The organism is Streptomyces sp. NPDC101132, from assembly GCF_044759225.1.
Taxonomy (GTDB): Bacteria; Actinomycetota; Actinomycetes; order Streptomycetales; family Streptomycetaceae; genus Streptomyces.
On sequence record NZ_JBIVYX010000015.1, the window covers coordinates 1 to 56,376 of the forward strand.

Here is a 56,376-nt window from a genome sequence, read left to right on the forward strand (position 1 = left end):
CTGCGCTCGGCAGGGCTTGGCTTAACCGCCTCGCTGCGCTCGGCGGGTCGGCTTCGCTTCGCTCCACCGGGCGGGCTTCGCTTCGCTCCGCCCTAGGCAGGCGGCGCAGCCGCCTGCCTAGGCCCGCTTTGCGGGCGGCTAGCAGCAACGGGAGACCCCGGCGCAAGCAGCCACGCTCCCGCGGTTTCTATGCGCTGCGCGCATAGAAAGAAGTGCTCCGCCGGTGCGCCTTGCTCGCTGCCCTGCCAGCCCAGCCGGGCTGGTCACGGGTCCCTTCGCGCTGCGCGCGAAGGGGAGACCGGCCTCGCTGCGCTCGGCCGAGGCTCCCTCGGAGGCTTGCCCCCTCCGCTTCGCTCCGGGGGCAGTGAACCGCCTCGCCGCGCTCAGCGGGGCTGGGCTTCGCCCAGCCAAAGCCAGCCTGTGCCGGAGTCCTCCGCTGCGCTTCGGCCAAGCACGTAGTGCTTGGCAGGGAAATCCTCGCTTTGCTCGGGGCCCTTCGGGCCGGTGCGCCTTGCTCACTGCCCGACCAGCCTGACCAGCCGAGTTGGTCGGCTCCCTCAGCTTCGCTCCGGGGCAGCGAGCCGCCTCGCTGCGCTCGGTTCGGCGGGGCTCGGCTTCGCCTTTGCTCTGTGACCTGCGGTGGAGGCGCTTCGCGCCTCCACCGGACGGGCTTCGCTTCGCTCCGCCTTAGCAGGCAGCTGCGCAGCCTGCTAAGCCCGCTTCGCGGGCAGCCAGCAGCAACGGGAGACCCAGGCGATAGCCACGCTCCCCCGGTCCTCATACGCTGCGCGCATGGGAGAGAACTGCTTCGCTGCGCTCAGCGGGGCTATGGGTTTCACCCAGCCAAAGCCGGCCCTTCAGGCCGGAAGTCCTCCGCTGCGCTCCGGACACAGCGCATAACAGGGAAACCCTCGGGCTCGGGCGAGATCTCGCCCTGCTCCCGCGCTTCACTGCAGGAACCACCCAGCCCAAGCCGGGCTGATTCAGGTTCCTTCGCGCTGCACACGGAAGGAAAGACTGCCTTCGCTGCGCTAGGCCGAGGCCCCTTCGAAGCCATGCCCCCTCCGCTTTGCTCCGGGGCAATGAACCCCCTCGCTAAGCTCGGCGGGGCTGGCTCTGCCGAGTCAGAGCCAGCCCCTTCGGCGCCGGGGTCTTCCGCTTCGCTCCGGACCGGAGGGGTTCCGCTTCGCTACACCCCAAGGACCTGACTTCGCCAGGCCCCGGACCTTTCCCACCCAGAAAAAACCTCGTTTCACAAGGGTCCAGGCCTTCGGCCTGTTAGCTGGGTCCGCTTCGCTTCACGCAACTGGGCGGACTCAGAAGAGCGCCGCATTTCCCGAGCAGACCACGCGCGGTGACCTCGTGAAACAAGGCCCAGGCCTTTGGGTTTGCTGCGTGGGTGCGCTTCGCTTCCCCATGTAGCCCTTGAGAACCGTCTCCAGGACCAGCTCACTCCTCGGGCAGCCAATATGCGAGCGGCAGCCATGTGGGGGCAAGTTCGTCCCAGGTGTGGTCGCGCAGCCTTCAAGGAGATGGTTCTGAGTGTGGTTGGTAGGGGCTGGGGGTTAACGGCGTTAATGGGGGTGCTTCAAAGTGTTGTGCGGATTAGGACTGGGGGTGCTGGCGATCGCTTGGCTTTTTTCGGGGGGTGGGTTGTGTGGGTTTGGGGAGTTATGGGGGAGACGGTTTGCCGGGGGGCGGCATATAGAGGGTACGGAGATGTGTTTGCGCAGGTCAGGGGGGGTGCGGGGGGAGAGTTGTGTCCCCTCAGGAGGGACATATCTCGTGCGTTGTGTCCCTGGTGGGGGGACACAACGGCTTCAAAACGTCGGTCTCGCTGACGGTATTTGGGGTAAAACGTCGGCCTGGCTGACGTTTTTGGGGAGATGTGTGCGTGAACTGGTTGGTGGGGTGGTGGGGTTGACGGAGTGTCGGGAGAAGGATCCGGCCGAGGGTGGCCGAGATGTGTCCCTCGTGGGGGGACATAAGACACGCCGAACGTCAATGAGGGTGACATGTATGTCGTCCTGGTTGACATACTGCTCTCGTAGATCAACGAAGTGGAGAGCAGCCCGTGACATCCGAGCCGCAGCGCCGCCGGCCGAGTCCGGCGCGGGCACCGCGTCCTGATCTCCCCGTTGATGACGCCATCTCAGCGTGGAGTCAGCCGCTGGCGCCCGTGCGGGATTTGGACGGCCTGGCGAAGCGTTACCCGAGTCGGAAGCTCACGCTGGAGGGTGAGCGGAAGCCGCTGGAGTTCTACGGGACTGCTGCTCAGCCGAACGCGTTCTCGATGGACAGCCTCGAGTTCTTTCTGGTGATCGCGCAGTACTTCCGGGAAGCGCTGCCCCTGCGGCTCATCCTGCTGCTCATTGCGTGCCAGCGGGCGGGGGGGCGGATTCCGCTTACCCAGGAGGAGATGGCTACCATCCTGGACGTCAGTCGGACGAAGACGTCCGAGGCGTTGCACACCATCATGTCTCACGGAATCGTCTTCAAGGTGAGGCGGGGTGTGTACCAGTTCAACCCGCCCTACAGTTACCGAGTGGCAGAGTTCATCCCGGGTACGGAGACAACGGGTGAGTTCGTGAAGGTGGAGCAGCACAGCACCATCTCGAAGATTCGCGGCGACGCGAGCCTTCCGGAACTGGTGCGGTTCCCGTCGCTGGATCACATGCGGCAGGCCATCGAGGAACTGCGGGCTGAACGGGCCAAAGAGCGCGCTGCGCGGCGGCTGAGCCGGTCGCGGCGCACAGAAGAAGGGACGGCTCTGTGAGCACCTTGCGATTCGCTGCGGTCAATGCCGACGGGCTCCTCTCCGACCTCGACCTGCCGCCGGCCTCGTACCGCGTGCTGCTGAAGCTGCGGTCGCTCAGCGAGCCCGGTGGGCGGATCCTGATCGACCAGGCGACGATCGGCGGGCTGCTGGAGCTGAGCCGGCCGAGCGTGAACGCGGCGCTGCGGAGCCTGGAGCTCGCGAAGCTCGTGCGCAAGGTGCGGAACGGGGTGTACCAGATCAACCCGATGCTGGCCGGGTACAACTCGTTCGAGGACGCCGTGGCCGCGGTGAACGCCATGCCGGTCGAGGACCGCCTGGACGTGCGCGGGTACGTCGAGAGCTACCACCGGGCGGTGGCGGCGTACCAGGACCAGCTGGCGGAGCAGCGGAAGAAGCGGGCCGCGCAGGCCGCTGCGAAGAAGGCGGCGGAGAGCAAGCGTCGGAGGACGCTGCACGCCGTGGGGTAGGTCTCTCAGAAGTCGAGTTCGATGTAGTCGATGTCCGTGAACTCGACCAGGAGGCCGGCGGCTCGGGAGCCGTGGTCCTTGAAGTAGAGCTCCTGGAGGCCCTCGGCCGCGATGCGCTGGAGGGCTGCTTCGTTGGCGCCCGCCTCCTGGGCGGCGAAGAGGCGGCCCGCGTACTCCGGGGGCAGGTGCTGGGTGATGCGGCGCATGCGGCCGTCGTCCGTGGTGCCGGGGGCGGCGGTGAAGCCGAAGCGGGCGCGGGTCTCGATGACCAGGCCGGTCTGGGTGGCCGCGCGGGCGCGGGCACGCTTGCGGACGAGGGGCTGCCAGCGGCGGCGTACTTCGGCTTCCAGGCGGGCTGCCAGGGCCGGCTTGGGCTGCTTGATCTGGTTCCTGAGGTAGCGCTCCACCGTGCGCTGGGAGATGCCCAGGAGGGCTGCGGCTTCTCGGGTCGACTTGAGCTGCTTGACCAGGAAGCGCATCTGGGCGCCTGCCGACTTCGGGATCGGGCGCGTGAAGTGCTGTTCGTCCGCGCGGGTGATGCTGTCGTCGATGGACATCGGGGGTGGCTACTCTCCGTCGGCCGCTGCGTCGTGGCCCTTGATGTGGCGGGCGGGGTTGTGGCGCTCGTCGAGCATCTGGACGGCCCAGAGGAGCGGTTGGGTGCCTTCGTGCTTGACCATGCCGGGGCTGACGCCCAGGCGGAAGCCGCCGGGCAGGGGCTTTCCCTCGGGGGTGTGGGGCAGGAAGTCCAGCGGGCTCGGGCCGTCCGAGAGGTAGACCGCGCAGTCGGAGAGCACCGCGATGGGGTGGAGGTCGGCGTGCTGGGCGAGCTTGAGCATCTTGCGGTGCATGTTCACGCGGGCCGTTGAGATGACGGCGGCGCGGATGTCGGGGCGCCAGGTGGGGCGTTCGAGGGCCGGCCAGGGCTCGCCGGGGCGGTAGCCGAGGCCCTGGGGGCGTTCGCGGAGCTTGCCGATGCCGCCCTTGACGGTGGCCTTGATGGCGGACAGGACGTGGGCGAGGGGCTCGTCGTGGGCCTTGTGGACCGCCATGGCGTCGAGGAACTGGGCCTCCGTGAGGTCCTTCGTGACGCCCAGGTCGGCCATCGTGGCGAGGTACGCGTCGCGGAGGCGGGTGTACCAGGGATCGAGGTACGCGGTGGCTCCGGAGCGGAGGTAGGCCTCGATGGGCCGGACCTCGTGGCCCAGCTCGGCGGCGTAGGCGAGGGTGGGGGTCGCGTACCAGGCGGGGCCGGTGGGGCGTCCGCCGTGGGGCGTGAAGGGGCTCGGGAGGCGGGGGTCAAGCTCGATGCCGGAGAGGTCGGCCAGCCAGCTGCCGGGGGTCTTCGGGTCGAAGCGGGGGGCCGTGGTGTGGACGGCCGGGCCGGTGCCGATGGTGAGCCGGTTCGCGGCCGCGGCGAAGGCCATGTTGACGTCGATGCCCACGGCGTGGGTGCGGGCGCACTCGGCGTCGGTGAGGAGTTCGGGGTCGCGGATCCAGTCATAGGCCTCTTCGTCGAGGACCTGGTCCGGGGTGCGCTGGTGGGCGCGCGGGTAGAGGGCGGCGACGACGGGGTGCTCGTCGGGGGCCTCCGGGGGTGCGGGGTCGACCGGGGCCGTGAGGGAACCGGGGACGGGGGAGGAGACCCAGCTGACCGTGCCGTCGGGGTTCTCCTGTTTGGCTGCCCGGGTGGGCGGGCGGAGTGCCGTCATCAGTTCCAGGCCGGAGACGGCGGTGGAGCCGCGGGGGGTGAGGACGCGGGCCGCGTACGTACCGAGGACGCGGGCGATCTCGGGAGCGGGGAGCGTGTCGGTGTCGCCCCAGGCGCGGGGGTCCAGGGCGCCCCAGGGGAGGACCGCCAGCTGGACGCAGGCGCGCCTGCCCTTGTCGGCGGGGCGGTAGACGCGGGCCCAGGGGCCGAAGCCGCGGCGGGTGAGCTGCCACTTGGCCTTCGTGAGGGCCTTGACCGCGGGGTGGTTGTCGGGGAGGCGGAGGCCTCGGCGGTCTTCGAGGGTGTCGGGCAGGCCGAAGCGGTGGGCGGCCTCGGCGGTGAGGACGAGGAGGGGGTCGGCGTCCTTGCCGTTGGGGTGGAGGCGGGGGGCGCCGAGGCCGGTTTCCAGGGCCCAGGTGATGAGGGAGGGGAGATCCTGGGCGGGGCAGTCGAGGAGGAGGCCGTGGGGGGCGTGGGCCGTGCCGGTTCCGTCCAGGACGGCCAGGGGGGCGGGGGTGGTGGGGGCCGTCGTGGGGGTGCGGGTGGGGGTGGCCGGCTTGCGGGGCTGGGCCCCTGCTCGTTCCTTGCCGGGATCGGGGGTGTCGGCCGTGGGCGCCGTGAGGCGCTGCGTGGGCTGGGGGGTTTGCCGGGTGGGGGCCGGCTCGGGGGTGGAGACGTGCGGCGGTGCCTGGTCCGTGGTCTCGGGGGTGGGGCCGGTCGGAGTGGGCGCCGGTGTGTCCGCGGGGGTGGGCGTGGGTGCCTGCGCTGGGGCGGGTTCCGGGGTGGGGTGGAGGGTGGCCAGGCCGTCCAGGAGGCGGATGTACGCCGCGCGCTTGGGAGGGCGTGGGTCGGTGCGGCCGGTCTCCCAGGACGTGACGGTCTCCCGGCGTACGGACAGGGCCTTCGCGATCTGGTCCTGGCTGAGGCCCGCCGCTTCCCGGAGGCGCTTGCGCTCGTCCGGGTGGGGGAGGGCGTCCTGGGCCGCCGCCTCTTCGAGGAGGGCGTCCACGGCTGCGAAGAGCTTGTCCTGTTCGTGCTGCACCTGATCACCCTAGCTTGGAACGCACTGCTGAACGCACATGAAACGCACGTGGGGGCGTTAACGCCGTTAACGGCGTCAACGCCCCCACGTGCTCAGGAGAGGCGGGCCGAGAGGAGTTCGGCGACCCTGGCCAGGTCGGAAGGGGCGAGGGTCGTCGTGAGGGCTTCGACGATGGCCTCGGGGGTGGGGGTCGGGGTGGGCAGGGTGAGGGCGGTGGGGGCGGTGGGGGCGGTGGGGGCAGGAGGCGGCGCGGTGGGGCGGGTGCGCTGGCGCGGGGGATTAACGGCGTTAACGGTCTCCGCTGCCGCTGCCGCCTGTTCCTCCTGGGGGAGGCGGCCGATGCGGCGGGCCGGCTCCACCTTGAGTTCGCCCGTCTCCACCTTCTCCTGCAGGGGCGGGGTGAGGTTGAGGAGGGCCAGGCGCTGGGAGACCCAGGCGGGGGTCTTGCCCAGGCGCTTGGCGACCTTGGCCTGGGAGCCGTGGACGTCGACCAGCTCCTGGAGGGCGCGGGCCTGGTCCATGGGGGCCACGTCGACGCGGTGGACGTTCGCGATGAGGGCGGATTCGAGGATGTCCGCGGCGCTGGTCGCGAGGGAGTCGTTCACGTGGATGTGCATGCTCGTCAGGCCGGCGAGCTGGGCGGCCGCGAGGCGCCGGTTGCCGTCGATGACGACGTACGGGGCGCGGCCGAGGCCTTCGAGCTGGCCCGGGTGCGCCTCCATGAACGCCATGCGGGTCGCGACGGCGAGGGGCTGGAGCTGGCCCCGTACGCGGAGGGACTCCGCCATCTCCTCGATCTCGGTGAGTTCCTCGCGGAGGTTGAAGGGGTTGTGCGTCAGGGCCTCGATGGGGACCTCGGAGGGCGGGATGACGCCGGAGGTGGGGGCGCCGGTCGCCTCCGCGATGGCCGCGCGGCGGGAGCTGACGTTCACCGGCTGGGCCCGGGCGAAGGAGGCCGAGGCGCCGAGCTTGTCTGCCTTGCTCATGAGATCTCCCGGGCGAGGGCGCGGAGTACGACGGCCTGGTCGCCCTTGGGCGCGTACACGAAGAGGGGCTGCTTCACGCGGACCGCTTCGCGCTGCTCCTTGAGGTCCGGGACGATGGCGACGACGCGCGGATCCTTTATGTCCATCCAGGCCTGGAGGGAGCTGGTGGCGATGAAGCCGCGGCGGCCGTCGTAGAGGTTCACGACCAGGCCGAGGTAGTCGATGTCGAGGCTCAGGTCGTCGCGCAGGTCGTTGATCTGGGAGGTGAGGAGGTCGTACGCGTCGGCGGACGAGTCCTCGGCCTGTACGACGATCAGCGCGCCGGAGGCGCCAGGCTGCTCGGCGGGGCGGCGGCGGCCGTAGTAGATGGCCGCGTCCATGCTCAGGCCGAGGCTCGGGGGGCAGTCGACGAGGATGACGTCGTACTCCGACTCCAGGGGGGCGAGGGCGCGTTCGAGGGCGGCCTCGCGGGCCCGGACGGTGGAGAGGCGGACGTCCAGGAGGAAGGCGTCGGTGCAGGAGGGGAGGAGGTGGAGGCGGTCGCCGAAGCGCCCGTCCTCGATGGAGACGACCAGGTCCTGGAGCGGGCCCGAGCCCTCGCCGGCCATGTGGCGGGTCAGGCTGTCGCCGCCGATGGGGAGCGGGTCGTGTCCGAGCTGCTTGGTGAGGTGGCCCTGGGGGTCGAAGTCGACGAGCAGGACGCGCAGTCCGAGGCCGGGCAGGTCCTCGCGGTCGACGGCCGGGTCGTCCTCGTTCTGGAGGGCGAGCTGGCGGGCGATGCGGACCGGGTGGAGGGTGTTGGGGTCCTCGGCGAGTGCCTCGCCCGTGCCGGCGGTGATGGCGGTCTTGCCGACGCCGCCCTTCTGGTTGCACACGACGATGCGGCGCACGACGGACGGGCGCTGGACGCTGGGGGCCGGGTTCTTCTCCAGCCAGAGCTGGACCGACTGGGCGAGCCCCTGGATGAGGGAGACGCCGCGGTGCTTGGCGTCGGCGCGGAAGGCGTCCCACTGGCCGGCGGGGAGCCAGGTGGAGAACGACTCGGCCCCCGAGGTGTCGACCGGCGAGGGGGTGGAGGCCAGGGAGCTCCAGTCCGCGATGCCCTGGTGGACGGCGTCCTGGATGTCGACGCCGAGTTGGGCGGTGCGGATCTTCAGCTCCTGGCGGAGCCACGGGGTGAGCTTGGAGACGACCTTGTCGCGGTCGGGCGGGGACGAGGGCGAAGTCATGGGAGGGACTTTACTAACGTTCTGGCGTGTGGGGGGAGCTGACACGCCATTTTGCTAACGAAGTTCGAGGGTGGTGCGAGGTGGGGGCGTTAACGCCGTTAATGGTCCTGGGGATTGGAGAGGGGGGCGTTAACGGCGTTAACGAGTGGAATCTTTGATTCCGGTTGGTCGTGCGAGGGCCGCGTTGCGACCGCGGGGGAGGTGCCGGTGGGGGCGGGGAGCGTTAACGGCGTTAACGGTGCTTCGGGTCAGCCTTCCTGGATGGGGGTGGCCGGCCGGGCGGTGCGGTGGGCGTCGGTGGCGTCGGCGGTGCGGGCCTCGGTGCGGTGGGCACGGGCCAGGTAGTCGCGGGCGATGAGTTCGACGGCGTCCTGGGGGTTGGTCGTACCGGACAGCAGCATCAGTTCGATCGCCAGATCGGCGTCGAGGGAGACGGTCACCTTGGCCATGGCTGCTCCTTCATCGGTGGGCTGGTGCGCAGCTTAGGTCGTGGGGCCGGGAACGCCGACGGGGCGGCGCACTCCGACCGGTGTCGGTGTACGCCGCCCTCGGTGCGACGGGGTGCGGGAGCCGGCCCGCGTGGTCATCGCGGCTACTTCGGGTCGCGGTTGAACGTGGAGGTCGACCAGAAGTAGCCGAGTACCGCGAGTCCGAGGCACCAGGCGACGGCGAGCCAGCCGTTGTGGCCGATCTCGGTGCCGAGCAGCAGGCCGCGCAGGGTCTCGATGGCGGGCGTGAAGGGCTGGTACTCGGCGATCGGCTGGAACCAGCCGGGCATCGAGTGGACGGGGGTGAAGGCGCTGGAGAGGAGCGGGAGCAGGATCAGCGGCATCGCGTTGTTGCTGGCGGCCTCGGCGTTGGGGCTGACCAGACCCATGCCGACGGCGATCCAGGTGAGCGCCAGGGCGAAGAGTACGAGGAGCCCGAACGCAGCCAGCCACTCCAGGGCGGTGGCGTCGGTGGACCGGAAGCCGATGGCCACGCCGACGGCGCCCACGAGGACGACGCTGGCGACGGACTGCAGGACGCTGCCGACGACGTGGCCGACGAGCACGGAGGGGCGGTGGATGGCCATCGTGCGGAAGCGGGCGATGATCCCCTCGTTCATGTCGTTGGCGACGGACACGGCGGTACCGATCACGGTGCTGCCGATGGTCATCAGCAGCAAGCCCGGGACGACGTACGCGATGTAGGCGGAGCGGTCCGCGCCGCCGCCGCCGATGCCCGCGCTCATCGCGTCGCCGAAGATGTAGACGAAGAGCAGCAACAGCATGATCGGCGTGAGCAGCAGGTTGAGGGTGAGCGACGGATAGCGCCGGGCGTGCAGCAGGTTGCGGCGCAGCATCGTGGACGAGTCGCGTACGGCGAGGGAGAGCCGGGACGGGCGGGCGGGGGTCTGCACGGTGCTCATCGGGCGGTCTCCTTGGACTGGTGGGGGACGGCGGCGCTGTCGGTCAGGGCGAAGAACACGTCGTCGAGGTCGGGCGTGTGCACGGTCAGTTCGTCCGCCTCGACGCCGGCGGCGTCCAGCAGGTCGAGGACGGAACGCAGTGCGCGCTGGGTGCCGTCGCTGGGGATCTGCAGGGACAGGGCCTCGTCGTCGCGTTGGACGTGGGGCAGGGCGGAGGCGGCGTTCCGGTACGCGGACGGGTCGGCGAAGCGGAGCCGGACGTGGCCGCCGGGGATCAGGCGCTTGAGCTCTTCGGCGGTGCCTTCGGCGACGATCCTGCCGCCGTTGAGCACGGCGATGCGGTCGGCGAGTTCGTCGGCCTCCTCCAGGTACTGGGTGGTGAGGAAGACGGTGACGCCGTCGGAGACGAGCTCGCGGATGATCTGCCACATGTTGTGGCGGGAGCGGGGGTCGAGCCCCGTGGTGGGCTCGTCGAGGAAGATGATCCGGGGAGTGCCGACCAGGGTCATGGCGATGTCCAGGCGGCGCTTCATGCCGCCGGAGTAGGTGGAGGCGGGCTTCTTCGCGGCCTCGGTGAGGTCGAAGCGCTCCAGCAGCTCGGCGGCCACCCGCCGTCCTTCGCTCTTGGACAGGTGGTGCAGGTCCGCCATGAGGAGCATGTTCTCCTCGCCGGTGATCAGGCCGTCGACGGCGGAGAACTGCCCGGTGACACCGATCGCGGCGCGGACCGCCTGCGGGTGGGCGGTGAGGTCGTGGCCGCCGACGCGGATCTCGCCGGAGCCGGGGCCGGGGGAGACCAGGGTGGAGAGGATCTTCACGGCGGTGGTCTTGCCGGCGCCGTTCGGGCCGAGCAGGGAGAAGATCGTGCCTTCCGGGACGGTCAGGTCGACGCCGTCCAGCACGACCTTGTCGCCGTAGGACTTGCGCAGTCCGTTCGCCGTGATGGCCGGGGTGGTCATGGGGTGTGCTCCTTCGAAGGCTGCCGGTCGGGGATCGGGTGTCAGAGGGTGCGGGCGGTGATGTCGCCGTACGAGGTGGTGGCCTGGATGTCGAGTGCGGGCGTGCCGTCGTTCTCGAGGGCGTTGCTGACGCGGCCGTAGCCGGTGCCGGCGTCGAGGGAGGCGGAGACGCCGCGGGCGGCGGTGACCGAGATGTCACCGGACTGGGTGCGCAGCACGACGGTGCCGCCCAGGGCCTCGGCGATCCGGATGTCGCCGCGTGCGGTGCTGATCTGTGCGGGGCCGCCGAGCCGGCCGATCTCGACGTCGCCGTCGGTGGCGGTGAGGCGGAGGCTCGCGGCCTCGTCGATCTTGATCTGGCGGTACGCGCCCTCGAAGGCCACGTCGCCCAGGCGCCCGACGCCGCGGAGTTCGGCGGCGGCCGTCTTCGCCTCGACGTGGGAGTCGGCGGGGAGCCGGACGGTGACCTCCAGGGAACCGGTGGGGCCGAAGAGCTTGTTCTCGGCGGCCGGGGCCGTGATCCGCAGGACGCCGTCGGAGAAGGTGACGGTGGTCTGCTCGGCGGCCTTGGCGTCGCGGCTCTTGGCGGGGTTGGCCGGCAGGACCTCGACGGTGGTCTCGGCGCGGTCGGCGGCGATGAACTGGATCCGGCCGGCCGGGATGTCGAGAACGGCGGAGATCGGGGCGGAGGTGGCGAACTTCTGCATCGGGCTTTCCTTCGGCTCGTTGTTTCTGATGATGGAAAGCTACGTTGCGTTCGAAGATTCTTCAATGACTTCGTTGCGAAGGATTGCTGTTATCGCAGGTCAGATACTAGAAATCGTTGCAATGGCAGGGTCTTCAATGCAACAGTCGGGACGCATTGCGTTGCAATGGACTGTGGGTGAACGCTATAGTGGGCGTGCCAAGCAGAGACGAAGGAGATCGCAATGCCGGGAGGCAGGCTCACTCAGCAGGACCGCCAGCAGATCGCGCTGGGACTGGCCGACGGCCTCGCCTACGCGGAGATCGCCAGGCGCCTCGACCGCCCGACCTCGACGGTCACCCGCGAGGTGATGCGCAACGGCGGGCCCACCGGCTACCGCGCCGACCTCGCCCACCGCGCCACCGAACGCCGCGCCCACCGGCGCAGGCAGGCCGCGCCCCGCAGCGGGGCGGAGGCGGTGCCGCAGGCCTACGGGCGCGACTCCGAGGCCGTGCGCGAGTACGAGGAGATGTTCACGACGCTGATGATGGCTCAGGGTCTGCCCAAGATGATGTCCCGGGTGCTGACCTGCCTCTACACCACCGACGAGGGCAGCCTCACCGCGTCCGAGCTCGTCCAGCGCCTCCAGGTCAGCCCTGCGTCCATCTCCAAGGCGGTCGCGTTCCTGGAGAGCCAGGGCCTCATCAGCCGGGAGCGCGACGAGCGCCGCCGCGAGCGCTACTTCGTCGACGACGACGTCTGGTACCAGTCGATGGTCGCCAGCGCCCGGGGGAGCGCCCAGCTCGCCGACGCCGCACGGCAGGGCGTCGGCATCCTCGGTCCGGGCACCCCGGCCGCCATCCGCCTGGAGAACATCGCCCGCTTCGTCGACTTCGTCACCGAGAGCATCACCCGCGCCGCGGAGCAGGCCCGCGAGGTCCTCCACACCAAGCCCAGGACGCCCTCGGACGACGCTGCCGGACCGGGTGCGGACCGCGGCTAGCCGGCCGGGCGGTGCGGCTGAGGTCGCCCGCGGCCTGAGCGGCGGCACGGAAACGCACGAGGATCCTTCGAGGCGTGCCACAGGCTCACTTGAGGATCCGTCGAGCCGTACCGCAGGCGCACCTGAGGGTCACTCATCCCCGCTGGTCAGAGGCGTGGGCGTGCCTGTGCTCGAAAGTGTTTCGCCGTTCGCCGGTCACATCGGCGGGGCGGGATCCGTCAGTGTGGTGACGACGGAGAACACCGCTTAGGGAGCACCTTATGAAGGCTCGTATGACGAACCCCGCCAAGGTTCTGCCGGATGCCATGGCCGGCATCCAGAACCTCTACAAGGCCATGTACCAGGGCGGCGTCGACCCGCAGACGCTGGAGCTGGTGCACCTCCGCGCGAGCCAGATCAACGGCTGCAGCGCCTGTGTCCACGCGGCCGCCACGGGTGCCAAGAAGGCCGGGGAGACCGACGACCGTCTGCACGCCGTCGCCGCCTGGCGCGAGGCGCCGTTCTTCTCGGACGCCGAGCGTGCCGCCCTGGCGCTGGCCGAGGCCGCCACCCGGCTCGCCGACCGCAGCGGGGAGGGCGTGCCGGACGAGGTCTGGGACGCGGCCACCGACCACTACACGGAGCAGCAGCTCGCCGCGCTCATCCTCATGATCGCGACGACGAACTTCTTCAACCGACTGAACGTCACCATCCAGGAGCCCGCGGGCCAGAACTGGGGCTAGGCCTGCTGAAGGTCCTCTCACGGGGCCGTCCGGTCGTGGACCGGGCGGCCCCGTCCGCGTACCCGGCTCCGGGCCCCCGCGGCGCTCAGGCACACGCAAACGGCCGTCCCTCCCGCTCCGTGGCCGGAGCAGGAGGGACGGCCGCTCACGTCGTCCCGGGTGGATCCGCGGTCAGCGGACGGACGACCCTGACGTCAGACCAGCACGTCGGAGGTGGACGGCGCCTCGGACCGGCTCCTCGCCGGCTCGGCCGGTGCCGTCTCCGGAACCGTCAGACCCGGCTTCCAGATGCGCGGACCCAGGTCCAGGGCCAGCGCCGGAACCAGCAGGCTGCGTACCAGGAACGTGTCGAGCAGGATGCCGACCGCGACCAGCAGGCCCTGCTGCAGCGCGCTCACCGTCGGGATCGCCGCGAGGACGAGGAACGTGGCGGCCAGCACCACGCCCGCCGAGGTGATCACCCCGCCGGTGACCGTCACCGCGGTGAGGATGCCCTCGCGGTGGCCGCGCAGCGCCACCTCCTCGCGGGCCCGGGTCATCATGAAGATGGTGTAGTCGATGCCCAGTGCGACGAGGAAGATGAAGCCGAAGAGCACCAGCCCGCGGTCGATCTTCGCGTGGTCGAGCGCGTGGAACAGCAGGGAGGCCGTACCGACGGCCGCCCCGAAGGACAGCACCACGGACACGAGCAGCAGCACCGAGGCGATGGCCGCCCGCAGCAGCACGAGGAGCATCACCAGGACCACGGCGAGGATCAGCGGGATGAGCAGCGCCTCCTCGTCACCCTGGGCCTCGGAGACGTCGAGGGCCACCGCGGTCTGCCCGCCGACGACCGCGTCGGCCGCCGGGCCCTCGGAGTCGTCCAGGGCCGTCCTGATGTCCCGGACGGTGTCCTTGGCGGCCGCGGAGTCCGGCGCGTCGCGCAGCACCGCGGTCAGGTGCGTCCAGCCGTCCTTGGCCGCCTGGGTGTTCACGGAGGACACGCCGGGCACCTTGGCGACGGTGGCGGCCGCGGCCTCGGCCCCGGCGTCGGGGACGTAGACGTCCGCCGGAGCCGAGGAGCCGGCCGGGAAGTGCTTGGCCAGGACCTGCTGGCCGGTGACCGAGCCGACCTTGTTGGTGAACTGCTCGGCCTGCGTCTGGCCGGTCTGGACGCTGAAGAGGCCCAGCGTCATGAGGCCCAGCACCAGCGCCGTGCCGATCCACACCGCGCGCGGGCGCCGGCCCACGGCAGAGGCGATCTTGGCCCACTTGCCGTGCCCCTGCGCCGAGTTCGGGTCGTAGCCCGGGGTGACGCGCGGCTTGACCGGCCAGAACACCCAGCGGCCCAGGATCACGAGCAGCGCCGGCAGCAGCGAGGTCATGGCGAAGAACACCACGACCACACCGATGGCGACGACCGGGCCCAGCCCCTTGGTGCTGTTCATGCTGCCGAACACCAGGCACAGCGTGGCGATCGCCACGGTCGCCGCGGAGGCGGCCAGCGCCGGCAGCGAGCCGTTGACGGCCAGCGCCATCGCGGTGTGGCGGTCCTCGGTGCGGTGCAGCTCCTCCCGGTAGCGGGCGATGAGCAGCAGGGCGTAGTCGGTGCCGACACCGACGGCCAGGACCATCAGGACGTAGGCGCTCTGGCCGTTGACGACCAGGCCCGCGTGCTTGGCGAGCAGGTAGACCACGCCGCTGGCGACCTGGCTGGCCAGGCCCACGGTGATCAGCGGGATCAGCCACAGCACCGGGCTGCGGTAGGTGATGAGCAGGAGCAGCGCCACCACGCCGAGCGCTGCACCCATGAGGGCGCCGTCCATGCCGGAGTAGACGTCGGCGAAGTCGGCGATGCTGCCGGCCTCACCGGTGATCTTGACGTCCAGGCCGGCGGGGAGGCCGTCGGAGGTGATCTTGCCGACCTCCTTCACCCCGTCGGTGAGCACCTTGACGTCGCTGGGCGAGGTGCGCAGCGGGACGCTGACGAAGGCCGCGACCTTGTCCTCGGAGACCACGGCGGGGGACACCTGGCCGGCGGCCACCTCGCCGAGACGGCCCCGGTCGCCGTCGATCCTGGACAGGTCGGCCTGGGTGAGGCCGCCTTCGCGGGCGTAGACGATGACGGCGGAGCTGGAGTCCTTGTCGGCGAAGTGCTCCTCGGCGAGCTGGACCGCCTTGGTGGACTGGGCGCTGGACGGAAGCCAGGTCTCGGGGTCGTTGTCCTGTACGTCGGCCAGGCCGGCGGCCAGCGAGCCACCGATGCCCATGAGCAGGAGCCACAGCACGAGCACGACCCACTTGGAGCGCCGGCCGGCGACGAAGGCGGCGTATCGGCTCGCAACGGTGGGGGAGGTAGCGGGCGGTAGGTCCGAATTCGTTGGAGATGGTGCCGGGGTCTGGGTCGTCATGGATATCTCGCTGAGGGTGTCAGGAGCCGTGGAGCGGGGGCTCGGACGGGACTGTTACACAAGGTTCTTCACAGCGGGGTGGAGTCCCGATCGAGCGCAGCTCGAGCTGGCCGGAACCCTGGTGCCCGGGCCCCGCGAGGGGTGTTCCGGTGGCTGATTCCTTCTGTGGAGCCCGCGGTGGGCGGCCGTGTGTGCGGGTGCCGCGCACGGGTACGGCGTACGTGGATACGGGATGCGCACACCAGTTCTTGATGAGGGGGCCCGGCGGGCGGGGGCCGGGGCGGGCGGGTTCGTCCGCTTGTTCGCCCACGGGCCCGGAGGCGGGGGAGGGGGCGGCGCCGGCGGGGCTCTGACCTGCGAAGGGGCGGGGGCAGCGACCGAAGCGACCGAGGCCGTGGGTTTTCGTACAAACGCTCGGAGAGGGCTCGGTGTGGGGTGCAGGGCCGCTTGAGTCGCTGCCAGCGACCGAAGGAGCGTCGGTCGCTGCGGGTCGGAGGGGGTCGGAGCGGGGGTTCCGGGGGTCCCGAGGGGTGGGGGAGCGGCTCAGCGACTGAAGAAGAGCGACTGAAGGTGACTTGGGTCGCTGTGAGTCGCTTGGAGAAAGGCCAGGTCAGAGCATGTGTGGGGGGTGATTAGCGACTGAAGCGACTGAAGGGTCGGGTATATGAAGCGCAACGCACGTGTGTGCGCGTGTGCGTGCGCGTGCGCCTGTGCGCGTCATATATTCAGTCGCTGAGTCGCTTGAGTCGCTGTTTGGGTGGGTGGAGTGGCTTTGACCTGCGGTTTTGGGCAGCTACTGAGGGAGCGACCGAAAGTGCTTGAGTCGCTGGGGGCGGGTGGCTTCAGTCGCTGAGTCGCTGCGCGACCCTGGTGGCTCTCGTGGCTCCAGATGCTCTCTTCCGCGGATGACCTTCGCTAAGGTATGTCCGTCGTTGAGTCGCTTGGGTCGCTGCGGGGGATGGGCATGGCTTCTGAGCTGCGGGATTCGCGCAGCGACTCAGGGCGGCCGTCGAACGGAGGAACGGATTCCGGGTCTCGCCGCGACCGGGTCCGCCCGGCGGGCCGTACTCCTGGGCAGCCTTTGGCCACGGCTCGGTGGTGTGCCAGCAAGGGCTGGCCGGTGCACCCGCTCTCGCCCGGCCGGAAGACGCCCGCCGGGAACTGCGAGGCCTGCCGGGCTCCCGGGCACACCTCCAAGGACTGCGGCTGCCTGCGGGCCGGCCGCTGGTGCCACGGGTTCCACGCGGCCACCCTGGACTTCTCGCGCATCGAGCAGTGGTGGGGCGCCCACCCCGGGCTCGGCGTCGGGATCGCCTGCGGACCGGCCGGGCTCGTCGTGATCGACATCGACGCGCACGAGCAGCCGCTGCCCGCCCGGGACCGCCTGCTGCCGGGCATCCCGGTGGCGGAAGGCGTCGACCTCCAGGGCCTGGCCAACGGCTTCCACACGCTCGGCGTGCTGGCCGCGCTGCGGGGCGAGACGTCCCCGGCGCAGGACACCGGCACGCTGCGGGTCCGCACGCCCTCCGGGGGCCTGCACGTCTGGTACCGGGCCAATCCGGGCCACCGCTGGCAGTGTTCGGCCGGGTCGTCCGGCTCCACGCGCGCGCTCGCCTGGCAGGTCGACGTACGGGCCCACGGCGGCTACATCATCGCCCCGGGCACCGTGACCGAGGCCGGGACGTACGAGCCGCTGGGCCCCGTCAGGGAGCCGGCGCCGCTGCCGCCCTGGCTGGCCAGGGAACTGGAGCGCACCGGACACCTGCCGCCCGCACACGTCCCCACGCCGCGCCCCGTGCCGCCGCGGGCCCAGCAGGCCGTCGTGGCCGCGGGCGGCGGTGGCGGGCGCGGTGCGGCCGGCCGGGTCCTGGGCGCCGTGCTCCAGGAGGTGGCGGCCTGCGCCGCCGTGCCCGAAGGGGCGGCGTTCTCCGAGAAGCTCAACCGGGCCGCGTACACCGCGGGCGGGCTGGTCGCCGCCGGGCTGCTGCAGCCCGCCGAGGCGGAGCGGGTGCTGAGGGACGCGGCGGAGCACGCCCGGCCCGGACAGGAACGGCGCTGCGGCGCGATCATCCGCAGCGGGCTGAGCGCGGGCTCCCACCGCCCGCTGACCCCGGGGGGCCGCCTGTGACCACCAACCGCCACAAGCGCCTGTCGGAGGCGCGGCTGGACGCCCCGGACGAGCCCTTCGGCGACGTCTTCGAAGGGCCCCTGGACCACGCCTCCGTGACGGAGGCCCACCCCGGGCCGTCCGTGCCCGGGGACGTGCCGGCCGCCGGACTGTTCGGTGAGGAGGTGTCCGTGGGCTTCCCGGACGACGGGCCGGACGGTGCCCCGGCGGGGGGCGGAGCCGTACAGGAGGTGCTCGTCGGCTTCGACCCGCAGGCGGTGGCCGCCCAGATCCTGGCGCACACGGCCGCTGTGCCCGCTCAGGGGGCCGTGGGGGCCTCGGGGGCCGTGGCGGTCGCGGTGGGGCCCGTGAGGGTCTCAGAGGGGCACACAGGGCCTCAGGGGGCCGGGGAGGTGACCGCGGACGGGCTGCTGCCGGACACGCTGACCGACCGCGGCAACGCGAAGCTGTTCGTCAAGCTGTACGCCAACGACTACCGGCACGTGCCGGGCCTCGGCTGGTACCGCTGGGACTCCACCCGCTGGCAGATCGACGAGGACGACACCATCCTGTGGGCCGCCGGCGACCTGGCCGAGTCCATCGCCACCCAGGACCCGCGCGGCCTGCACACGCCCGCGTCCCTCCAGCAGCACCGCCGCCGGGCCCTCAGCACCAGCGGCATCAACGCCATGCTCGTCCAGGCCAAGTCGGCCCCGGGCATGGTGCTGAACGCCTCGCGCCTGGACGCCGACCCGTACGCCCTCTGTACGCCGGCCGGGATCGTCGACCTCCGCACCGGGCGGATCAGACCTCCCGAGCCCACCAGGGACTTCCACTCGCGGTCCACGACGGCACCGCCGCAGCCGATGCCGACCCCGCGCTGGAACCGGTTCCTGACCGACACCTTCGGGGACGGCGCCGAGGGCGCCGAGATGACCGGCTTCCTGCAGCTGCTGCTCGGGTACTCGGTCACCGGGGACGTCGGCGCGCAGGTCATGCCGTTCCTGTTCGGTTCCGGCAAGAACGGCAAGTCCGTGCTGCTGGACGTGCTGATCAAGCTGCTCGGCGACTACGCGGACGCCGCGCCCCCCGGCTTCCTGATGGCACGGCCGTACGAGGGCCACCCGACCGACCTCGCGGAGCTCCACGGCCGCCGGGTCATCGTGTGCTCCGAGGTCAAGCCGGGGGACCGGTTCGACGAGGCGCGGGTCAAGCTGCTCACGGGCGGCGACCGCATCAAGGCACGGCGGATGCGGCAGGACTTCTTCAGCTTCGAGCCCACGCACAAGCTGTGGCTGCTCGGCAACCACCGGCCCGAGGTGGGCACCGGCGGCTTCGCCTTCTGGCGGCGCATGCGGCTGATCCCGTTCGAGCGGGTCGTCTCCGACGACCGCAAGATCGACAACCTGGCGGACATCCTCGTCACCGAGGAGGGTCCGGGCATCCTGAACTGGCTGATCGAGGGCGCGCGCCGCTACCTGGGCGGCGACCGGGACCTCAGCGGGCCCGAGCGGGTGAGGATCGCCACGACCGCGTACGCCGAGACGGAGGACCACACCGGGCGGTTCCTGGGGGAGCTGTGCCGGATCGATCCGGAGCTGAGGGCGGAGCAGGCCCAGCTCTACGCGGCGTATCGCAGCTGGTGCCAGAATGAGGGCGCCCCGGCGATTTCCTCCCGGGCCTTCGCGGCACGCGTCCGCGAGGTGGTGGGGCTGGAGTCTCCCAAGGAGATGATCCTGTCCAACCAGCGCAAGTACTACCCGGGCATCGGCCTGCTCGCGCACGAGGAGACAGCATGAGCGCTCTCATCGGCGAGGACGAGATCAGACACGAGATCGACCTCGTCTGGCTCGAGGACATCAGCCGGCTCGACTACGTCCGCCAGAGCCTGGACCGGCTGCCGACGCGGCGCGGCAAGCCCGCCTACCACCGCGACGGGCGGATGGTCGGGTACGCGCTGCTGGGCCCGGGGGCCAAGCCGTCGCGCTCCTCGGGCACCTTCCGGCGCCGGGTGTTCTGGCTGCTGCCGCACGACCGGGACACCGACCCGGAGGGGCTGTACGCCACGGGCGCGCCGGCCGAGGCCGTGGACGCGGGAACGCTGGCGCCCGGCAGCAAGGGGCGCAAGACGGAGCGGTCCGAGGGCGGGCCGCTGCGCTCGGCGGTGGCCCGGCAGCTGCCGGCCTGAGCCGAGGCGCCGCCGGTACGCGGGGCACGCCCCCGGGAGCCCGACGGCACCGCCCGCGTTCCCGCGCGGGTAGCCGCCGGCGCGGTGCTCCGGGCGGCGCGGTCAGCCGGCGGTGCCGCCCGCGGCGACCGGGACGCCCGGCGCCAGGGTGGTGCCCGGGCCGTCCCACTCGTCCGGTGCCTCGACGCGCAGGTGCCGCGCGGTGTTCGGCGCCACCAGCAGCGGCAGCAGCAGGCTCCACAGGGCGGACACCCGGCGCCGGAGTTCGGCGTACACCATGCCGGTGCCCGACATGACCTCGATCCCGCAGGCCGCCGCGGCGACCAGCGACTCGGCCTTCTCCCAGCCCAGGTCCGGCCGGAGTTCCCCGGCGTCGCGGGCCTGGCGCAGCAGGGTGCACACCATCGCTATCCAGGTCCGGTGGAAGTCCGCCAGGTGCGGCTGCCGGCCGGTGCACTCCTTGGTGATGCGGAAGCTGGCGGAGATCGCGGCCTCCTCGTGGAGGCCGCGGGCCAGCCAGTGCGTCGTGTCGACGAGCGACTGGAGGGGGCTGTTGCCGGCCTCGCGCAGGGCGCGGACGGAGTCGTCGAGCATGGTGCGGCCGCGCTCCTGCACAGCCTCGGCCAGTTCGTCCTTGGAGGCGAAGTGGAAGTACAGGGCCCCCTTGGTCACGCCGGCGGCCAGGGCGATCTCGCCGAGGGTCGCGTTGGCGTAGCCGTTGCGGCGGAACAGCTCCGCTCCGGCGTTGACGAGCCTGCGGCGGGTCCGTTCCGACCTTTCCTGCACCGCGTTGCCTCCTCGGACCGGGGTCCGGCCCGAGGGGCGGCCGGACGTGCGGTTGCTCATGCGGTTGGTCGTCATGCTCCGGCTCTGGTTCGTGCGGTTCCGCGTCGAACCGCTCTGGGTCGAGCCGCTCCCGGAGGGCGGCTCAGGGCAGGTCCCGGGCCCGTGCCCGGGTGATGGCTGGCTGCGGTGGCGGGCGTCAGCCCACGCGGGCGAGCCGCTCTCCGCGGGTCTCCGCCGGTTCGGCGGGGCCCTCGGGGCCGGCCATGAGGATGGAGCGCTGCAGGCGGCGGAGGGCCGCCGAGGGCTCCAGGCCCAGTTCGCGGACGAGCGTGCCGCGCAGCCGCTGGTATGCGTCGAGGGCCTCGCCGCGGCGGCCGGAGCGGTGCAGGGCCAGCATGAACTGGCCGTGCAGGCTCTCGTGGGTGAGGTAGCGGCTCGCCAGCACGGTGAGCTCCGCGAGCAGTTCGCGGTGGCGGCCCAGCCGCAGGTCGGCCTCGATGCGCTGGTCGAGGGCGCAGAGCCGGATCTCCTCCAGGCGCCGGGTCTCCATGTCCAGCTGGATGCCGCCCTGGACGTCGGCGAACGCCGGCCCGGACCACAGCGACAGCGCCTCCCGCAGCAGGCGGGCCGCGCCGGGGAAGTCCCCGGCGTCCATGGCCCGGTAGCCCATGCCCGCGAGCCGGTCGAACTCGCGGACGTCGCTGGTGCCGCCGCCGCTGTTGAGCAGGTAGCCGCCCGGGAGGGTGACCAGCACGTCCTTGGCCGTGCGCCGCCGCGCCGGGACCGTGCCGGGGCGCGCCGGGGCGTCCTCGGCGTCCGTCCCGGGCCCGGGGTCGGCGTGCTCCAGGGCGGTGGCGATGAGGGAGCGCAGCTGGAGGACGTACGTCTGCAGGGTGGTACGGGCGCTGCGCGGCGGCTCGCCCGCCCACAGCTCCTCGATCAGCGCGGAGACCGGGACGACCTGGTCCGCGTGGAGCGCCAGGAGCGCCAGAACCTGCCTGGGCTTGGGGGCGGTCGGCGTGATGGAGATTCCGTTCTCCCGCACCGACAGTGCGCCCAGTACTGCGATGTCCACGCCGTACTCCCCTTGTCCGTGGATGTGACCAGCACTGGGACCGAGTAAAAAACAGGCCCGGCGGTTTGTCAATACCAAACCGGCTTGGCTGTTTGCCGGTCACGGGACTGGTCAAACCTCGTCAGAAACCGCTCTGAGCTGGGATTTTGATGGGTCGTCGAGCGGTCAGGGCATGCAAAACGGCCCCTCGGCGGAGAGCCGAGGGGCCGTCAAAACCGACTTTCTGGCGACCAAACAAGACCGGTGGGTCTGTACGGTCGGGTCGTTCAGGAGAGCACGGGCTCCGCCCTCAGCTGCTCCGCCTCCGCCACCACGCGGGCCCCGCGGTCGGGTGCGATGTCCAGCCGGGCGAGGACGGCGGGGGTGGCGATGCTGGGGACGATGTGCTGGTAGACGCCCGCGACCCGGAACTCGATGTCGTCCCGGTCGGTCAGGGTCTGGGAGTAGACCTGGGCCCCCGTCCAGCAGGCGGAGATGATCCAGGCCGTCTCCGCCGGGTCGACGTGGGGGAGCAGCTCGCCCTGTTCCTTGGCCTGCACGAGGAGTTGCTCGGTGAACTCGATCCAGCCCGGGACCGACCCGCCGCCGAATATCTCGCGCATGTCGGGCCCGAGGGAGAGCCGCGCGCCCGCGCTGAGCATGGGTTCGCGCTTCATCCGGTACGCCAGGACCAGGGCCACGTCGACGAGTTCCTGGAGCTTGCTGGCTCTCGGCGGCACGCCGGCCTCGCCGAACTGCTCGTCCAGGACGCCCTGGGCCAGTTCCTGCTTGGAGGAGAAGTGGAAGTACAGGGCGCCTTTGGTGACGCCCGCCCGCGACAGGATGTCCGAGATCGTCGCCGCTTCGTAGCCGCGCTCGTCGAACACCGCCGCCGCCGCTTCCAAGATCGCGCGACGCGTACGAACCGCACGCTCCTGACGTGCCACGGTGCCTCCGATGTTCCAAGGGCCAGTGTGGGTCGATCCTGAGCGCAGACCGATGTCCCCTCTATAAAACCAACCAGAAGGTCCGTATTTTATCAAGCGTTGGAGATCACACCTCGATCTCAACATCGTTCCGCGAAGCGTCACCCAGGGTTACCGGAAGCTCCAGCAGGCCGTTGGAGATGAAGGATTCGACCTTCGCCGGCCGCCGCCCGGGGGCGGCCAGGGCCAGCTCCGGGAAACGGGCGAACAGCGCGGCCACGCTGACCGAGGCCTCCAGCCGGGCGAGCGTCGCGCCGAGGCAGTAGTGCGTCCCGAAGCCGAGCGACATGTGGTCCCCCCGGGTGGGCCGGGTGATGTCGAAGACGGCGGCGTCCTCGCCGTGCACCTCCGGGTCGCGGCCGGCCGAGGCGAACGACACCACGATCGCGTCCCCCTTGGGGATGACCGCGTTCCCCGCGTCGATGTCCTCGACCGCGAAGCGCAGGAACCCGTACGCCGCGGGCGGCTCGAAGCGCAGGGTCTCCTCGATCACGTCCTCCCAGGAGGCCGCGCCCGAGAGGACCAGGCCGAGCTGGGCGCGGTGGGTCAGCAGCTGGTGGACGGCGCTGGAGATCAGGTTGACCGAGGTCTCGTACCCCGCGGTGAATAGCAGGATCAGGTTGTCGACCAGCTCCTTCTCCGACAGGCGCGCGCCGCTCTCGTCGTCCCGGGCCGCGATCATCCCGGTCGTCAGGTCGTCGGCGGGGTGGGCCCGCTTGTGGGCGACCAGGTCGGCCATCGTCTCGTAGAGGTCGATCGCGTTCTGCTGGGCGTCCTCGACGGAGATGCCGGTGTCGAAGAACCCCTTGATGATCTTGTGGAGCATCGCCCACGAGCTCTCCGGAATCCCGAACAGCTCGAACATCACTCGAGTCGGGACCTGGTGGGCGAAGGTCGCCCGCAGGTCGACCGGGTCCGCCGGGGGGAGCGCGGCCAGTTCGTCGAGCACCTCGGCGGCGACCTGCTCGATGCGCGGTCGCAGGGCGGCGACCCGGCGCGCGGTGAAGGCCAGGGCGGCCAGCTTGCGCAGCCGCGTGTGCTCGGCCCCGTAGGCCGTGATCATGTTCTGCACCGACACCCAGATGGACAGCGGCCACTCCGGACCGACCTCGCCGCTGATCCACGCGGGCCAGTGCCGGTACGCGTCCTTCGAGACCCGCGGGTCGACCAGCAGCCTGCGCAGCGCCGCGTGTCCGGCCACCGCCCAGGCCGGCACCCCGCCCGGCAGGACCACCCTCGTGGCGGGGCCGAGCTCCCGGAGCAGAGCCGCCTCACCGTGCGGATCCCGGCCTGACGGATCGATGGATATCGGGCACTGACGGATCATCGGTTCTCCAGGCTGTCGGCGGTGGGGAGTCGCCGAACGGCAACGGAGACCCCCATGGTGCAAACCGCCTGGACGGTTTTGCTCAATCCGTCGGCGGAACCAAGTCTGGCATCCCCACAGGCTCCCCGCCACCAGCTCCCGTCCCAGGTCGCAAGCCCTGTCGGGCAGCCGAAAGGGCAGTGCCGGCTGGCGTGTCTCCGCCCCCTGGTGCGGGTGGGTGCCGAGACCGGAATACCGCTTGCCGCTTGAGGCTTGGGCGCATGGGCCCGCTGTGGCCGCGGCCGCCCGAACTCCCCTGTCGGAGGCTGGAATCCGCCCCTCCTCCGGCGATCACCGCGTGTGTTGACGGTGTGATGTCCGGGTGAAAGACGACCCTCGGAGAGCCTTGCAAACAATACCGGAGAGTACGTATCTTGCGTGTTCTGAAGTGGTCACCCCATCCGTCAACCCGGCTCTGTGGAGAGGTCCATGACCCTGCTGACGTTCCAGAAGGACGCCCCCTCAATACCCCACCCGGTATCCAGCGCGTCGTGGACCCGTTGCAATGAATCGCCTCAGCTCACCACCACCGTCCCCCGCGAGTACGTGCACCGCTCCTCCCTCGCCGAGGTCTTCCTGACCGGATACGAGCGCATCGGGGACAACGTCTTCGCCCTGACCGGCCAGTGGCCCCGCGCCCACACGTTCTTCACCAGCGCCGACGGCCGCAGCCACGACCCGGTCCAGGCCGGGGAGACGATCCGGCAGGTGGGACTGTTCCTGTGCCACGCGGTGTACGGGGTCCCGCTCGGCCACAACGTGCTGCTGTGGAGCCTGGACTTCACCTCGGACCTCGCGCAGCTCCGCATCGGCGCCAGCCCCACCGAGCTGGAGCTCGTCGCCACCTGTACGGACTTCAGATGGCAGGGCAACCGCTTCTCCGGGTTCCTGCACGTCAGCATCCGCCGCAACGGCTGTATGGCGGCCAGCGGCACCGCCCGCTTCACGTGCGTCCCGCCCAGCACGTACCGGCGGCTGCGCGGCGAGCGCGGTCCGGGCGCCGTGGTCACCCCGCTGGAGCGGCAGACGCCCATCCCCCCGGCGGCGGTCGGCCGGCTGCTGCCCTTCGACGTCGTCCTCGCCCCGTCCGACCGGCCCGGCCGCTGGCTGCTCAACCCCGACCTCGGCCACCCGATCCTCTTCGAGCACGCCAACGACCACCACCCGGGCATGGTCCTGGTCGAGGCCGCCCGCCAGGCGGCCTGCGGGCTGCTGCCCGAAGGCGGCTTCAGACCCTTCGGCATCGCGACCGAATTCCACAGCTACGCGGAGCTCGACGAGCCCTGCTGGGTGGAGGCGAGCGAGGCAGAAGCGGAACCCCACCCCCTCCTGCGCTCGGTGGAGGTGACGGGCCGGCAGTCCGGCAGGAAGGTCTTCACGGCCACGGTCACCGGCTCGGTCTGGGACTCCTGACCCTGCCGCCCGCCCCGCCGCAGTCCCCCTCCCCCCACCGGAGCCGGGGTGCACCCAGGGCATGACCCGCGCGACCGGCGCCGTAGAGGGTGCACCCCTCCACGGATTCCCCCGCCGGCTCCGTCCGCCCGGCCCGGCCCGGGACCCGGACCCGCCGGATCCCGGGCCGTAGGCCTCAGGGTGCCGCGCCACGGAGCCCCACCACGGACGGCGGCGCGCGTCCGCCGCCGAGTGCGTCCGTACGGAGCCGGCCCCCGCGCCCCTGCCTCAGGCAGGAGAAGCGGACCGCGGAGGAGCGGTCGTGGGCCGCCGGCCTGCACCGATGCCCGCGTACCAGGCCGCGGAGGCCGCGAAGGCCGTCGTGAACCCCGGTCCCGGCCCCGTCTCCAGCAGCCCCCACAGCCGGCTGCTGTCGTACCAGTGGTCCACGGTCAGCAGCGAGAGTCTGCGCCGCACGCTCGGGTCGTCCGCCGCCCCCAGCAGCTCCAGTGCCTGAGCGCACGTCAGTTCCCCGGACGGCACCGGCAGACCGAGCGCCCGCGCCACCGTCTCCACCAGCTCCCGGGCCCGCACCGGCTCCGGATGGCTCGCGTGCAGCACCTGCCCCGCCAGCCGGTCCGTCAGCCCCGGCCGCAGCGCCAGCTCCGCCAGCGCCCCGGCCAGCGCCGGCGCCGAGATCATCGACAGCCGCGCGCTGCCCCCGTCCACCCAGTACGGCAGCCTGCACATCAGCCCCACCAGGGCGGGGATCATCCAGGTGTCGCCCCGTCCGTACACCAGGTGCGGCCGCAGCACGGTCCCGCCGGCCGCCAGAACCAGTCGCTCCCCGGCGAGCCGCGTCACGCTCGTCGCCGAGACCGGCGCCTCGGCCAGCTCCCCCTCGGCCGCGCCCCGGTGCGCACCGTCCGCGTACACCGCGGCCGTGCCCAGCTGCACGACCCGCCGCACCCCGGCCGCCCGGGCCTCGGCGAGCAGCGCGCGGGTCCCCTCCGTGTTCACCGTCCGGCACTCCGCCTCGTCCCCGCCGATGCGCGCCGCGAGGTGCAGCACCGTGGTGACGCCTTCGCAGACCCCGCGCAGCGAGGCCGGGTCGCTCAGATCGCCGGTGACCGTCTCGACGTGACCGCTCGTCCCCCGGCACCCGTCCGGCGCCCGTCTTCGGTGGGTGAGCAGGCGCAGGCGGGGTGGGCCGTCGGTGCCGGAGTGCGGTTCCCGCGCGGCCGCGAGGAGCAGGGGCAGGACGTGGGAGCCGACGAAGCCGGTGCTTCCCGTGACGAGGATCCGCTGGGGAGCCAACTGCGGCCTTCCCTACACCTTTTCGGAAATGAGTACGAGATGTGCGGTGCTATGTTCATACACCATGACCGCCGGTGGACAGTTGCTCGAGGGGAAGTCCGTGCTGATCACGGGCGCAAGCGCGGGGATCGGCGCCGCCGCCGCGCGTGTGTTCTGCCGGGAAGGGGCGGCGGTCACCCTGCTCGCCCGCCGTGAGCGTGAACTCGTCCTCCTCACCGAGGAGCTGACCGCCTCCGGCCACCGTGCCCGGTACGTGGCCGGCGACGTGACCCGCGTCGAGGACGTGGCCCGCGCCGTCGACGCGGCCGTCGACGCGTACGGCGGACTCGACGCCGCCTTCAACAACGCGGGCGTCGGCGCCGAGCCCAAGCCCATGCACCTCCTCGACGAGGACGTGTACGACTCCGTGATGGACACCAACGTCCGGGGCGTGTGGAACTGCATGCGCCAGGAGCTGCGCGTGATGCTCGGCAAGGGCGGCACCATCGTCAACAACAGCAGCACCGGAGGACTGGTGGCCACGCCGGTCACCTCCGCGTACATCGCCTCCAAGCACGCGGTGATCGGGCTGACCAAGGCCGCGGCCGCCGAGTACGCCCCCCACGGGATCCGGGTGAACGCCATCGCCCCCGGCTCGACGCGCAGCGAGATGATCGACGACTGGCTCAAGCAGCACCCCGAGATGGAGCAGGTGCTGCTGGACTCCGCGCCCCTCCCCCGCATCGCGGCGCCGGAGGAGATCGCCGAGGCCGCGGCCTGGCTCTGCAGCGACCGCGCCTCCTTCGTCGTCGGCGCGACCCTCTCGGTGGACGGCGGCTGGACCACCCGCTGACCGCCGCCGGTCCCGCGTAGGGACCCCGACCGCCCTGCCGGCCCGTTCCGCGCGCGTCGTCGCGCTGCCCGCAGGCGGACACGACGGATCCAGCCGTATCTCAAGCAGGGCAAGAGCGGTCCTTTAGCCGGGTCGCCGACGGTGTCCAGAGGCTTGAGGAGGGTGAATGGTCGAGTCGGACTCCGAGAAGCTCGCGCTCCGGATCGTGCGCGGGTCGGCCAGCGAAGAAGAGCTGGCCGCGGTCACCGTCGTGCTGTGCTCGGTGCTCGCGCAGGCGGGAGCGGAGGGCGAGGAGGAACCGCCCGAGTCCCCGCTGTGGCAGCCCGAGCGGTCCACCGCGGTCTACCGCTCTCCGTACAGCTGGCGCTAGGAGCGCCTGGTTCATCTGAAGGCTGATTCGTGTGCGCGCCAAAGCCGGCACCATGTAAACCGTCCAAGCGGTTTGTTATGGTGGGCTTTCGATCGGGCCGCACCTTGAGAGGGAGGGACGTGTCGTGACAGTAGCGATTGACAGTCCTCGGGCCTCTGTGGAGGCGGCGGACGCTCACGGGCGTGTGGCCGAACTGCACGCGGTCCGTGCACAGGCGGTCGGCGGCCCGAGCGAGCGCGCGACCGAGGCGCAGCACGCCAAGGGCAAGCTGACCGCCCGTGAGCGCATCGAGCTGCTGCTCGACGCCGGTTCCTTCAGGGAGGTCGAGCAGCTGCGCCGGCACCGGGCGACCGGCTTCGGCCTGGAGGACAAGAGGCCGTACACGGACGGTGTGATCACCGGCTGGGGGACGGTCGAGGGCCGGACGGTCTTCGTCTACGCGCACGACTTCCGGATCTTCGGCGGTGCGCTGGGCGAGGCCCACGCGACGAAGATCCACAAGATCATGGACATGGCCATCGCGGCGGGTGCCCCGCTGGTCTCCCTCAACGACGGCGCGGGCGCCCGCATCCAGGAGGGCGTCTCCGCGCTCGCCGGTTACGGCGGCATCTTCCAGCGCAACACCCGGGCCTCGGGCGTGATCCCGCAGATTTCGGTGATGCTGGGCCCGTGTGCCGGCGGCGCCGCGTACAGCCCCGCGCTGACCGACTTCGTCTTCATGGTGCGGGACACGTCGCAGATGTTCATCACGGGTCCCGACGTGGTCCGCGCGGTGACCGGCGAGGAGATCACGCAGAACGGCCTGGGCGGCGCGGACGTGCACGCCGGCACCTCGGGCGTCGCGCACTTCGCGTACGACGACGAGGAGACCTGCATCGCGGAGGTCCGGTACCTCCTGTCGATGCTGCCGCAGAACAACCGCGAGTATCCGCCGTGCGTGCCCTGCACCGACCCGCAGGACCGCCGCTCCGAGGTGCTCCTCGACCTGGTCCCGGCCGACGGCAACCGCCCGTACGACATGACCCGGGTGATCGAGGAGATCCTCGACGACGGGGAGTACCTGGAGGTCCACGAGCGCTGGGCCCGCAACATCATCTGCGCGCTGGGCCGGCTGAACGGGCAGGTCGTCGGCATCGTCGCGAACCAGCCGCAGTCCCTTGCGGGTGTGCTGGACATCGAGGCCTCGGAGAAGGCCGCGCGCTTCGTCCAGATGTGCGACGCCTTCAACATCCCGATCATCACGCTGCTGGACGTGCCCGGCTTCCTGCCCGGTGTCGACCAGGAGCACGGCGGCATCATCCGGCACGGCGCCAAGCTGCTGTACGCGTACTGCAACGCCACCGTGCCGCGGATCTCGCTGATCCTGCGCAAGGCCTACGGCGGCGCGTACATCGTCATGGACTCCCAGTCCATCGGCGCCGACCTCACGTACGCCTGGCCCACCAACGAGATCGCCGTCATGGGCGCCGAGGGCGCGGCCAACGTCATCTTCCGCAAGCAGATAGCGGAGTCGGACGACCCCGAGGCGACCCGGGCGCAGATGGTCAAGGAGTACAAGGCGGAGCTGATGCACCCGTACTACGCGGCCGAGCGCGGCCTCGTCGACGACGTCATCGACCCCGCCGAGACCCGCGAGGTCCTCATCAGCGCCCTCGCGATGCTCCGCAACAAGCACGCGGACGTCCCGTCCCGCAAGCACGGCAACCCCCCGCAGTAACGGAGCACTCGATGGCACGTCAGGAACGCGCGTTGCGCACCCGGGAAGCCCTGGTCAGGTCCGCGGCCGAGGTCGTGGACCGGGACGGCTTCGCGGTCGCGTCGCTGGCCGAGATCAGCACGCGGGCCGGGGTGAGCAACGGCGCGTTGCACTTCCACTTCGCCAGCAAGACGGCCCTCGCGGAGGCCGTCGAGGCGGCCGCGCTGGCGAGGCTGGAAGCCCTGCTCGGCGAGGAGCCGCCGGGTGCGGGGAGCCGGCTGCAGCACCTCGTCGACGTCACCCACGCGCTGGCGCGCGGGCTGACGTCGGACGTGGTGCTGCGGGCCGGGTTCGTGCTGTGCGGCGACACGGCCTGGGTGGCGGCGGCCGACCCGCGCGCCCGCTGGCAGCGGTGGGTCGAGGGCCTCGTCCGGGAGGCCGGCGCGGTGGGCGAACTGCGCTCCGGCGCCGAGCTGGAGGGGATCGTGAGGGCGGTGGTCGGGGCGACCGTGGGCTTCGAGGTGCTCGGGGCCCGGGACGCGGCCTGGCTGGCTCCCCGCACGATCACCCAGTTCTGGGAGCTGCTGCTGACGACGCTGGCGACGCCGGAGCTGCTCGTCACGCTGGACGCCAAGGGCGGCGGCTGAGCCCGGAGCGGCCCCCGGTGACCCCGTGACGCGCCCTTGAGAGGGACTCGGGAGTCGCCGCAGCCCCATTCAAGACCGGACGGTCTCTTTGGTTCCGCCCCGACCCGCGATCTCGTCCGAGGGGTCTGTCTGTACCCAAAAGCCCTGCTCCCAGGCGGTGTTGTGCCTACCCCGGGACCCGCGCGCCGCGCGGGTCCCGGGGTTCTGCGTGTACCGGCAACGCATCTTCCGCCGGCGCTGTGGGATTGACAAACCGACTATGCTGTTTTTTTATCAGGGAGTCGGGTCGTGCTATGGCGACCGGGCCCCGGCAGAGCGGCCATCGCGGGACGGGTAACGCGCCGAACGCGGCGGGCCGGCCACCGGCCACCAAGTGATCTTTGGGGGAAGTACGTGGACATCAACCTGCTCGGAGCGCTGTCCGTCACCGAGAACGGGCTGTCCGTCACGCCGACCGCCCCGAAGCCGCGTCAGGTCCTGGCCCTGCTCGCGCTCCACGCCGACCAGGTGGTCTCGGTGGCGACGCTGATCGAGGAGCTGTGGGGCAAGAACCCGCCGCGCAGCGCCCGTACGACGCTGCAGACGTACGTGCTCCAGCTCCGCGAGCTGATCGGCGAGGCCCTCGCCCGCGACGAGAACGAGCGCTGCACGGCCAAGGACATCCTGGCGACGCTCCCGGGCGGCTACCGGCTGGAGTCCCGCGGCGGGACCGTGGACTACCGGGAGTTCGAGCGCCGGGCCGGCACCGGCTACCGGGCGATGGACGCCGACGACCACCAGGGCGCCTCGCGCTGGCTGACGGACGCCCTGTCGCTGTGGACCGGACCCGCGCTCACCGACGTCCAGGTCGGCAGCCAGATCCAGATGGAGGTCCAGCGCCTGGAAGAGGCCCGGCTGTGCGCGCTCGACCAGCGCATCGAGGCCGACCTCAGACTGGGCCGGCACCGCGAGCTGCTGTCGGAGCTCACCGTCCTGGTCAACCAGTACCGGATGCACGAGAGCCTGCACGGCCAGTTCATGCTCGCCCTGCACCGCTCGGGACGGCGCGGCGAGGCGCTCAACGTCTACCAGCGGCTGCGCACGACGCTCGTGTCGGAGCTGGGCCTCGAGCCCTCGGCCGCGCTCAGCCGGCTGCAGCGCTTCATCCTCACCGCGCACCCCGAGACCGTGTCGTCGACCGCGGGCGCCGCGGCCGCCGGAGCCGCCGGAGGGCGGCTCGTGGCGCGGTGAGCGGGCCGTGAGACCGGCGGGGGCGGACCGGTGCGGTGGCCGCCCCGCCCTGCGGCGCCCGGCGCCGTACAGCCACTGGAGCCCTTCCTCCGACCCGCGTCACGCGGGCCGGAGGAAGGGCTCCTCCGGTTCCGGGCGCTCCCGTGCCCGCGGGCGGGGAACGTCAGGCGCCGGCCGCACGCGCCGCGGTGAGCGCCTCCAGCCGGCACACGAGGTCCTGCTGTTCGCGGGTGAGGCGCTCGACGTGGCTGCGCAGGCTGGCGAGTTCCGCGTGCAGCAGGCGCACGTTCGCCCCGTCCTCCCCGGCGGGCGCCCGCACCGGCCGTACGGCCGTGGAGCCGACGGGCAGGGCCGCCGTGGGGTCCTGGTGGTGCAGGATCGCCTCCATGCGGTCCCGCAGGACCGGGCCCGGCTCGACGCCCAGGTCGTGGACGAGCCGGCGGCGCGCGCGGTCGTACACGCGCAGCGCCTCCGCCTGGCGCCCGCACCGGTACAGGGCGGTCATCAGCAGCTCGTAGAAGCGCTCGCGCAGCGGGTGGGCGGCGGTCAGCTCCTCCAGCTCGCCCGTGATCTCGCCGGCCCGGCCGGCCCGCAGGCACGCGTCGTACAGCGACTCCAGGGCGACGAGCCGGCTCTCCTCCAGCAGCGAGGCCTCGACGGAGCAGATGGTGCCGCGGCCGCTGCCCTGCAGGGCGGGGCCGCGCCACAGCTCCAGGGCCCGGCGCAGTACGTCGGCCGAGCGGCCGGGGTCGGTACGGGCGAGCTCGCGCCCCTCGGCGGCGAGCCGGTGGAACTGCCGGGCGTCGGTGCCGGCGTCCCCCAGCCGCAGGACGTAGCCGAGCGGGCTGGTCGCCAGCCACTCGTGGTGCGGCTCCCCGGAGCCGGGGGCCGGGACGGGCAGCAGCCGGCGCAGCCGCGCCACATGGGCCTGGAGGGCGTTGGCGGCGTTGGCGGGAGGGTGCTCGCTCCACAGCTCGTCCACGAGCCGGTCGGCGGAGACGACCTGGCCCGCCTTCACGACGAGGGCGCTGAGCAGCGCGCGCTGCTTGGCCCCCGCCGGCACGATCAGGACGCCGGTGCGTTCGTCGAAGATCTGTACGGGCCCCAGGATCCGAAACTTCATCTCATCCTCGCACAGGAAGGCTTGAGAGGTATGCCGCCGGAAGTCCGCCGCCGGTATTCCCCTCGGAATAGCCGCGGGTCCTCCCCATCTCGTCGGAGCCTAGGCGCTTTCGCCGTGCGATGCCCTGTGCGTGCCGTCCCTGCCCGGAATCGTGGAGGGTTTCTCGAGGTGTTTTCAGGCCCCCGCGGGCCGGCCCGCGGCGCGCGGGCGGAATTGTTCCGCCGTCAGATCGGGGAAGCCCACCTGGACCCCTCGGCAGTGACTGGTTCCCAGCATGCCCAGCAGGACCTGCGGGCCGGGCAGCCCCGGCAGGCCGGTCAGCCCCGCGGTCGCTGCCGGGCCGATCAGCAAGCGGGTCAGCGGGTCCGCGCAACGTGCCGTCGGGTCGGTCGCCATGGCCGGAAAACTAACAGCGCGCGCGGTGTACGGGAAGGTGCCGGGAAAGGCGGGTGGCTGTTCACGGCGCGTTTGTCAGTGCTTTGTCAGCGCTTTGTCAGTGCCGTGTCAGCAACCCGGCGGCGGCGCATCTCGGCATTTCTTGGAGAAGGGCTAGAGCCGGGCTCGACCATCGCAGGGGGGCGGGTTGTCGAAAGATATGGTGCCCCTGGCCTTGGGTCCAGCCAATGACAGAAAAGGCCGGAATGCGACTGTATCGAAAGGTTCACAACCGGTCAGAGAGCGATGGCGGCCTGACAAGGCTGGGAGGGGAATCATGAAGATTAAAGTTCTGGGTCCATTGGATGCGGAAGTCAATGGGGTTTCCATCGTCCCGACGGCGGGCAAGCCCCGCCAGATCCTGGCGCTGCTCGCCCTCTACCCGGGCCGGGTCGTGCCCGTGCCCACCCTGATGGAGGAGATCTGGGGCGCCGACCTGCCCCAGAGCGCGCTGACCACGCTCCAGACGTACATCCTTCAACTGCGCCGCCGCCTGGGCACCGCGATGGGACCGGACGTACCGGGCTCCGCCAAGGACGTGCTGGCCACCCGCTACGGCGGCTACATGCTCCAGGTGCCCGCCGAATCCGTCGACGTGCACGCGTACGAGCGCCTGGTGGCCGAGGGCCAGCAGGCCTTCGAGAACGGTGAGGACGGGCACTCCTCCAAGTGCCTGCGCGAGGCCCTCGACCTGTGGGAGGGGCCCGCGCTCGTCGACGTACGGGTGGGCCCGATCCTCGACATCGAGGTCATGCGCCTGGAGGAGAGCCGGCTGGTGACGCGCGAGCGCAGGATCGACGCCGACCTGCGCCTGGGCCGGCACGTCGAACTGATTGCCGAACTCACCGACCTGATCGCCCGCCACCCGCAGCACGAGGGGCTGCACTCGCAGGCGATGGTCGCGCTCTACCGGTCCGGCCGGCAGGCGTCGGCCCTCGACGTCTACCGCCGGCTGCGCCAGCGGCTGATAGACGAGCTCGGCGTGGAGCCGTCGCCGCAGCTCCAGCGGCTGCACCAGGCGATGCTCACGGTCGACCCGCGCCTCGACGTGGTCGCGGGGCCGCGCCACACCTCCACCTTCGACCTGTACGCGGCCTGATCCGGCGGCCGGGCGCGGATCCGTACGGAGTGCCGGCCGACGGGGGCCGGCGGACTGGGGGCCGGCCGTCCTGGGCCGGTCGCCGGGGACCGGCCGTCGTTCCGTACGCGGCCGCCCCGGCCGGTGCGCCATACCCGGCGGGAGTCGAGTCCCGCTCCAGCCGGGCTGGCGAGACTCGGGGCGCATCCGGTGCGCCGTCCGACGGCGCGCCGGAACAGCTTCCCCGGAGGAGGGCGACGCATGACTTCCCTGACGAGGGTCGACGAGGCGGTGGAGCCGCGTGTTCGGCTCCACTGCCTCGCGCACGCGGGCGCGGGCGTGGCCAGCTACCGCCGCTGGCCCGTCGCGGCCGGCCCCGCGGTGGACGTGGCGGCCGTGCTGCTGCCGGGCCGCGGCAACCGCCGGCGCGAACCGCGCGTCACCGACCGCTCCGGCCTCCTGGCCGACCTGCTCGGCCCGCTGCTGGAGGCCGCGGAGGCCGGCCCGTACGCGCTGTACGGCCACAGCCTGGGCGCGCTCGTCGCCTACACCCTGACCCGTGCCCTGGCCGACGCCGGGGCGCCTCCGCCCCTGTTCCTCGCGGTCGGAGCCTGCCTGCCGCCGCACGCGACGGCCGCGCTGATGAGCGCGGCGGAGGCCCCGGACGAGCAACTGCTGCCGCTCCTCGGGGACCTCGGCTCGCTGCCGAAGGGGGCCGCCGGCCGGCCCGGCGGGATGTGGCACCGCTCCGTCCTGCCCGTCCTGCGCGACGACCTGCGGCTGGCCAAGGCGCTGCGGCAGGCGGCGATGGACCCCGCCACCGGAGGACCCGTGAACGTGCCCCTGCTGGTCTTCGCCGGCAGCGACGACCCGCTGGCCGTCCCCAACGCCCTGCAGGAGTGGCGGCAGTGGACGACAGGTCCCATCACCGTGCGCACCCTGGTCGGCGACCACTTCTTCGCCGGGGACGACGCGCTGCCCGCCCTGATCGGAGCCGCCTGCCGGGAGCACGCGGCCCTCGGGCCCGGCACTCCCGAGGCCGGCACTCCTGAGGCGGGCACTCCTGAGGCGGGCACTCCTGATCCCGGTACGTCCGGACCCGCGACGTCCGGGGCCGTCACCTCCGGGCCCGCCACGTCCGGACCGGGTGCGGCCGGGGCCCGGCCGGTCGCGGTCCGCACCGCGTGCGGTGTCCGGTGAAGCGCGTCGTCATCACCGGCGTGGGCGTGGTGGCCCCCGGCGCCATCGGCACCGGAGACTTCTGGTCGCTGCTCACGTCCGGGCGCACGGCCACCCGCGGCGTCACCCTCTTCGACGCCTCCGGCCACCGCTCCCAGGTGGCCGCCGAGGTGGACTTCGACGCCGCCCGGCACGGCTTCACCCTCGCCGACACCGAGCGCCTGGACCGCGCCGCACAGTTCGCGCTGGTCAGTGCCCGCGAGGCGGTGGCCGACAGCGGCCTGGCCGACGTCCTGGCGACCGGCAACCCGCTGCGCACCGGCGTGAGCCTGGGCAGCGCGGCCGGCTGCACCACGGGACTGGCCACCCAGTACGCCATGCTCAGCGACTTCGGCGCGACCTGGACGGTGGACCACTCCAAGGCCGCCGAGCACCTCTACGACTACCTCGTGCCCAGCTCGCTCGCGGCGGTGGTGGCACGGGACAGCGGCGCGCAGGGACCGGTGGGCGCGGTCTCCAGCGGCTGCACCTCGGGCCTGGACGCCATCGGCCACGCCGCCGAGCTGATCCGCGAGGGCAGCGCGGACGTGATGGTCGCGGGCGGGGCCGAGGCGCCGATCTCCCCGATCGTCATGGCCTGCTTCGACCGGATCCGGCTCACGAGCCCGCGCAAGGAGGACCCGGCGACCGCCTGCCGGCCCTTCGACCGGACGCGGGACGGCTTCGTACTCGGCGAGGGCGCGGCGGTGGTGGTGCTGGAGGAACTGGAGCACGCCCGGCGGCGGGGGGCCCGGGTGTACGCGGAGCTGTCCGGCTTCGCCTCGTACAGCAGCGCCCACCACATGACGGGGCTGCGGCCGGGCGGCGAGGAGATGGCCGACGCCATCCGGGCGGCGCTCGACGAGGCGCGGCTGAACCCGGTGGACGTGGACTACGTCAACGCGCACGGCGCGGGCACGCGGCACAACGACCGGCACGAGACGCACGCTTTCAAGCGGGGCCTCGGCGACCACGCGCGGCGGGTCCCGGTCAGCTCCATCAAGTCGATGATCGGGCACGCCCTGGGGGCGGCGGGGGCTCTGGACGTGGTGGCCAGCGTGCTGGCCATCCAGCACAGCACGGTGCCGCCGACGGCGAACCTGCGGGAGCCGGACCCGACCTGCGACCTGGACTACACGCCGCTGTTCGCGCGCGAGCACCGCACCAGCACGGTGCTGAGCGTGGCCAGCGGCTTCGGAGGCTTCCACACGGCGACGGTGCTGACCCGGCCGCGGCTGAGGGAGGCGGCGTGAGGGGCGGGGGCGGCGTGTGGGATGGCAGCGGAGCCGACGGCGGCCGCGGCGTTAACGGCGTTAACGGTCTGCCGGGTTCGCGGGGCGCGGGCGGGCCGGGCACCGACGGGCTGGAGCGGACCGGCGCGGCCGGCGGACGGCAGGCCGCCGAGGTGGTCGTCACCGGCATCGGCGTGGTCGCGCCCAACGGCCTGGGCGCCGCCGCGTGGTGGCGCGCACTGCTCGCGGGGGCCAGCGGCATCCGCCCGATCGGCCGGTTCGACGCGTCCGGGTATCCGGTGCGGATCGCGGGCGAGATCGCCGGGTTCGTCGACGAGGACCACATCCCCAGCCGGCTGCTGCCCTCCACCGACCGGGCCACCCGCCTGGGACTCGTCGCCGCGAAGGAGGCGCTGGAGGACTCCGGCGCCGACCCGGCCGCCCTGCCGGGCTACGGCGCGGGCGTCATCACCGCCAGTGCCACCGGCGGCACCGAGTTCGGGCAGCGCGGGCTGGAGGCGCTGTGGGGCAAGGGGGCGAAGTACGTGAGCGCGTACCAGTCCTTCGCCTGGTTCCACGCCGCCAACTCGGCCCAGATCTCCATCCGGCACACGCTGCGCGGCCCGGGCACCGCGGTCGTCAGCGAGCAGGCCGGCGGCATCGACGCCATCGCCCGCGCCCGCCGGGAGATCCGCAAGGGCGTGAGCCTGATGGTGGCCGGCGGGGTGGACTCGGCGCTGTGCCCGTGGGGCTGGGCGGCCCATCTGGCGGACGGCCGGATGACCACGGCCGCCGACCCGGAGCGCGCCTACCTGCCCTTCGACGCGGCCGCGGGCGGCCATGTCGTGGGGGAGGGCGGGGCGCTGCTGGTCCTGGAGGACGCGGCCGCCGTCGCGGCGCGCGGGGCGACCGGATACGGGGTGGTGGCCGGCTGCGCCGCGACCTTCGACGGCGGACCGGACCAGCCCCGGCTGCGGGAGGCGGCCGAGCTCGCGCTCGCCGACGCGGGGCTGGAGCCGCACGAGGTGGACGTCGTGTTCGCGGACGCGGCCGGCGAGCGGGGCGCCGACTTGGCCGAGGCGGCGGCGCTGGTCGCGCTGTTCGGCCCGTACGGGGTGCCCGTGACGGCGCCGAAGTCGATGACCGGGCGGCTGGGCGCGGGCGGCTCCTCGCTCGACGTCGCGGCTGCGCTCCTCGCGCTGCGCGAGGGCGTGGTGCCGCCGACGACCGGGACCGTACGGGCCGCCGCCGACTACGGGCTGGACCTGGTGACCGGTGCGCCGCGGGCGATGCCCGGGCTGCGTACGGCGCTGGTGCTCGCGCGCGGGCGGGGCGGGTTCAACTCCGCGGCCGTGGTGCGGGCCGTAGGGGCCTGACGGCCGGGTCTGCCCACCCGCCTGGCCGCTCGGCTACCGGCTCGGCCGCTCCTCGGCTCGGCCGCCCGCCGGTTCAGCCCGCACCGGGAGCGTGCCGCAGCTGGCGCAGCAGCCGGAGCTCCAGGCCGCTCAACGGAACGTCGGGACACAGCCGCTCGGGATGGCCGGGCGGCGGGGCGTCGTACACGGGGTCCCGGTCCAGGCAGCCCTCGGGCCCCCTCTCGCCGACGGCGTGCAGGAGCCCGAGGACGACGAACCCGTCCCACAGGGCGCGGACGATGCCGAACGGGTTCATGGGGCTCACCTTCTGTGGTCGTCCGCCGGTCGGCGGGGCGGCGCGGCGCGCGGGGATGCGGCGCGGGCGCCGGGATACGGGCCGTGGTGCGCCGGAGGTCGGGGGTGGCCGCCGGCCGTGGTGCCGCGACGAGCCGCGTGCGGCCACGGTGCCGCGACGAGCCGCGTGCGGCCACGGTCCGCCCGGGTGCTGGAGACCCGGCCCAGGCGGGCTGGAGCGGGACCGGAGGCGGGGCCGGCCGGCGTCCGCCGGGCCGGAACCGGTGACCGAGGTGCGGACGGGCGTCCCGCCGCGTGGCGGCCGCGGGCGCGGCCCCGTGACGCCCGGTGCCGCCCACCGGGACGGGGGAGGCCCGGGTGGGCGGCCGGGGCGGCGGGCCCGGCCAGACCAGGACCGGCTCCGGGGCTCCGGCGGCGGCCCGTCAGGGTGACGCCGCCCGAGCTGCCCGCCGGACGAGTCTCGGAGGTCCTGCTGGAGGACCGCTCAAGCCCCGGGCCGGGCGGGACCCTTCCGACCTGGCCGCCCCAGCCGGGCTCCAGGCGGATTCGAGCCGGCCACGGTCCGGCCACGAGCGGTTCCGGACAGGGTCGTTGACATGCCCGCCAAGCCGAGGCGGATCCCGGCACTGCCTGCCGTGGGCCTCGACGCGCGGCAGAGGGCGTCACGGTGTGAGGGACACCAAGACAGGTGGATCCGTGCCGGCCGAAGGCCGGAGCCCGACCGGCACGGCCACGGGACCCCGCCCGCACGCGGCGGTCCGAGCCGGCTGGAGTACCGAACGAGGAGGGTGTGGAAGATGTCGGATGCGCGAGTGCACCGCACGGTCCACGAAGTGACTGCGGAGGCCCCGGCCGGTGTGCTGTACGGGCTGATCGCAGACGCCACACGGTGGCCGCTGTTCTTCCCGCCCTGTGTCCACGTCGAACAGCTCGACTTCGACGGGACGCGGGAGCGGCTGCGCATGTGGGCCACGGCGGGCGACACCGTCAAGTCCTGGGTCTCCAGCCGTCGTCTGGACGTACAGCGGCTGCGCGTGGAGTTCACCATGGACGTGCCCGCGGCCCCCGCCCGGTCCATGAACGGGGTCTGGACCGTGGAGCCGCTCGCCGGCGACCGCTCGCGGGTGACGCTGGAGCACTTCTTCACCGTCGAAGGAGACGCTCCCGCCGACGTCGCCTGGATCGAGGACGTCACGGCCGCCAACAGCAGCTCCCAGCTCGACCGGCTGGCCGAGATCGCCCGGCGCTGGACCCGGCTGGACGACCTCGTGTGGTCCTTCGAGGACACCATCCACGTCAACGCGCCCGCCGAGCTGATCTTCGACTTCCTGTACCAGGCCGACGACTGGCCCGCCGAGCTGCCCCACGTCACCCGCCTCGACCTGGTCGAGGACGAGCCGGGCGTGCAGCTGATGTCCATGGGCAGCATGTCCATCGACGGCGGCACGCACAACACCGAGTCCGTGCGCATCTGCTTCCCCGGCGCCCAGCGCATCGTCTACAAGCAGACCCGCACCTCGCCGCTGCTCACCGCGCACTCCGGCGAGTGGTCCATCGAGCCCGACGCGACGGGCGTGAACCTGACGGCCCGCCACCACGTGCTGCTCGACGAGGACAGCATCGAGCGGGTGCTCGGCGAGGGCACCGATGCCGTCGCCGCCGGCCACCACCTGCGCGACGCGCTCGGCCAGGCCGGCCTCTCCGTGCTGCGGTACGCCACGCAGTACGCCCTCGGTGCGGTCCGCGTCCTGTGAGCGCGGCCGGCACCGACCAAGCCCCTGTGCGGGACACCCACGCCCCCGCACAGGACATCCTTCCGGCGGCCGCGGAACCACGGCAGGCCGCGGAGCTGCCGCAGGCCGCCGAGCCCCTGCGGGCCACCGAGCCGCTGCGGGCGGCCCGGCTGGAGGCCGCGCTCGGCGACCCGTTCGACCCGGCGAACCCGCACGGGCACCTCGCCCTGCTCCGCGCCGACGAGGCCCGCGAGATGCCCGAGGCCACCGAGGCGCTCCTCGCCGAGGCCGGGATGGCCGCCGAGTTCGTACCCCTGGACCTGGGCGGCCGGCTCGCCGGCCTGGAGGAACTGGCCCGCGTCCTGCGGCCGCTGTTCCGCCGCGACCTGTCCGTCGGCTACGGCTTCGGCATCACGTCCCTGTTCGCGGCCTCCTCGGTGTGGACCGCCGGTGACGAGGCGCAGCGGCGCTCCCTGGCCGACGTGCTCCTGGGCGGTGGCCGCGTGACGATCGTGCACCGCGAGGTGGCGCACGCCAACGCGATCCTGCGCAACGAGATGGGCGCCGGCCGGCGCCCGGGCGGCGGGTGGCTGGTCGACGGACGCAAGGACGTGGTCATCAACGCCCACCGCGCCGACGCCTTCGTCATGTACGCGCGCACCTCGCACGAGGACGGGCCGCGCAGCCACTCCGTGCTGGTGCTCGGCCCCGGCGCGCCGGCCGCGGGCGAGGTGCGCCGGCTCGGCCGGGTGGAGATGCCCGGCATGCGCGGGGCGCACTTCTCCGGCCTCGAACTCGACGGCGTGGCACTGCCGGACGACGCACTGGTCGGCGCCGTCGGAGACGGGGTGTCACTGGCCCTGCGCAGTTTCCAGACCAGCCACTGCCTGATCCCCGGCACCGTCCTCGCCGGCGTCGACAGCGTGCTGCGCTCCGCGGTGCGCGCGGCCACCGAGAACCGGCCCGACGGGCGCCCCTCCCGCCGCTGGCAGAAGGTGCTCGCCGGGGTCTTCGCCGACCTGCTGGCCTGCGACGCCATGGCGGTCACCGGGATGCGGGCGATGAGCCTGGTGCCCGAGCAGTCGTACCTGCTGGGCGCGGCCGTGAAGTACACCATGCCGGACCTGCTGCGCGAGGACCTGGAGGAGCTGGCCACCGTGCTCGGCGGCCGCGGCTACGACCGCGGCCCGCTGTACGGCGGCTTCCAGAAGCTCGTACGCGACCTGCCGGTGGCCGGACTCGGGCACGCGGGCACCGCCGTCTGCCAGGCGGTGATCGTGCCGCAGCTGCCGGCCCTGGCCCGCAGCGCCTGGTTCCGCACCCAGGAACCGCCCGCCGAACTGTTCCGGCCGGGCGCGCCGCTGCCCCCGTTCGACCACCGGCGGCTGGCCCACTCCGGTACGGACGACCTGCTCACCGCCACGCTCGTCGGGGTCGCGGGCCGCCTGGAGGGCCGTACCGGACAGGGGCCGCTGGCGGCACTGGCCGAACTCGCGCGGGCCTTCGTGGCGGAGCTGCGGGTGCTGCGCGCCCGGTGCGCCGCGATCAGCGGCGACTTCGAACCGCAGGCCTGCGCCCTGGCCGACCGCTACGCGCTCGTGCTGTCCGCAGCAGCGGTGCTGGGCGTGTGGGAGGGGCAGGCGGGAGCGGGCGACCCGTTCCTCGGGGAGCCGGCCTGGGCGGTGCTCGCCCTCAGCCGCATCGGCCGCCGGCTGGGCATCCCGGTCGCGGACCTGCCCGACGGGGTCGTCGAGGAGGTGCTGGGCGAGGCGTTGGACCGCTGCCGGCAGCAGCGCAGCCTCGACCTGTACGGGACGCGGCTCGCGGGCTGACGGAACGCGGGGCCCGGGGCCCGGCCCGCACCGGCCGGGGCCCGGGCCCCGCGCGCTCCGCACTGCCGCCGCGCACGGACGTGCCCCGCCACGCGGGGCCGCCGGGGCGTCGGACGAGCGCCTCGGCCCGACGACGGCCGCGCCGCGGGACGCGGCGGCCGTCACGAGATGGGAGGCGACGGATGAACCAGGTGACGTGTGCCGTACCGGTGCACGTGCCACGGCCGGACGGGCCGTGGCACGGAGTGCGGGAGACCCTGGCGGAGCTCGGCAACGCGGTGGTGTACACGACGTGGACCGAATGGCTGCCGAGCGTCCTGACGGCTCCCCGGCTGCGCGAACTGCTGGGCTCGGACTGGGACCGCTACCGCCGCACCCCCGACCCCGCCGTCCGCTACCGCTTCGCCGCCGCCCGGCTGCTCATCAAGTGCACGGCCGGGGCGGCCCTCGGGATCGAGCCGGAGCACCTGGACCTGGCCTACCGGCTCGGCGGCCGCCCGTACCTGCGCGGCTTCGACCAGATCGAGCTGAGCCTGTCGCACACCGGGGACCTGATGGCCGTGGGACTCAGCCGCACCGGCCGGATCGGCGTGGACGTGGAGCCGGCCGGGCGCACGGTCCGGCTGGACCTGCTGGAGGCGCAGATCCTGACCGCCACCGAGGCGGCGGAGATCGCGGAACTGCCGGAGGAGCAGCGGGTGCCGCACGCGCTGCGGCTGTGGACGCTGAAGGAGGCGTACACCAAGGCGCTCGGGCAGGGACTGCGGCTCGGCTTCAAGGAGTTCGGCTTCGGGCGGGACCTGAAGCTGCACGCCCCGGACGGCAGTGCCGCCACCCGGGGCGAGTGGGGGTTCGCCACGCACGAGGTGATGGGCCGCTACCTGGTGAGCACCGCCTGCCACGACGCGGGACTGGGCACGGCGGACGACACGTCCGTGGGCACCATGCTCGACCAGGGCTTCCTGTCGGCGATGAGCCTGAACGGGAACTGACTCGGGCAGGTCCCCAGCGGTTCTGCGGCGTCGTCCTAGCCGCGTCAGCGGCCGGTCAGCGGCCCGGCAGCGGTGTGCGCCACGGTGGGCCCGGGAGTCCCGCGTCCTGCGCGGCCGGGTGCTCCCCGGGGCCGGCCGGCATCCGGCCGCCCGTACGGGACGAGCGCCTGAGGAGGCGGACATGGCGATGCCCAGCCGCCCGGGCGCGGAGCAGGGACGCGACGGCCGGGGTGCGGCCGGAGCCGGGGCCGCCGACTCCCCGGATCCGCGCGCCGGTGCCGTCGCGGAGCCTCCCGCCCTCCCGGTGACCTGGCAGCAGTACGACCTGCTGCTGGACTCGTTCGGGCACCGCGGCACCGGCCGGCACGTCGAGCAGGTCTCCTGGCGCTGGCGCGGCCCGCTGGACGCGGACCGGTTCACGGCCTCCTGGCAGTCGGTGGTCGACCGCGAGACGGTGCTGCGGGCCGCCTTTGCCTGGGACCCCGAGCCGCACGTCGTCCTGCACGAGCGGGCCGCCGCCGAGGTGGTGCGCCACCCGGCCGGCAGCATCGGTTGGGACGAGCTCGTCGAACGCGACCGGCTGCGCGGCTTCGACCTGCGCCGCCCCGGCCCGCTGCGCATCACGCTGCTGGACGAACCGGCCGGCGGCGCGGGCGGACCGGCCGGCACCGGGGCCGCCGACGGCCCGGGCCTGCCGCCCGCTGCGGACCGGGAGCCGGGCGCGGACGAGGCCGTCACCCGCGTGCTGCTCACCTTCCACCACGGGCTGCTCGACGCCTGGAGCGTGTTCGTCCTCATCGACGAGTTCTACCGGGCGTACCTGGCCGGCGGCGCGCTGCCGGGCGGCGAGCGGCGCCCCGACGTACGGGACTGGTCGCGGTGGCTCAGCCGCCAGGACCCGGGCGTCGCCCGGGAGTTCTGGACCCGGACCGTGCCGGCCGGCACCCCCGCCGTACTGCCCGCCGCGCCGGGACCCGACACCCTGGAGAGCGGCTGCGGGCGCGCCGAGGCGCGGCTGACCCCGGCCGAGGCCGACCGGCTGCACCGCTGGGCAGCGGCCCAGGCGCTGCCCGACTCCAGCGCGCTCCAGGCGGTGTGGGCGCTGCTGCTCCACCGGGCCACGGGCGCGTCCGGTCCCGCGCAGGTCGGCTTCGGCGTCACCGTCTCGGGGCGCGGGATCACCCTGGACGGCGTCGAGCGGCTGCCGGGACCGCTGCGCAACTGCCTGCCGATGTCGGTGCGGGTCGACCCGGGGGAGCGGTTCCTGCGGCTGCTGACCGGGCTGCGGGACCGCGCCCTCGACATGGCCGCGTACGAGTGGGTCTCGGCCGGCCAGATCCACGAGTGGACCGGCCGCGCCACCTGCGACGGGCGTCTGCTGGAGAGCCTCGTCGCGGTCGAGCGCGCGCCGCGCCGGCTGACGGAGGCGCACACCGCCGGGGGCGTACGGGTGGACCCGCCGCGGGCGAGCGGGGTGCACACCGAGTTCCCGGTGGCCCTGTTCGCGCACTGCGAGCCCGACGGCGGGCTGACCCTGAGCGCGCTGCACGACCGGGCCCGGATCTCGGCCGCCGACGCGCGCCGGCTGGTCGGGCACTGCGTACGGCTGCTGACCGCGCTGCCGCGCACGGACGAGCGGACCACCGTCGCCGAGGTGCTCGCCGTGCTCGCCGGCCAGGCGCTGCCGCGGATCGCCGTGCGGCGCCGCCCGGAGCCGGCCGTCCGCGCCAGGCTGCACTCGATCGGGGGGCGAGCGGCTGTCGAGCCGGTCACGAGCCGGTCTTGACACCGTGGGGCGACAACCGTGAAGGAGCCGCCCATGGACACCCAGGAGTATCGCGACGAGATCGAGCTGGCCCAGTTCGGGATTCTCCCGGTGGGCACGGCTCCGCCGCTGCGGCTGGCCGGCGAGGACGTCGACGACGACGCCGCGTCCTTCTTCACCATCGTCCGCGGCATCGACTAGCCGATGTCCCAGCCGTGTCAGCCGGCGGAGGTGTTCGTCGGCCACCTGGCCTTCCTTCCGCAGGAGCAGTCCCGGCAGGGCGCCGGACGCGGGCGGGTGACCCGTCCGGCGTACGCGGCCTTCCAGGCGGGCCGGGCCTACCCGGCCTTCCAGGCCCGCGCGGCGTACCCGGGCGGTGCGGACCGCCTGCCCCGGGCCGGCCGTCCGGCCGGCGGGGCGCACCCGGCGGGCGGGTACCCGGCCGGCGGGGCGTACCCGGCGCTCCCGTCGGCGGAGCAGGCCGTCCTGGCGCTGCGGGTGGCCGCCGCCCGGCTGCGCCGGGCCGCCTGGTGCGTCGTCCGGGGCCGGATCCCGCCGGCCCCGGTGCCGGCCGCCGTGGCCGCCGGCCGGTCGGACCCCGTCGCCGCGGCACGGGAGGCCGTCCGGTACGAGGCGTTCGTCCGGTACGAGGCGTCGGGCCGGTACGACGCGCCCGGCCGGCCGCCGTCCGCCGCCTGGTCGCCGTTCTCCTGGTCCGCTCCGTGAGGACCGGGCGGCCCCGATGAGTTCCGAGAAAGGATGACCCGCACGATGTCGCTGTCGAAGCAGGGCCGCAGGCCCGAGGTGTCCGCCTCGGTCGGGGCGTTCCTCGCCGCCGCCCAGCACGTGGCCGCGCTCACCACCGTACGGCCCGACGGGACGCTCCACATGGCGCCCGTCCGGTTCACCTGGGACGCGGCCGCCGGCCTCGTCCGCGTCATGACGGTGGCGTCCTCGCGCAAGGCCCGGAACCTGCTCGCCGCCCCGGGCAGCAGGGTCGCCCTGTGCCAGGTGCACGGGTTCACCTGGGTCACGCTGGAGGGCACCGGCACCGTCGTGACGGACCCCGCGCGGGTGGCCGAGGGGGCCAGGCGGTACGCCGAGCGCTACTACTCGCCGCCGCCCAACCCGCCCGGCCGGGTGGTCATCGAGATCGACGTGGACCGGGTGCTCAGCCTCAACGTCTGACCCGCCGCCCGTCCCCTTCCGCGCGCTCGGCAGGCCGCTCCTCAGGCGTCCTTCGGGGGCGGGCAGCCGTCCGCCCACAGCAGCCGGAAGGACAGCTGCGTCAGCCGCCAGCCCTCCGGGGTCCGCCGGGCCTCGCCGTTGACGAACGTGCCGGTGGCGAACAGCGGTGGCAGGTCGCCCTGCGGGCGGGCGTGGTGCGGGTGGTGCACGTGCGTGGACAGCATGTTGGCCTTCAGCGTCGCCCGGTCGCCGTCGAGGACGACCAGGGCGGGCGAGCCCAGGTGCTGGGTGGCGGCGAAGGCCGACAGGGCGGTGCGGTGGAACTCCGCCATGCCCTCGGTGCCCTGATGGCGGCTCATCGGCGGGAAGACGACGACGGCGTCCGGGGCGAACAGCTCCGCGGCCCAGGCGTCGTCGAGTCCCTCCTCGTCGAGCGAGAGCAGGTAGCGGTCGAGCAGGGACGCCACGAGGGCCCGGGACTCCGCCGCGGTCTCCGCGGCGGTTCCGCTGCCGGAACCGGCGAGGGTGTGAGTGGAGGTCATGCCCGAGAATGCGCCCGCGCGCACCCGTGCGGGCAACCCCGCCTGACAAAGATCTGACGTAGCGGACGTTTTTCTGTCATTGCTTTTCAAAGGCCTGTAGGGATCGCTATTTACGCCCCGATCGGGCCCTCGCAATACTGGGCGCTCACCAGTGGGAAGAGGGCAGATGAGCACCTTTGATACGGACGTCATTGTCGTGGGAGCCGGTCCCACCGGACTCATGCTCGCGGGCGAACTGAGGCTCAATGGAGTCTCCGTCATCGTCCTTGACAAGCTTGCGGAGCCCATTCAGGAATCCCGCGCCCTCGGCTTCTCGGCGCGTACGATCGAAGAATTCGCTCAGCGCGGCCTGATATCCCGATTCGGCGAGGTCGGCGTCATTCCCGTCGGCCACTTCGGCGGTGTGCCGCTCGACTACCAGGTGCTGGAGGGCGGGTCCTACGGCGCCCGCGGCATCCCGCAGGCCCGCACCGAGGGCATCCTCGGCGGCTGGGCCCGGGAGCTGGGCGCCGAGGTCCGCCGCGGTGTCGAGGTCACCGGCCTGGAGCAGGACGCCGACGGCGTCACCGTGACCGGGACGGCCGCGGACGGCACCGTGACCCTGCGCGCCCGGCACGTCGTGGGCGCCGACGGCGCCCGCAGCATCGTCCGCAAGCTCGCCGGCATCGACTTCCCCGGCACCGAGCCGGCCATCGAGCTGCGCTTCGCCGACGTCGCCGGCATCCAGCTGCGCCCCCGCTTCAGCGGCGAGCGCGTCCCCGGCGGCATGGTGATGGTCATCCCCATGGGGCCGGACCGCGCCCGCGTCATCTACTTCGACAGCGCCCAGCCGCTGCGCACCGCCGAGGGCCCGATCACCTTCGACGAGGTCGTCGAGGCCTGGCAGCGCCTGACCGGCGAGGACATCTCCGGCGCCACCCCGCTGTGGGTCAGCTCCACCACCGACAACTCCCGGCAGGCGGCCGAGTACCGGCGCGGCCGGGTGTTCCTGGCCGGCGACGCCGCGCACATCCACCTGCCCATCGGCGCGCAGGGCATGAGCGCGGGCATCCAGGACGCCGTCAACCTCGGCTGGAAGCTGGCCCTGGACGTCAAGGGCCAGGCCCCCGAGGGCCTGCTCGACACGTACCACGCCGAGCGGCACCCGGTCGGCGCCCGCATCCTGACCAACACGCTCGCCCAGCGCATCCTCTACCTGGGCGGGGACGACATCACCCCGCTGCGCGAGGTCTTCCGCGAGCTGGTCGAGAACCACGAGTCGGTCCGCCGGCACCTGGTCGGCATGGTCACCGGCCTCGACATCCGCCACGCGACGGTCCCGGGCGAGCACCCCCTGCTCGGGCGTCGCCTGCCCGACCGCGAGCTGGCCGCCGACGGGGAGAAGACCTCCGCCTTCGCGCTGCTGGCGGCGGGGCGGGCCCTGGTGCTGGAGCTCGGTGACGGCCTCGGCCTGCGCGAGGCGGCCGCCGGCTGGGCCGACCGCGTCGACGTGCTCCGCGTGGACTACCCCGACTGCGCCGCGCCGGTGGACGCCATCCTCGTCCGCCCCGACGGCTACGTGGCCTGGGTCTCGCCCCTCGGTGCCGGCTCCGACGGCCTCACCGACGCCCTCTCCCACTGGTTCGGCCCGGCCCGGTAAGCGCGCCCCGTCCGGCCTCGTCCCACTTTCCAAAGGAAGCGAAGAAGAATGCCTTTCATCTCCGTCGAGGACAAGCACCTCACCGTCCTCAACCTCTTCACGACCGACAAGACCGAGAACCAGGACAAGCTGATCGAGGAGATGACGAAGATCGTCAACGCGGCGACGTACGAGGGCTGGATGTCCTCGACCGTCCACGCCGGCGTCGACGCGCCGGGCACCGCGAACTTCATCCAGTGGCGCAGTGGCGAGGACCTGGAGAAGCGCTACGAGGGCGAGGAGTTCAAGCACCGCACCATGCCGGTCTTCTCCGAGATCACCACCTCGATCCGGCTGCTCCAGAACGAGGTCGCCCACGTGGTCACCTCCGACGAGCTCGGCGGCAAGGTCGAGGTCGGCCCGCACCGCGACGACTACACCTCCATCACCGTCTTCTCGGTCAAGCCCGACGCCCAGGACGAGGCCATCGACGCCCTGGGCGCCGGCCAGGAGTTCATCAAGGACTTCCCGGGCTTCCGCTCGAACATCGTGCTCAAGGGCCTGCGCGCCCGCGGCCTCGACGGCGCCTTCGTGGTCACGTACTCGCAGTGGGCCAGCAAGGAGGCCTTCGAGGCCTTCCGCGACCAGGACCCGGAGCAGCACTCCGAGGCCCGCAAGGCCGCCGTGGCCCGGCTCCGCGCCGTGATCGACGGTGCCCCGAGCACCAACACCTACAAGGTCGTCCACACCCGCGCCGCCGGCGAGTGATCCGGCGCGCCGGTCACGGCGCGCCGCCCGCACCACGCCGCTGCCCCGCACACGCCTCCGGACGCCCGGCTCCCCGCTTCGGGAGCCGGGCGTCCCGCGCACGTGCCCGCGCCGTCCCGCTCCGGTGGAATTCGAGAATCCTGCGGGTGCGGCCCTACCGGCATACGGGACCGTCGAGATGGCTGGCGAATGCAATTTCGGCCACGGAACGTCCGGGCCTCGGCCTGACCGCGATTCCCTCCCACGCAACCGCTGAGGAGCTACACCCTATGCACAGCACGCTGATTGTCGCCCGGATGGCAGCGGCATCCGCCACCGATGTGGCCAAGCTGTTCTCCGACTTCGATGAGACGGACATGCCTCACCGGATGGGGACGCGCCGCCGCCAGCTGTTCTCCTACCGGGGCCTGTACTTCCACCTCCAGGACTTCGACGAGGACAACGGGGGCGAGCTGATCGAGCAGGCGAAGTCCGACTCGCGCTTCATACAGATCAGCGAGGACCTCAAGCCGTTCATCGAGGCCTACGACCCCAAGACCTGGCGCTCGCCGGCGGACGCGATGGCGCAGCGCTTCTACAACTGGGAGGCGAAGGCGTGACCCGGCGACGCGTAGTCATCACCGGAATCGAGGTGATCGCGCCCGGCGGTGTCGGCAAGGAGAACTTCTGGAGCCTGCTGAGCGAGGGCCGCACGGCCACGCGCGGGATCACCTTCTTCGATCCGGCCCAGTTCCGCTCCCGGGTTGCCGCGGAGGTCGACTTCGACCCGCACGCGCACGGCCTGACCCCGCAGGAGGTGCGCCGCCTGGACCGGGCCGCGCAGTTCGCGGTCGTCGCCTCGCGCGGTGCGGTCGCCGACAGCGGCATCGACCTCGGCGCGTACGACCCGCACCGCATCGGCGTCACCGTCGGCAGCGCCGTCGGCGCCACGATGGGCCTCGACCAGGAGTACCGGGTCGTCTCCGACGGCGGCCGGCTCGACCTGGTCGACCACACGTACGCGGTGCCGCACCTGTACGACTACATGGTGCCGAGCTCCTTCGCGGCGGAGGTCGCCTGGGCCGTCGGCGCCGAGGGCCCCTCCACCGTGGTCTCCACCGGCTGCACCTCCGGCATCGACTCGGTGGGCTACGCCATCGAGCTGGTCCGCGAGGGCACCGCGGACGTCGTGATCGCCGGCTCGTCCGACGCGCCGATCTCGCCCATCACCATGGCCTGTTTCGACGCGATCAAGGCGACCACCCCGCGGTTCGACGAGCCCGAGCGCGCCTCGCGGCCCTTCGACGGCACCCGCAACGGCTTCGTCCTGGGCGAGGGCACCGCCTTCTTCGTCCTGGAAGAGCTGGAGAGCGCCAAGAAGCGCGGCGCCCACATCTACGCCGAGATCGCCGGCTACGCCACCCGCTCGAACGCGTACCACATGACGGGCCTGCGGCCGGACGGCGTCGAGATGTCCGAGGCGATCAACCTCGCGCTCGCCGAGGCCCGGCTCAACCCCGAGGCCATCGACTACATCAACGCGCACGGCTCGGGCACCAAGCAGAACGACCGCCACGAGACCGCCGCGTTCAAGCGCAGCCTCGGCGACCACGCGTACCGCACCCCGGTCAGCTCCATCAAGTCGATGGTCGGGCACTCGCTCGGCGCCATCGGCTCCATCGAGATCGCCGCCTCGGCCCTGGCCATGGAGTACGACGTCGTGCCCCCGACGGCCAACCTCACCACGCCCGATCCCGAGTGCGACCTCGACTACGTCCCCGTGACCGCGCGCGACCAGCTCGTCGACGCGGTCCTCACGGTCGGCAGCGGATTCGGCGGCTTCCAGAGCGCCATGGTGCTGGCCAGCCCCGAAAGGAGCCTCGTATGACCACGTCGGTGGTGGTCACCGGCCTGGGCATCGCCTCCCCCAACGGGCTCGGTGCCGAGGACTACTGGAACGCGACCCTCGGCGGGAAGAACGGCATCGGCCGGATCACCCGCTTCGACCCGGCCGGCTACCCGGCCAAGCTGGCGGGCGAGGTGCCCGGCTTCACCGCCGAGGACCACCTGCCCAGCCGCCTGCTGCCGCAGACGGACCGGGTCACCCGCCTCGCGCTGGTCGCCACGGACTGGGCACTGGCCGACGCGGGCGTCGACCCCAAGGAGCAGCCCGAGTTCGACATGGGCGTCATCACGGCGTCCGCGGCCGGCGGCTTCGAGTTCGGCCAGGGCGAGCTGCAGAGCCTGTGGGCCCGCGGCAGCCAGTACGTGTCGGCGTACCAGTCCTTCGCCTGGTTCTACGCGGTCAACAGCGGCCAGATCTCCATCCGCAACGGGATGAAGGGCCCCTCCGGCGTCGTCGTCAGCGAGGGCGCCGGCGGCCTCGACGCGGTCGCCCAGGCCCGTCGCCAGATCCGCAAGGGCACCTCGCTGATCGTCACCGGCGGCATCGACGCCTCGGTCTGCACCTGGGGCTGGGTGGCGCAGCTGTCCACCGGCAAGCTCAGCACCAGCGACGAGCCCACCCGCGCCTACCTGCCCTTCGACCGCGAGGCCTGCGGTTACGTGCCCGGCGAGGGCGGCGCGATCCTCATCGCGGAGGACGCCGACGCCGCCCGCGCCCGCGGCGCGGACATCTACGGCGAGATCGCCGGCTACGGCGCGACGATCGACCCCCGGCCGGGCAGCGGCCGCGAGCCGGGCCTGCGCAAGGCGATCCAGATCGCGCTGGCCGACGCCGGGGTGCCCTCCAGCGACGTGGACGTGGTCTTCGCCGACGGCGCCGGAGACCCCGCCCTGGACCGGATCGAGGCCGAGGCGATCAGCGCCGTCTTCGGGCCGCGCGCGGTCCCGGTGACGGTGCCCAAGACCATGACAGGCCGCCTGTACTCGGGCGCCTCGCCGCTGGACCTGGCCGCCGCGTTCTTCTCGATCCGCGACGGGGTGATCCCCCCGACCGTGCACGTCCAGCCGTGCCCGGACTACCCGCTGGACCTGGTCCTCGGCCAGCCGCGCAAGGCCGAGGTGCGCACCGCCCTGGTCCTGGCCCGCGGCAGCGGCGGCTTCAACTCCGCCATGGTCGTGCGGGCCGCCGACTAGCCACGCGGCCGGCCGGCCGCCCCGGTCCCGTCGTCCCGGCCCCGTCGCCCCCCACGGCCGGGCGGCGCGGCGCTGTACGCGCCCACCGAACCCACACCAGCTCACGGATGAAAAGGACTTCCACCATGGCCACCAAGGCGTTCACCCTCGACGACCTCAAGCGCATCCTGCAGGAGGCCGCGGGCGTGGCCGAGGGCGTCGACCTGGACGGCGACATCCTCGACACCGAGTTCGACGTGCTCGGCTACGAGTCCCTCGCGCTCCTGGAGGCCGGCAGCCTCATCGAGCGCGAGTACGGCATATCCCTCGACGAGGAGGCCGTGAACGACGCGAACACCCCGCGGGCCTTCATCGAGGTCGTCAACGCCCAGCTCGTGCCGGCCACGGCTGCCTGAGGAGATCCGGACATGACGCAGCACACCACCACCCGGGTCGCCCTCGTCACCGGCGGCACCAGCGGCATCGGCCTCGCCTCGGCGCGGCTGCTGGCCCAGCAGGGCCACCAGGTGTACATCGGCGCCCGCAACGCCGAGAACATCGCCGAGACCGTCAAGGAGCTCCAGGCCGAGGGCCTGGACGTGGACGGCGCGGTCGTCGACGTCCGCGACACCGAGTCCGTCAACGGCTGGGTCCAGGGCGCGGTCGACCGCTTCGGCTCCGTCGACGTCGTGGTCAACAACGCCGGCCGGTCCGGCGGCGGCCCCACCGCCGACATCGCGGACGACCTGTGGGACGACGTGATCGACACGAACCTCAACAGCGTCTTCCGCGTCACCCGCGCCGCCCTGACGGTCGGCGGGATGCGCGCCAAGGACCGCGGCCGGATCATCAACATCGCCTCGACGGCGGGCAAGCAGGGTGTCGTCCTCGGCGCCCCGTACTCGGCCTCGAAGCACGGCGTGGTCGGCTTCACCAAGGCGCTGGGCAACGAGCTGGCGCCCACCGGGATCACCGTGAACGCGGTCTGCCCCGGCTACGTCGAGACCCCGATGGCCCAGCGCGTCCGCCAGGGCTACGCGGCCGCCTACGACACCTCCGAGGACGCCATCCTCCAGAAGTTCCAGGCCAAGATCCCCCTCGGCCGCTACTCCACCCCGGAGGAGGTCGCCGGCCTCGTCGGCTACCTCGCCTCCGACACCGCCGCCTCCATCACCTCCCAGGCGCTCAACGTCTGCGGCGGCCTGGGCAACTTCTAGCAGCCCGCCCCACGCACCCACCGAACACCACCCGAGGAGAACCCGCCATGACCACGCGTGAGGTCGAGCACGAGATCACCATCGGTGCCCCGGCAGCCGCCGTGTACCAGCTGCTCGCGGACGTGACCAACTGGCCGCGCATCTTCCCGCCCACCATCCACGTGGACCGGGTCGAGGCCGAGGGCGCCGAGGAGAAGATCCGGATCTGGGCGACCGCCAACGGCCAGCCGAAGAACTGGACCTCGCGCCGCACCCTGGACCCGGAGGGCCTGCGCATCACCTTCCGCCAGGAGGTCCCGGCGGAGCCCGTCAAGCACATGGGCGGCACCTGGATCATCGAGCCGCTCGGCGAGGCGGAGTCCCGCGTCCGGCTGCTGCACGACTACAGCGCGGTCGACGACGACCCGCACGACCTGCTCTGGATCGAGCGGGCGGTGGACAAGAACAGCACCTCCGAGCTGGCCGCGCTCAAGGTCAACGTCGAGGCGGCGCATGCCGCGGAGACCGAGGAGCTGACCTTCTCCTTCACCGACACCGTCCAGATCGCGGGCTCCGCCAAGGACGTGTTCGACTTCATCAACGAGGCCCAGCTGTGGGCCGAGCGGCTCCCGCACGTGGCCGTGGTGCGCCTCACCGAGGACGCCCCGGGCCTGCAGGAGCTGGAGATGGACACCCGCGCCAAGGACGGCTCGGTGCACACCACCAAGTCGTACCGGGTGGTCTTCCCCCACGACAAGATCGTCTACAAGCAGGTCACCCTGCCGGCGCTGATGACCCTGCACACCGGCGAGTGGACCTTCGTCGAGACCGACGAGGGCACCGCCGCCTCCTCGCAGCACACCGTCACCCTCAACACCGAGAACATCGCGCGCATCCTCGGCGCCGAGGCCACCGTCGCCGACGCCCGCGCGTACGTGCACACGGCGCTGTCCACCAACAGCTGCGCCACCCTCGCCCACGCGAAGGCGTACGCCGAGTCGAAGGCCTCCTGAGCATGGCGCCCGACCCAGCGGCGGGCGGTACGGAGCCGGCTCCGGGCGGCGCCGGCCACCACCCGGACCGGCTCGACGCCGAGGTGCTCGTCGTCGGTGCCGGCCCCGTCGGACTGATGCTCGCCGCCGAACTCGCCCGCGGCGGCGTGGACGTGGTCGTGGTCGAGCAGCGCAAGGCCCCCTCCACCGAGTCCCGGGCCTCCACGCTGCACGCCCGCACCATGGAGATCCTCGACGCGCGGGAGCTGCTGCCCGACGTCGGCACGCCGCCCCACGAGCCGCGCGGCCACTTCGGAGGCCTCCCGCTCGACCTCACCCTGCCCAGCAGCCACCCGGGCCAGTGGAAGGTGCCGCAGACCAAGACCGAGGGGGTCCTGGAGGAGTGGGCGATCTCGCGCGGCGTCGACATCCGCTGCGGTCACGAACTGGTCGCCGCCGGTGAGGTCGGCGAGTACGTCGAGGCCGAGGCCCTCGGACGGGACGGCGTCCTGCGGCTGCGCGCCCGCTACCTGGTGGCCTGCGACGGCGAGGCCAGCACCGTACGGCGGCTGACCGGGGCGGACTTCCCCGGCCACGACGCCGGCCGGGAACTGCTGCGGGCCGACGTCGAGGGCATCGACGTCCCCAACCGGCGCTTCCAGCGCCTGGAGCGGGGGTTGGCCATCGCCTGGCGCAACGACAAGGGCGTCACCCGCGTCATGGTGCACGAGTTCGGCTCGACGGCCCGCCCCCGGACCGCGGAACCCTCGTTCGAGGAGGTCGCCACCGTCTGGAAGCGGGTCACCGGAGAGGACATCAGCGGCGGCACCCCGCTGTGGGTGAACTCCTTCGGCGACGCCTCCCGGCAGCTCGCCTCCTACCGGCACGGGCGCGTCCTCTTCGCGGGGGACGCCGCCCACCTGCAGATGCCGGTCGGCGGCCAGGCCCTCAACCTCGGCCTCCAGGACGCCTTCAACCTCGGCTGGAAGCTCGCGCTCACCGTGCGCGGACTGGCTCCCGAGAGCCTCCTCGACACCTACCACGAGGAGCGGCACGAGGTCGGCCGCCGGGTCCTGGCCAACATCCGGGCCCAGGCCCTGCTGCTGCTCGGCGGCCCCGAGGTGGAGCCGCTGCGCGAGCTGGTGGGCGAACTGGCCGGACTGGAGGAGGCACGGGCCCACCTGGCCGGGATGATCAGCGCGCTCGACGTGCGCTACCCGGTGCCCGGTCCCGCGCACCCGCTGCTCGGCGCCCGGCTGCCGCACACCGTCGTGCGGTCCGGCGGGCGTGAACTCGGCAGCACCGCCACGCTGCTGCGCGCCCCCGGCGGCCTGCTCCTCGACCTGGCCGGGACCGGCGTACGGGTCCCCGCGGGCTGGGCCGACCGGGTCACCGCGGTGGCCGGCGACCCGGAGCCCGGCTCGCTGCCCGGCGAACCGGGAGCCCTGCTCGTACGGCCCGACGGCCACGTGGCGTGGGTGGGCCGGGACGAGGCCGGGCTGGCCGAGGCGCTCGACCGGTGGTTCGGCCCTGCCCGCCCACCGGCCCCCTAGAACGGACCCACGAGCACGCTCCGGGCCGGGGACGTGTCCGCACCCTCTCGAACACGTCTCCACCGGTACGGCCGCCCCCCACACCCACACACAAGCCAGTCCCCAGTGATCCCCACTGCCAGGAAGGACAACCCATGGAAGGGACAGCGGTGGACACCGACGTCATCGTCGTCGGCGCCGGCCCGACCGGACTGATGCTCGCCGGCGAACTGCGCCTGGGCGGAGCCCGCGTCGTCGTCATCGAGAAGCTGGCCGCACCGACCGGACAGTCCCGTGGCCTGGGCTTCACCGCCCGTGCCATGGAGGTGTTCGACGAGCGCGGGCTGCTGCCCCGGTTCGGCCAGGGCGAGACGCTCGCCACCAGCCCCGTGGGCCACTTCGGCGGGGCCCAGTTCGACTTCACCGTCCTCGAGGACGCCCACTTCGGCGCCCGCGGCATCCCGCAGGGCCAGACCGAGGCCGTCCTGGAGGACTGGGCCGTCGAGCTCGGCGCCGACATCCGGCGCGGCTGGGAGTTCGTCTCCCTCGCCGACGGACACCTCGACGGGGACCACGCCGAGATCACCGTCCGTACGCCCGAGGGCGACGAGCAGCGGCTGCGGGCCGCCTACCTGGTGGGCGCCGACGGCGGCTCCAGCCGCGTCCGCAAGGCGGCCGGCTTCGAGTTCCCCGGCACCGACGCCACCCAGGGCATGTACCTCGCCGACGTCACCGGCTGCTCCCTGCGGCCGCGGTTCCTCGGCGAGCGCCTGAACAACGGCATGGTGATGGCCGCCCCGCTCGCCGAGGGCGTGGACCGGATCATCGTCTGCCCCGACGGCACCCCCGCCCACGACCGCGAGCGGACCGTCACCTTCGAGGAGGTGGCCGAGGCCTGGAAGTCCATCACCGGCGAGGACATCTCGCACGGCGGCGCCGACTGGGTCTCCTCCTTCACCAACGCCACCCGCCAGGCCTCCGAGTACCGGCGCGGCCGGGTGTTCGTGGCCGGCGACGCGGCGCACATCCACCTGCCGGCCGGCGGCCAGG

Annotated in this window: 52 protein-coding genes (1 of these 52 only partly in view); 34 read left to right on the plus strand and 18 right to left on the minus strand. The window is 72.7% G+C overall.

The window, feature by feature from the left end; all coding sequences use genetic code 11:
• The first annotated feature begins 2,074 nt into the window (after positions 1-2,074).
• The gene (locus tag ACIQUR_RS28695) at positions 2,075-2,776 is read left to right on the plus strand and encodes a hypothetical protein (protein WP_403670197.1); all 702 of its coding nucleotides are present in this window, start codon (positions 2,075-2,077) and stop codon (positions 2,774-2,776) included.
• Positions 2,773-3,246 carry a MarR family transcriptional regulator gene (locus tag ACIQUR_RS28700; RefSeq protein ID WP_403670200.1) on the plus strand — a complete coding sequence of 158 codons (474 nt, stop codon included), beginning with the start codon at positions 2,773-2,775 and terminating at the stop codon, positions 3,244-3,246. Before ACIQUR_RS28695 ends, ACIQUR_RS28700 begins: the two co-directional genes overlap by 4 nt.
• Positions 3,247-3,251: 5 nt before the next feature.
• On the opposite strand, the gene tpg is transcribed toward ACIQUR_RS28700, so the two are convergent.
• The 8 genes from tpg to ACIQUR_RS28740 all read right to left on the minus strand — a co-directional run bounded on the left by tpg (position 3,252) and on the right by ACIQUR_RS28740 (position 11,291).
• On the minus strand, positions 3,252-3,803 hold the full coding sequence (tpg, locus tag ACIQUR_RS28705; RefSeq protein ID WP_403670203.1) for a telomere-protecting terminal protein Tpg: 552 nt from the start codon (positions 3,801-3,803) through the stop codon (positions 3,252-3,254).
• A gap of 9 nt (positions 3,804-3,812) precedes the next feature.
• Positions 3,813-5,999 (minus strand): telomere-associated protein Tap, encoded by a 2,187-nt coding sequence (gene tap / locus ACIQUR_RS28710; protein WP_403670206.1) that lies wholly within the window; start codon positions 5,997-5,999, stop codon positions 3,813-3,815.
• A 92-nt stretch (positions 6,000-6,091) separates the two neighbouring features.
• Positions 6,092-6,985, minus strand: a complete 894-nt coding sequence (locus ACIQUR_RS28715; protein ID WP_403670208.1) for a ParB/RepB/Spo0J family partition protein — start codon at positions 6,983-6,985, stop codon at positions 6,092-6,094.
• Complete coding sequence (locus tag ACIQUR_RS28720; RefSeq protein WP_403670210.1) at positions 6,982-8,214, minus strand: ParA family protein; 1,233 nt, start codon at positions 8,212-8,214, stop codon at positions 6,982-6,984. The genes ACIQUR_RS28715 and ACIQUR_RS28720 overlap by 4 nt, the downstream gene beginning before the upstream one ends.
• A 248-nt stretch (positions 8,215-8,462) precedes the next feature.
• Positions 8,463-8,663 carry a hypothetical protein gene (locus tag ACIQUR_RS28725; protein ID WP_403670212.1) on the minus strand — a complete coding sequence of 67 codons (201 nt, stop codon included), beginning with the start codon at positions 8,661-8,663 and terminating at the stop codon, positions 8,463-8,465.
• Positions 8,664-8,806: 143 nt separating this feature from the next.
• Positions 8,807-9,625 (minus strand): ABC transporter permease, encoded by an 819-nt coding sequence (locus tag ACIQUR_RS28730; protein ID WP_403670215.1) that lies wholly within the window; start codon positions 9,623-9,625, stop codon positions 8,807-8,809.
• Positions 9,622-10,584 (minus strand): ATP-binding cassette domain-containing protein, encoded by a 963-nt coding sequence (locus ACIQUR_RS28735; RefSeq protein WP_403670218.1) that lies wholly within the window; start codon positions 10,582-10,584, stop codon positions 9,622-9,624. The genes ACIQUR_RS28730 and ACIQUR_RS28735 overlap by 4 nt, the downstream gene beginning before the upstream one ends.
• A gap of 41 nt (positions 10,585-10,625) precedes the next feature.
• Entirely contained in the window at positions 10,626-11,291 is a 666-nt protein-coding gene (locus ACIQUR_RS28740) for a DUF4097 family beta strand repeat-containing protein (RefSeq protein ID WP_403670221.1), read from the minus strand.
• Between the two features lie 222 nt (positions 11,292-11,513).
• Between ACIQUR_RS28740 and ACIQUR_RS28745 the strand changes: the two genes are divergently transcribed.
• Together ACIQUR_RS28745 and ACIQUR_RS28750 are read left to right on the plus strand one after the other, a co-directional pair.
• Entirely contained in the window at positions 11,514-12,272 is a 759-nt protein-coding gene (locus tag ACIQUR_RS28745; protein WP_403670223.1) for a helix-turn-helix domain-containing protein, read from the plus strand.
• Between the two features lie 260 nt (positions 12,273-12,532).
• The gene (locus ACIQUR_RS28750) at positions 12,533-12,994 is read left to right on the plus strand and encodes a carboxymuconolactone decarboxylase family protein (protein WP_403670226.1); all 462 of its coding nucleotides are present in this window, start codon (positions 12,533-12,535) and stop codon (positions 12,992-12,994) included.
• Between the two features lie 194 nt (positions 12,995-13,188).
• Here the strand turns inward: ACIQUR_RS28750 and ACIQUR_RS28755 are convergent, their stop codons facing one another.
• Entirely contained in the window at positions 13,189-15,267 is a 2,079-nt protein-coding gene (locus ACIQUR_RS28755) for an MMPL family transporter (RefSeq protein WP_403670229.1), read from the minus strand.
• 1,237 nt (positions 15,268-16,504) lie between these two features.
• Here ACIQUR_RS28755 and ACIQUR_RS28760 point away from each other — a divergent pair.
• From ACIQUR_RS28760 to ACIQUR_RS28770, 3 genes are all read left to right on the plus strand, one after another.
• Positions 16,505-17,512 (plus strand): bifunctional DNA primase/polymerase, encoded by a 1,008-nt coding sequence (locus ACIQUR_RS28760; RefSeq protein ID WP_403670231.1) that lies wholly within the window; start codon positions 16,505-16,507, stop codon positions 17,510-17,512.
• Between the two features lie 347 nt (positions 17,513-17,859).
• Entirely contained in the window at positions 17,860-19,290 is a 1,431-nt protein-coding gene (locus ACIQUR_RS28765; RefSeq protein WP_403670655.1) for a phage/plasmid primase, P4 family, read from the plus strand.
• Positions 19,287-19,679: a DUF6009 family protein gene (locus tag ACIQUR_RS28770; RefSeq protein ID WP_403670234.1), complete on the plus strand. Its 393-nt coding sequence runs from the start codon at positions 19,287-19,289 to the stop codon at positions 19,677-19,679. Before ACIQUR_RS28765 ends, ACIQUR_RS28770 begins: the two co-directional genes overlap by 4 nt.
• 102 nt (positions 19,680-19,781) lie before the next feature.
• On the opposite strand, the gene ACIQUR_RS28775 is transcribed toward ACIQUR_RS28770, so the two are convergent.
• The 4 genes from ACIQUR_RS28775 to ACIQUR_RS28790 all read right to left on the minus strand — a co-directional run bounded on the left by ACIQUR_RS28775 (position 19,782) and on the right by ACIQUR_RS28790 (position 23,832).
• Positions 19,782-20,465, minus strand: coding sequence for a ScbR family autoregulator-binding transcription factor (locus ACIQUR_RS28775; RefSeq protein WP_403670236.1), 684 nt, complete (start codon positions 20,463-20,465; stop codon positions 19,782-19,784).
• A 196-nt stretch (positions 20,466-20,661) separates the two neighbouring features.
• On the minus strand, positions 20,662-21,540 hold the full coding sequence (locus ACIQUR_RS28780; protein ID WP_403670238.1) for a BTAD domain-containing putative transcriptional regulator: 879 nt from the start codon (positions 21,538-21,540) through the stop codon (positions 20,662-20,664).
• 266 nt (positions 21,541-21,806) lie between these two features.
• Entirely contained in the window at positions 21,807-22,466 is a 660-nt protein-coding gene (locus tag ACIQUR_RS28785; protein ID WP_403670241.1) for a ScbR family autoregulator-binding transcription factor, read from the minus strand.
• Between the two features lie 106 nt (positions 22,467-22,572).
• Entirely contained in the window at positions 22,573-23,832 is a 1,260-nt protein-coding gene (locus ACIQUR_RS28790) for a cytochrome P450 (RefSeq protein WP_403670244.1), read from the minus strand.
• Between the two features lie 468 nt (positions 23,833-24,300).
• Between ACIQUR_RS28790 and ACIQUR_RS28795 the strand changes: the two genes are divergently transcribed.
• A complete protein-coding gene (locus tag ACIQUR_RS28795; RefSeq protein WP_403670247.1) occupies positions 24,301-25,284 on the plus strand; it encodes a ScbA/BarX family gamma-butyrolactone biosynthesis protein in 984 nt (327 codons plus the stop codon).
• A 267-nt stretch (positions 25,285-25,551) separates the two neighbouring features.
• Here ACIQUR_RS28795 and ACIQUR_RS28800 read toward each other — a convergent pair whose 3' ends face one another.
• Positions 25,552-26,580, minus strand: coding sequence for an NAD-dependent epimerase/dehydratase family protein (locus ACIQUR_RS28800; protein WP_403670250.1), 1,029 nt, complete (start codon positions 26,578-26,580; stop codon positions 25,552-25,554).
• Positions 26,581-26,644: 64 nt separating this feature from the next.
• Here ACIQUR_RS28800 and ACIQUR_RS28805 point away from each other — a divergent pair, with 64 nt between their 5' ends.
• From ACIQUR_RS28805 to ACIQUR_RS28825, 5 genes are all read left to right on the plus strand, one after another.
• Positions 26,645-27,412, plus strand: coding sequence for an SDR family NAD(P)-dependent oxidoreductase (locus ACIQUR_RS28805; RefSeq protein ID WP_403670253.1), 768 nt, complete (start codon positions 26,645-26,647; stop codon positions 27,410-27,412).
• A gap of 166 nt (positions 27,413-27,578) precedes the next feature.
• Positions 27,579-27,782, plus strand: coding sequence for an acyl-CoA carboxylase subunit epsilon (locus tag ACIQUR_RS28810; RefSeq protein WP_403670256.1), 204 nt, complete (start codon positions 27,579-27,581; stop codon positions 27,780-27,782).
• Positions 27,783-27,906: 124 nt separating this feature from the next.
• Positions 27,907-29,499, plus strand: coding sequence for an acyl-CoA carboxylase subunit beta (locus tag ACIQUR_RS28815; protein ID WP_403670258.1), 1,593 nt, complete (start codon positions 27,907-27,909; stop codon positions 29,497-29,499).
• 11 nt (positions 29,500-29,510) lie between these two features.
• The gene (locus ACIQUR_RS28820; protein WP_403670261.1) at positions 29,511-30,125 is read left to right on the plus strand and encodes a ScbR family autoregulator-binding transcription factor; all 615 of its coding nucleotides are present in this window, start codon (positions 29,511-29,513) and stop codon (positions 30,123-30,125) included.
• A gap of 393 nt (positions 30,126-30,518) precedes the next feature.
• A complete protein-coding gene (locus tag ACIQUR_RS28825) occupies positions 30,519-31,355 on the plus strand; it encodes a BTAD domain-containing putative transcriptional regulator (protein ID WP_403670263.1) in 837 nt (278 codons plus the stop codon).
• 163 nt (positions 31,356-31,518) lie between these two features.
• Here the strand turns inward: ACIQUR_RS28825 and ACIQUR_RS28830 are convergent, their stop codons facing one another.
• Positions 31,519-32,478 (minus strand): BTAD domain-containing putative transcriptional regulator, encoded by a 960-nt coding sequence (locus ACIQUR_RS28830; protein WP_403670266.1) that lies wholly within the window; start codon positions 32,476-32,478, stop codon positions 31,519-31,521.
• 174 nt (positions 32,479-32,652) lie between these two features.
• Positions 32,653-32,874 (minus strand): hypothetical protein, encoded by a 222-nt coding sequence (locus tag ACIQUR_RS28835; RefSeq protein ID WP_403670269.1) that lies wholly within the window; start codon positions 32,872-32,874, stop codon positions 32,653-32,655.
• Positions 32,875-33,190: 316 nt separating this feature from the next.
• Between ACIQUR_RS28835 and ACIQUR_RS28840 the strand changes: the two genes are divergently transcribed.
• The 4 genes from ACIQUR_RS28840 to ACIQUR_RS28855 all read left to right on the plus strand — a co-directional run bounded on the left by ACIQUR_RS28840 (position 33,191) and on the right by ACIQUR_RS28855 (position 37,817).
• Positions 33,191-34,012 (plus strand): BTAD domain-containing putative transcriptional regulator, encoded by an 822-nt coding sequence (locus ACIQUR_RS28840; RefSeq protein WP_399954642.1) that lies wholly within the window; start codon positions 33,191-33,193, stop codon positions 34,010-34,012.
• Positions 34,013-34,252: 240 nt separating this feature from the next.
• On the plus strand, positions 34,253-35,191 hold the full coding sequence (locus tag ACIQUR_RS28845) for a thioesterase II family protein (RefSeq protein ID WP_403670272.1): 939 nt from the start codon (positions 34,253-34,255) through the stop codon (positions 35,189-35,191).
• Entirely contained in the window at positions 35,188-36,462 is a 1,275-nt protein-coding gene (locus ACIQUR_RS28850) for a beta-ketoacyl-[acyl-carrier-protein] synthase family protein (protein WP_403670275.1), read from the plus strand. Before ACIQUR_RS28845 ends, ACIQUR_RS28850 begins: the two co-directional genes overlap by 4 nt.
• Positions 36,463-36,572: 110 nt before the next feature.
• Positions 36,573-37,817, plus strand: a complete 1,245-nt coding sequence (locus tag ACIQUR_RS28855) for a beta-ketoacyl synthase N-terminal-like domain-containing protein (protein WP_403670658.1) — start codon at positions 36,573-36,575, stop codon at positions 37,815-37,817.
• Positions 37,818-37,890: 73 nt separating this feature from the next.
• On the opposite strand, the gene ACIQUR_RS28860 is transcribed toward ACIQUR_RS28855, so the two are convergent.
• A complete protein-coding gene (locus tag ACIQUR_RS28860; RefSeq protein WP_403670278.1) occupies positions 37,891-38,112 on the minus strand; it encodes a DUF6059 family protein in 222 nt (73 codons plus the stop codon).
• Between the two features lie 832 nt (positions 38,113-38,944).
• On the opposite strand from ACIQUR_RS28860, the gene ACIQUR_RS28865 reads away from it, so the two are divergent.
• The 7 genes from ACIQUR_RS28865 (at position 38,945) to ACIQUR_RS28895 (ending at position 45,621) form a co-directional block, all read left to right on the plus strand.
• The gene (locus ACIQUR_RS28865) at positions 38,945-39,865 is read left to right on the plus strand and encodes an aromatase/cyclase (RefSeq protein WP_403670281.1); all 921 of its coding nucleotides are present in this window, start codon (positions 38,945-38,947) and stop codon (positions 39,863-39,865) included.
• A gap of 26 nt (positions 39,866-39,891) precedes the next feature.
• On the plus strand, positions 39,892-41,676 hold the full coding sequence (locus tag ACIQUR_RS28870) for an acyl-CoA dehydrogenase family protein (RefSeq protein ID WP_403670284.1): 1,785 nt from the start codon (positions 39,892-39,894) through the stop codon (positions 41,674-41,676).
• Between the two features lie 182 nt (positions 41,677-41,858).
• Positions 41,859-42,668, plus strand: coding sequence for a 4'-phosphopantetheinyl transferase family protein (locus tag ACIQUR_RS28875; RefSeq protein ID WP_403670287.1), 810 nt, complete (start codon positions 41,859-41,861; stop codon positions 42,666-42,668).
• Positions 42,669-42,849: 181 nt separating this feature from the next.
• Complete coding sequence (locus ACIQUR_RS28880) at positions 42,850-44,454, plus strand: condensation domain-containing protein (protein WP_403670291.1); 1,605 nt, start codon at positions 42,850-42,852, stop codon at positions 44,452-44,454.
• Positions 44,455-44,487: 33 nt separating this feature from the next.
• Entirely contained in the window at positions 44,488-44,634 is a 147-nt protein-coding gene (locus tag ACIQUR_RS28885) for a hypothetical protein (RefSeq protein WP_403670293.1), read from the plus strand.
• A gap of 3 nt (positions 44,635-44,637) precedes the next feature.
• Positions 44,638-45,159 (plus strand): hypothetical protein, encoded by a 522-nt coding sequence (locus ACIQUR_RS28890; protein ID WP_403670295.1) that lies wholly within the window; start codon positions 44,638-44,640, stop codon positions 45,157-45,159.
• A gap of 33 nt (positions 45,160-45,192) precedes the next feature.
• Positions 45,193-45,621, plus strand: a complete 429-nt coding sequence (locus ACIQUR_RS28895) for a pyridoxamine 5'-phosphate oxidase family protein (protein ID WP_403670298.1) — start codon at positions 45,193-45,195, stop codon at positions 45,619-45,621.
• A 41-nt stretch (positions 45,622-45,662) separates the two neighbouring features.
• On the opposite strand, the gene ACIQUR_RS28900 is transcribed toward ACIQUR_RS28895, so the two are convergent.
• Positions 45,663-46,163: a nuclear transport factor 2 family protein gene (locus ACIQUR_RS28900; RefSeq protein ID WP_403670301.1), complete on the minus strand. Its 501-nt coding sequence runs from the start codon at positions 46,161-46,163 to the stop codon at positions 45,663-45,665.
• A gap of 166 nt (positions 46,164-46,329) precedes the next feature.
• On the opposite strand from ACIQUR_RS28900, the gene ACIQUR_RS28905 reads away from it, so the two are divergent.
• From ACIQUR_RS28905 to ACIQUR_RS28950, 10 genes are all read left to right on the plus strand, one after another.
• On the plus strand, positions 46,330-47,802 hold the full coding sequence (locus ACIQUR_RS28905) for an FAD-dependent monooxygenase (RefSeq protein WP_403670304.1): 1,473 nt from the start codon (positions 46,330-46,332) through the stop codon (positions 47,800-47,802).
• Positions 47,803-47,850: 48 nt separating this feature from the next.
• Positions 47,851-48,549 carry an antibiotic biosynthesis monooxygenase family protein gene (locus ACIQUR_RS28910; RefSeq protein WP_403670307.1) on the plus strand — a complete coding sequence of 233 codons (699 nt, stop codon included), beginning with the start codon at positions 47,851-47,853 and terminating at the stop codon, positions 48,547-48,549.
• 269 nt (positions 48,550-48,818) lie between these two features.
• Positions 48,819-49,148, plus strand: a complete 330-nt coding sequence (locus ACIQUR_RS28915) for a TcmI family type II polyketide cyclase (protein ID WP_399954680.1) — start codon at positions 48,819-48,821, stop codon at positions 49,146-49,148.
• Complete coding sequence (locus ACIQUR_RS28920; RefSeq protein ID WP_403670310.1) at positions 49,145-50,416, plus strand: beta-ketoacyl-[acyl-carrier-protein] synthase family protein; 1,272 nt, start codon at positions 49,145-49,147, stop codon at positions 50,414-50,416. Before ACIQUR_RS28915 ends, ACIQUR_RS28920 begins: the two co-directional genes overlap by 4 nt.
• A complete protein-coding gene (locus ACIQUR_RS28925) occupies positions 50,413-51,627 on the plus strand; it encodes a ketosynthase chain-length factor (protein WP_403670313.1) in 1,215 nt (404 codons plus the stop codon). The genes ACIQUR_RS28920 and ACIQUR_RS28925 overlap by 4 nt, the downstream gene beginning before the upstream one ends.
• Positions 51,628-51,752: 125 nt before the next feature.
• Positions 51,753-52,022, plus strand: coding sequence for an acyl carrier protein (locus ACIQUR_RS28930; RefSeq protein WP_399954689.1), 270 nt, complete (start codon positions 51,753-51,755; stop codon positions 52,020-52,022).
• A 12-nt stretch (positions 52,023-52,034) separates the two neighbouring features.
• A complete protein-coding gene (gene fabG, locus ACIQUR_RS28935) occupies positions 52,035-52,823 on the plus strand; it encodes a 3-oxoacyl-ACP reductase FabG (protein ID WP_399954693.1) in 789 nt (262 codons plus the stop codon).
• A gap of 47 nt (positions 52,824-52,870) precedes the next feature.
• Positions 52,871-53,815 (plus strand): aromatase/cyclase, encoded by a 945-nt coding sequence (locus ACIQUR_RS28940; RefSeq protein ID WP_403670317.1) that lies wholly within the window; start codon positions 52,871-52,873, stop codon positions 53,813-53,815.
• A 2-nt stretch (positions 53,816-53,817) separates the two neighbouring features.
• A complete protein-coding gene (locus ACIQUR_RS28945) occupies positions 53,818-55,347 on the plus strand; it encodes an FAD-dependent oxidoreductase (protein WP_403670321.1) in 1,530 nt (509 codons plus the stop codon).
• A 134-nt stretch (positions 55,348-55,481) separates the two neighbouring features.
• Positions 55,482-56,376, plus strand: the 5' portion of a protein-coding gene (locus ACIQUR_RS28950; protein WP_403670323.1) for an FAD-dependent monooxygenase. 617 nt of this gene lie beyond the right edge of the window; 895 of the gene's 1,512 nt are visible here — the first part of the coding sequence; it begins with the start codon at positions 55,482-55,484; the stop codon falls past the right edge of the window.

Bases quoted from the DNA above. Each gene is read 5' to 3' on its own strand.
- tpg (WP_403670203.1), bottom strand. From the start codon at position 3,803: ATGTCCATCGACGACAGCATCACCCGCGCGGACGAACAGCACTTCACG.
- ACIQUR_RS28715 (WP_403670208.1), bottom strand. From the start codon at position 6,985: ATGAGCAAGGCAGACAAGCTCGGCGCCTCGGCCTCCTTCGCCCGGGCC.
- ACIQUR_RS28720 (WP_403670210.1), bottom strand. From the start codon at position 8,214: ATGACTTCGCCCTCGTCCCCGCCCGACCGCGACAAGGTCGTCTCCAAG.
- ACIQUR_RS28725 (WP_403670212.1), bottom strand. From the start codon at position 8,663: ATGGCCAAGGTGACCGTCTCCCTCGACGCCGATCTGGCGATCGAACTG.
- ACIQUR_RS28730 (WP_403670215.1), bottom strand. From the start codon at position 9,625: ATGAGCACCGTGCAGACCCCCGCCCGCCCGTCCCGGCTCTCCCTCGCC.
- ACIQUR_RS28735 (WP_403670218.1), bottom strand. From the start codon at position 10,584: ATGACCACCCCGGCCATCACGGCGAACGGACTGCGCAAGTCCTACGGC.
- ACIQUR_RS28740 (WP_403670221.1), bottom strand. From the start codon at position 11,291: ATGCAGAAGTTCGCCACCTCCGCCCCGATCTCCGCCGTTCTCGACATC.
- ACIQUR_RS28745 (WP_403670223.1), top strand. From the start codon at position 11,514: ATGCCGGGAGGCAGGCTCACTCAGCAGGACCGCCAGCAGATCGCGCTG.
- ACIQUR_RS28750 (WP_403670226.1), top strand. From the start codon at position 12,533: ATGAAGGCTCGTATGACGAACCCCGCCAAGGTTCTGCCGGATGCCATG.
- ACIQUR_RS28770 (WP_403670234.1), top strand. From the start codon at position 19,287: ATGAGCGCTCTCATCGGCGAGGACGAGATCAGACACGAGATCGACCTC.
- ACIQUR_RS28790 (WP_403670244.1), bottom strand. From the start codon at position 23,832: ATGATCCGTCAGTGCCCGATATCCATCGATCCGTCAGGCCGGGATCCG.
- ACIQUR_RS28795 (WP_403670247.1), top strand. From the start codon at position 24,301: ATGACCCTGCTGACGTTCCAGAAGGACGCCCCCTCAATACCCCACCCG.
- ACIQUR_RS28805 (WP_403670253.1), top strand. From the start codon at position 26,645: ATGACCGCCGGTGGACAGTTGCTCGAGGGGAAGTCCGTGCTGATCACG.
- ACIQUR_RS28810 (WP_403670256.1), top strand. From the start codon at position 27,579: ATGGTCGAGTCGGACTCCGAGAAGCTCGCGCTCCGGATCGTGCGCGGG.
- ACIQUR_RS28820 (WP_403670261.1), top strand. From the start codon at position 29,511: ATGGCACGTCAGGAACGCGCGTTGCGCACCCGGGAAGCCCTGGTCAGG.
- ACIQUR_RS28830 (WP_403670266.1), bottom strand. From the start codon at position 32,478: ATGAAGTTTCGGATCCTGGGGCCCGTACAGATCTTCGACGAACGCACC.
- ACIQUR_RS28835 (WP_403670269.1), bottom strand. From the start codon at position 32,874: ATGGCGACCGACCCGACGGCACGTTGCGCGGACCCGCTGACCCGCTTG.
- ACIQUR_RS28840 (WP_399954642.1), top strand. From the start codon at position 33,191: ATGAAGATTAAAGTTCTGGGTCCATTGGATGCGGAAGTCAATGGGGTT.
- ACIQUR_RS28845 (WP_403670272.1), top strand. From the start codon at position 34,253: ATGACTTCCCTGACGAGGGTCGACGAGGCGGTGGAGCCGCGTGTTCGG.
- ACIQUR_RS28860 (WP_403670278.1), bottom strand. From the start codon at position 38,112: ATGAACCCGTTCGGCATCGTCCGCGCCCTGTGGGACGGGTTCGTCGTC.
- ACIQUR_RS28875 (WP_403670287.1), top strand. From the start codon at position 41,859: ATGAACCAGGTGACGTGTGCCGTACCGGTGCACGTGCCACGGCCGGAC.
- ACIQUR_RS28880 (WP_403670291.1), top strand. From the start codon at position 42,850: ATGGCGATGCCCAGCCGCCCGGGCGCGGAGCAGGGACGCGACGGCCGG.
- ACIQUR_RS28885 (WP_403670293.1), top strand. From the start codon at position 44,488: ATGGACACCCAGGAGTATCGCGACGAGATCGAGCTGGCCCAGTTCGGG.
- ACIQUR_RS28890 (WP_403670295.1), top strand. From the start codon at position 44,638: ATGTCCCAGCCGTGTCAGCCGGCGGAGGTGTTCGTCGGCCACCTGGCC.
- ACIQUR_RS28895 (WP_403670298.1), top strand. From the start codon at position 45,193: ATGACCCGCACGATGTCGCTGTCGAAGCAGGGCCGCAGGCCCGAGGTG.
- ACIQUR_RS28900 (WP_403670301.1), bottom strand. From the start codon at position 46,163: ATGACCTCCACTCACACCCTCGCCGGTTCCGGCAGCGGAACCGCCGCG.
- ACIQUR_RS28905 (WP_403670304.1), top strand. From the start codon at position 46,330: ATGAGCACCTTTGATACGGACGTCATTGTCGTGGGAGCCGGTCCCACC.
- ACIQUR_RS28910 (WP_403670307.1), top strand. From the start codon at position 47,851: ATGCCTTTCATCTCCGTCGAGGACAAGCACCTCACCGTCCTCAACCTC.
- ACIQUR_RS28915 (WP_399954680.1), top strand. From the start codon at position 48,819: ATGCACAGCACGCTGATTGTCGCCCGGATGGCAGCGGCATCCGCCACC.
- ACIQUR_RS28925 (WP_403670313.1), top strand. From the start codon at position 50,413: ATGACCACGTCGGTGGTGGTCACCGGCCTGGGCATCGCCTCCCCCAAC.
- ACIQUR_RS28930 (WP_399954689.1), top strand. From the start codon at position 51,753: ATGGCCACCAAGGCGTTCACCCTCGACGACCTCAAGCGCATCCTGCAG.
- fabG (WP_399954693.1), top strand. From the start codon at position 52,035: ATGACGCAGCACACCACCACCCGGGTCGCCCTCGTCACCGGCGGCACC.
- ACIQUR_RS28940 (WP_403670317.1), top strand. From the start codon at position 52,871: ATGACCACGCGTGAGGTCGAGCACGAGATCACCATCGGTGCCCCGGCA.
- ACIQUR_RS28945 (WP_403670321.1), top strand. From the start codon at position 53,818: ATGGCGCCCGACCCAGCGGCGGGCGGTACGGAGCCGGCTCCGGGCGGC.